We start from the raw sequence: 57,671 nt of genomic DNA, 5'->3' as shown, positions 1-57,671 counted from the left end.
AGGTCGTCACCTGCCCCTGAGAGGCGGGCCGATGCTCTACGCCCAGGTCTACGGGAGGACGCCGGAAGCGGGGGCCTGTCGCAGATGACGACGCCCGAGGGGTTTTCAGCGGGCGGTGGGCAGTCCCAGTTCCGGGTGGGATTCCAGCAGCCGCGGCGGAGCCGCCTGGCGCCAGGAGTCCGCCAGGATGTCCCGCAGCTCGGCCTCGTCCTCCAGCGCGGCGAGCCGGACCCGTACCCAGGCGAACTGCGCCTCATGACCGGCGATCCAGAACTTCTCCGGCTCGGCCAGGACCAGTTCGTCCCGCTCCTCCTTGGGACAGCGCACGGCGATGGAGGTCTCCTCCTCCGGCAGGGTGGCGAACATCTTCCCCGCGACCCGGAACGTGGGCATGCTCCAGGCGGTCTTCTCGGTGGTGTCCGGCAGGGACAGGGCGATACGGCGTACGTCATGGGCATCCGGCATGCCACGCACGCTAACCCGTGCCACTGACAGCCGCCCCGGGGCCGGCGGGCGCTACGCCCGCGCCGCCTCGTCCAGGGCCTGGAGCACCGGGCGGATCAGCGGGTGCCCCTCGGCGCCCCGGCGCACCGCCGCGAAGACCCGGCGGGTGGGCGCCACGCCGTCCACGGGCCGGACGACCACGCCCGTGAGGTCCATGCCGCGCAGCGCGGAGCGCGGGACGAGGGCCACTCCCGCGTCGGCCGAGGCGAGGGCGACGACGGCGCGGAAGTCGTCGGAGGAGTGTTCCAGGCGGGGCTGGAAGCCGGCGCTCTCGCAGGCCAGGACGACCACGTCGTGGCAGGGGTTGCCGGGGTAGGGGCTGATCCAGGGGTCCTTGGCCAGCTCGGCGAGCTGGACCTCGGCGGCGCCGGCCAGCCGGTGGGCGACCGGGACGACCGCGTCGAACGGCTCGGCGTACAGCGGTACGTGGGTCAGCCGGGGGTCGTCGGCGGACGGCGCGCCCCGGTACTCGACGGCGACCGCCACGTCGACCTGCCGGTCCAGCACCATGGGCAGGCTGGCGTCGCCCTCCGCGTCCCGCACGCGGATGCGGATACCGGGCGCCGTACCGGCCAGGCGGGCCACCGCGGGCGCCACCACCTGTGCGATGCCCGTGGCGAAGGCGGCGACCGTCACCGTGCCGGCCTCGCCGGAGCCGTAGGCGGCGAGTTCGGCCTCCGCCCGCTCCAGCTGGGCGAGGACCGCGTTGGTGTGGCCGAGGAGGATCTCCCCGGCCGGGGTCAGCCGTACGCCCTTGGCGCCGCGCTCGACCAGCCGGTGGCCGGTCTCCTGCTCCAGGGCGGTGAGCTGCTGCGAGACGGCCGAGGGGGTGAGGTAGAGCGCGGCGGCAGCGGCGGTCACCGTGCGGTGGTCGGCCACCGCACGGAGGATGTGCAGCCGCCGCGCTTCGATCATGCGAACGATTATCGCAAGACCTGGGACCTGTCGGCCTCCGGCTCAGCCCTGCAGCTCGGCGCGCGCCGCGACGAACGCGTCCACCGCACGGTTCACGTCCTCGATGGAGTGCGCGGCGGAGAGCTGCACGCGGATGCGCGCCTGGCCCTGCGGCACGACCGGGAAGGAGAAGCCGATCACGTACACGCCGCGTTCCAGGAGCAGCTCCGCCATGCGGCCCGCCTCGGCCGCGTCGCCGATCATCACCGGGGCGATGGCGTGGTCGCCGGGGAGGATGTCGAAGCCCTCCTCGGTCATCCGGCGGCGGAACAGCGCGGTGTTCTCGGCGAGCCGGGTCCGCAGGTCGTCCGCGGACTCCAGTAGGTCCAGCACCTTCAGGGAGGCCGCCGCGATCACCGGGGCGAGCGTGTTGGAGAACAGGTACGGCCGGGAGCGCTGGCGCAGCAGAGCGACGATCTCGGCGCGGGCGGCGACGTAGCCGCCGGAGGCGCCGCCGAGCGCCTTGCCGAGGGTGCCGGTGATGATGTCCACGCGGTCCATGACGCCGTGCAGTTCGGGGGTGCCGCGGCCGCCGGGGCCGACGAAGCCGACGGCGTGGGAGTCGTCGACCATGACCATGGCGTCGTAGCGGTCGGCGAGATCGCAGATCTCGCGCAGCGGCGCCACATAGCCGTCCATCGAGAACACGCCGTCGGTGACGACCAGCTTGCGGCGCGCCCCGCCCTCGGTGGCCTCCTTCAACTGGCGCTCCAGGTCCGCGAGATCGCGGTTGGCGTAGCGGAAGCGGCGGGCCTTGGAGAGCCGGATGCCGTCGATGATCGAGGCGTGGTTGAGGGCGTCGGAGATGACCGCGTCCTCGGGGCCGAGCAGCGTCTCGAACACGCCGCCGTTGGCGTCGAAGCAGGAGGAGTACAGGATCGTGTCCTCCTGGCCGAGGAACGCCGACAGCCGGGCCTCCAGCTCCTTGTGCACCTCCTGGGTGCCGCAGATGAAGCGCACGGAGGCCATGCCGTAGCCCCAGCGGTCCAGCGCCTCGTGGGCGGCGGTGACGACCTCGGGGTGGTCGGCGAGGCCGAGGTAGTTGTTGGCGCAGAAGTTGAGGACCTCGCCGGGGCGGCCGCCCGCGGTGACCTCGACGGTCGCGGACTGCGGGGTGCCGATGACGCGCTCGGGCTTGTGCAGCCCGGCGGCGCGGATCTCGTCGAGGGTGGCGCGCAGGTCGTCGCGCACGGAGTCGAACATCAGGGTGCTCCTTGAAGGTGCCGGCGGAAGAGAGGGGAGGCGGTCACGCGGTCCAGTCGAGGATGATCTTTCCGCCCTTGCCGCTGGCCGCGTCGGCGAAGGCCTCCTCGAAGTCCTCGTAGCCGTACCGGCCGGTGATGACGGGGGCGAGGTCGAGGCCGCCCTCCAGGAGTACCGACATGGCGTACCAGGTCTCGAACATCTCCCGGCCGTAGATGCCCTTGATGGTGATCATCGAGGTGACGACGCGGGCCCAGTCGACGGGGAACTCCTGGGCGGGCAGGCCCAGCATCGCGATCCTGCCGCCGTGCGTCATGTTCGCGATCATGTCGCGCATCGCCTCGGGGCGGCCGGACATCTCCAGGCCGATGTCGAAGCCCTCGCGCAGGCCGAGCGTGCGCTGCCCCTCGGCGATCGTGTCCCGGGACACGTCGAGGGCGAGGCTGACGCCGATCTTGCGGGCCAGTTCCAGCCGCTCCTCGCTCACGTCGGTGATGACGACGTTGCGCGCGCCGGCGTGCCGTGCGACGGCCGCCGCCATCAGGCCGATCGGGCCGGCGCCGGTGATCAGGACGTCCTCGCCGACCAGCGGGAAGGACAGCGCGGTGTGCACGGCGTTGCCGAACGGGTCGAAGATCGCGGCGATGTCGAGGTCGACGGGGACGCGGTGCACCCAGACGTTGGTGGCGGGCAGGGCGACGTACTCGGCGAACGCGCCGTCGCGTCCCACGCCGAGGCCGATGGTGGCCCGGCACAGGTGGCGGCGTCCGGCCAGACAGTTGCGGCACTTGCCGCACACCAGGTGGCCCTCGCCGCTGACCCGGTCGCCCGGCTTGATGTCGTCGACGTCCGCGCCGGTCTCGACGACCTCGCCGACGAACTCGTGACCGACCACGAGCGGGGTGCGGATCGCCTGCTGGGCCCAGCCGTCCCAGGCCCGGATGTGCAGGTCGGTGCCGCAGATGCCGGTCCGCAGGACCTTGATCAGTACGTCACCGGGTCCGATGACGGGCTCGGGGACGTCCGCGAGCCACAACCCGGGCTCCGCCTTCTGCTTGACCAGCGCCTTCAACGCTACCGCTCCTGTGCTTACGGGCCCCGGACCAGGGCATGAGGGGCAGCCCGCGTCCGGGGGAGGGGTGGATTCCACCAGCAATCTGCCGTACTGCGGCACGCCGGTCCATCGAGGTTTTCTTAAGCGCGGCCACAGCTCCGCTTCACACCGTTCCCGGACATCGGGGCAGGTCAGAACAGGAAGCCCTCGGTCTCCCCGCGTTCCAGACGCGGGGCGAGTTCCGCGGCGGCCGCCTTGATGGTCCGCAGCCCCTCCCGGCCCCACGGCCGCGGTTCGACGTCGACGACGCACACCGTGCCGAGCACCATCTGCGTACTGTCGATGAGCGGGGCGCCCAGATAGGAGCGGATGCCGAACTCGTCCACGATCGCGTTGCCCGCGAACCGCGGATAGTCGCGGACGTCCTCGAGGACCAGCGCCTTGTGCCGCACCACGACGTGCGGGCAGAAGCCGTAGTCGCGGGCCAGCCGGCGGCCCAGCTCAGGCCGGCCTCCGTCGCCGTCGCCCCCGGTGTCGGTGTCGACGGTCAGGACATCGCGTTCGGGCCGGTGCAGTCCGGCGAAGAACTGCCCCTGCTCGTCGGGGAAGTTGACCATCGCGTACGGCGCCCGGGTGAACGCGGCGAGGCGGTCGGCGAAGGCGTCGAGAGCGGGCTCGGGCCGCTCCCCCAGGCCCAGTCGGCGCAGCCGCTCGGTGCGGGCGGGGGCGTCCTTGTCCTCGGGGGTCAGCAGCAGGCGACCGGCCGGGCGAGGCGGGTCGTAGCTCATGGCCGGGCTCCGTCGCTGTCGGCGTATGTCATGTACGGGCTCCGTGACGGTGGGCGGGGGCAGTGTGCCGGGGTCATCCGTGCGCGCCCCGGGCCGGCGCGGGGACGGCGGGCGCGTGGGCGATGAGGTGCCGGACGAGGGTCAGCAGGGTCCGGATGCCCGAGCTGGAGATACGGGCGTCGCAGCGGACCACGGGGATCCGCGGGTCGAGGTCGAGGGCCGCGCGGACCTCCTCGGCGTCGTAGCGGTGGGCGCCGTCGAACTCGTTGACGCCGACGACGAAGGCGAGGCCGCGCCGTTCGAAGAAGTCGACGGCGGCGAAGCACTCCTCCAGCCTGCGGGTGTCGGCGAGGATCACCGCGCCCAGGGCGCCCTCGCACAACTCGTCCCACATGAACCAGAAGCGCTCCTGGCCGGGCGTGCCGAACAGGTAGAGCACGTGCCGCGGGTCCAGGGTGATGCGGCCGAAGTCCATCGCGACGGTCGTCTCGACCTTGTTCTCCACGCCGTCGAGGTTGTCCGTGGCCGCGCTGACGGTGGTGAGCAGTTCCTCCGTGCTCAGCGGCGCGATCTCGCTGACCGCGCCGACGAAGGTCGTCTTGCCGACCCCGAACCCTCCCGCCACCAGGATCTTCAGTGCGGTGGGGAAGGGGTCGGGGCCGTCGTCGTAGTCAGAGCTGTCGTCGTAGTCCATCGAGCACTGCCTCCAGTAGAGCCCGGTCGGTGGGGTGGTGGTGGTACGCGGGGGGCCTGGTGGTCAGCGCCCCGCAGTCGACGAGATCGGACAGCAGCACCTTGGTCACCACGGCAGGCAGCTTCAGATGGGCGGCGATCTCGGCCACCGGGAGGGGGGCGCGACACAGGTCGAGTGCCTGGCCGTGCTCCGGGCCGAGGTGGACCGGCGGCGCCGCCCCGGTGGCCATCACCTGGGACATCAGGTCGAGCGCGACGCTGGGCCGGGTGCGGCCGTCGCTGACGGTGAAGGGACGCACCAGCCGTCCGGCCTCGTCGTCGAGCCAGGGCCTGTCGCCGGCCGCCGTCGCGCTCAAGGCCGCGGCGCCCGGGATTCGACGGAGTGCTGCCGGGGTGCGGTCTCGAGGTAGGGGCGGACGCTCTTGACGAGCATCGCCATCTCGTAGCCGAGCACGGCCGCGTCGGCCTCGCGGCCGGCGAGCACGGCCAGACAGGTGCCGGTGCCCGCGGTGGTGACGAACAGCAGCGTCGCCTCCAGTTCGACGACGACCTGACGCACCTCGCCGCCGTCGCCGAAGCGGACACCGGCGCTGCGGCCGAGGGAGTACAGGCCGGAGGCCAGGGCGGCCATGTGGTCGGCGCTGTCGTGGTCGAGTCCGTGCACGGACTTCACCAGCCCGTCGCAGGACAGCAGGACCGCGCTGGTGGTGTGCGGTACGCGCTGCACGAGGCCGCTCATCAGCCAGTCGAGGTCGGAGACACGGCCGGTCGGCGCATCGCTCGCCATGGTGGATCGACTCCTTGGGGTCCGAAGGTCTGCGCAAGCTCTGGGGTCGGGGGTGGTGGCGGGGCTGGGCGGGCTCGTGGTCATCCGGCCGGCTCGCTCCCGTCGTGCCGGACGGTGCGGTGCCGGCCCGGCAGGAGCACGGGCCGCGCCTCCGCCGGCCCGGACGCGTCCAGGGGATACGCGGGGTGCCCGGCGTCCGGGGAGTGCGGCTCATGCGCGGGGCTCGGCTCCCGGCGCTGCTCCGACTCCGCGAGGCCCATCCCGCGCTGGAAGGCGGCCATCAGCCCGGGGTCGTGGCCGGTGACGTACCCGGACTCCTGGCGTGACACCGGGGCATCGCGCAGTTGCGGCACGAGGTGCTCCTGGGCGCGCCGCCGGGGCAGTTGGGGCTTCGCCATGATGCCGCGCACCGCTCCGCCGCGCGGAACGGGCGGCGCACCGGCGTTCGCCGCCACGGCGGCCCGGTCGGCGGGCCGGATCCCCGGCACGGCCTCGGCGGGATTGTCATGCCCCTCCCGCGCGATCCGCCGCGGCAGGGGTTCGAGAGGCTCCCGTTGATCGCGGTCGGCGGCCCCGGACTCACCGGGTCGCACGCCGCCGGGCGAGGCGGGAGCGGGCAGCAGATCACCGCCGGGGCCCAGGCTCTCGCCGCCGGGCATGGACGCGGGTACGGGGATGGGCGCGTCGCCTCCAGGCACGGGCGCGGGCACGGAGAACGGCATGTCGCCGCCGGACGCGGGCGCGGGCACGGAGAAGGGCATGTCGCCCTCGGCCACAGGCGCAGGCACGGCCATGGGTGTGTCGCGCCGGAACACAGAGGCAGGCACGGACGAAGGCGCGTCACCGCCGGACAGAGGCGCCGCCGCGGACGAGCACGCCTCGGCCCCGAACGCAGGCGCGGCTACGCGCCCCGACATGTCCCCGCCGGACGCGGGCGCGGGCACGGAGAAGGGCGTGCCGCCCTCGGCCACAGGCGCAGGCACGGCCATGGGTGAGTCGCGCCGGAACACAGACGCAGGCACGGACGAAGGCGCGTCACCGCCGGACAGAGGCGCGGCCATGGACGAGGGCGCGTCGGCCCCGGACGGAGGCGCGGCTACGGGCCCGGACGTGTCGCCGCCGGAGACGGGCGCGGGCACACCCCCGGGGATGTCATCCCGGGCCACAGGCGCGGGCACAGACACCGGCGTATCGCCCCCGGGTGCGGGCGCAGGGACGGACACCGGCATGCCACTCCCTGCTCCGGGCACGAACATCGGCGCCGACCTGCCATACCCGACGCCAGGCGCAGCCATGGGCGCAGGCACACCCTCCCCGACCCCAGGCCCAGGCATGGGCGTCGGCCCGCCATACCGGGCCCCGGGCGGTGGCACTGACTCCGGCCCGCCACCCCCGACCGCGGGCGGGGGCGTAGACAGCCGTCCGGCATCCCCGGCTCCGTGCAGAGGTACGGACAGCCGTCCATCGTCCCCGGCCCCGTGCAGAGGTACGGACAGCCGTCCGTCATCCCCGGCCCCGTGCTGGGACACAGACAGCCGTCCGCCATCCCCGGACCCGGGCTGCGGCGCAGACATGGGCGTGGCGGGCCCAGTGGCGCCGTTCGCGTGGGGTGCGACCGGGGGCCGGTGGGCTCCAGGGGTGCCGGGGGGTCGGTGGGGTGCGGGTACGCCGGGGGGCTGTGTGCTCGCCACCGGGTGCATGCCGCCGTCGCGTTGGCGTGTGTCGCCGGGGCGGGCGGGGGCGCCGACCAGGCCGGTGGCGGGGTTCGGCGAGGGGCGCCCGGAGACGGTCGGCGCGCGGTGGGCGCCGCCGCCGTTCAGGGCCGGCGGTCCACCGTACGGCCCGGGAACCGCGGGCCGTGCGCCGGTGTCCAGCGCCCCGAACGACGTGCCGGAGGCTCCCGTCGACGCCCCCAGCAGGGCCTGCGGCAGGACGACGACCGCCTGCACTCCGCCGTAGATGTTGGTCTGCAGGCGGACGTGGACGCCGTGCCGTCTGGCGAGCTGGGAGACCACGTACAGCCCGATACGGCCGTCGGCGAGCAGGCTCGCGACGTTGACCTGGTCGGGGTCGGCCAGCAGGGCGTTCATCCGGAGCTGCTCGCCGACCGGCATGCCCAGGCCCCGGTCCTCGACCTCCACCGCGAGTCCGGAGGTGACGAGGCTGGCGCGCAGCAGGACCTGGGTCTGCGGCGCGGAGAACAGCGTGGCGTTCTCGACGAGTTCGGCGACCAGGTGGATCACGTCGGCGACGGCGTGGCCCCGCAGCCGCCCCTCGATCGGCGGGGCGAGCTTGACCCGTGAGTACTGCTCGACCTCGGCGATGGCCGAGCGCAGCACCTCCGTCATGCAGACCGGGTTGCTCCACTGGCGGCGGGAGACGGCGCCGCCGAGGACGGCGAGGTTCTCGGCGTGCCGGCGGACCCGGGTGGCGAGGTGGTCGACATGGAAGATGCCCTTGAGCAGGTCGGGGTCCTCGATGTCGTTCTCCAGCTCGTCGAGGATGGAGATCTCCCGGTGCACCAGGGACTGGAGGCGCCGGGCGAGATTGACGAAGACCTCCAGTTTCTGTTCGCTGCCGGTGCGGCTGGAGAGCTGGGCGGCGTGCACGACGGCGGCGAGGGCCCCGTCGTGGGCGCGTGCCAGGTCGGCGGCGAGCAGGTCGATCTCGTCGGTGTCCTCGGGCGGGCCGCCGTGCGGCTTGCGGCGCGGCAGGGTGTCACCCCGGCGCAGGGCCTCGACGAGCCCGCGCAGTTCGGCCTCGCGGTGCTCGGTGCCGCGGCGCAGGACGCCGATCCGGTCGTGCACCGACCGGGCGGCCCGGCCGGCGGCGACGGCGGCGATCGCGATGCCGGCGACCGTGACCGCGAACGCTCCGGCGAGCACGGCCCACAGGACGGGACCGGGGCGTGCGCCGGTGGATCGCACGGTGAAGAGCACGGCCGCGCCGGCGCTGAGCGCGACCGAGGTCGGCGGCAGCACCGCCAGACGCAGCAGCTGAGGCCGTAGGCGGGTCTCGGGCAGCGAGGGGACGGTGCGGGTCACCGGCCGCCCGTGCCGCCCGCCCTCACGGCGGTCTGCGCGGGCGGCCGGTGCACGGAGGTGAGACATCTGATCCTCGTACGGGTCCGTCGGGCCTGTGTACTCGCGCCCGGGGCGCGAGCGGGCATGCGCCATCGCTGTGCCGGTCGACAGCGGCGTGTGTACGGCTCCGCGTCGCCCCACGGCCACTGACAGTAGTCACCAACGCGCCAGGTGAAGTGGACAGTTGGCGAATTCCCCCAGGAAGGGTCCCGCTCTGGTATGAGCGTTCGCACGACAGAGCGATCACTCGCGCCGCCATACGGCAGCGAACCGAAAGGGCAGCGATCCTGCCTGGTCAGAATCGGTCACGAACGGACGGCGGGGCCGGAGGTTCTCCCTCGACGGCCCCGCCGTCCGCCGCGCCGTCGGTCCGGCCTCGTCCGGCCGGAGCGGTCCCGGCTCCTCTCCTCCCCCGACCGGCACTCTCCGCACCGTCACCCGGTGTGTCGGAGCACGCGTCAGGAGCTGGGATCGGCGACGGGATCGGGCTCGTAGGAGTGGCGCCGGGTCAGTTGCGGTACGGACTGGACGGAGCGCAGGGCGGCCGGGAGTAGGCGCCTCGCTGTGGCGGTGTGCTGCCGCCCGCCGCCCAGCCCGCCGGAGTGCGTCCGCGGGACGGTTCCGCGCCCGGTCGGACGCGGGGGGTGAGCAGGCCGAGTTCGGCGGCGCGCACCCCCGCCTGGAACCGGGACCGGGCGTCGAGGATCTCCATGATGGTGGCGATGTGCCGGCGATAGGTGCGCACGGAGATGGACAGCTCGCGCGAGGCGGCCTCGTCAGTGGCCCCGGTGTGGAGGTAGTGCAGTATCTGCTGGACGAGTTCGACGCGGGCGTGGGCGCCCAGGCACACCCAGGCGGTGGCGTCGACCGCGTGACTCCAGACGGTGTCGAAGAGGGTCCGGCCGCACTGGGTGACGGAGGACGCCCGCAGGACGGACGCCTGGCGCTCGCCGGCCGTCTCGGTGCACACCAGCGTCGTCCGGCCGTCGGCGATCAGGGACGTCATCAGCGGAATGCGGGCGATGCGGACGGACTTGCGCCCCCTGCGGGCGAGCTCGCGCACCAGTTCGTGGTCGAGCGTGTCACGGGTGCACAGGATCCGGAGCCGCACCAGGTCGCCACGTCTGCACAGCAGTTCGCGCAGCATCGCGTAGACGGCCTCCGCGTGACCGGGTAAGGCGACCACGGCGTCGACGGTGCGTCCGGCCCCTTCCGCCAACTCCACGGCGGCCGCCAGGATCTCGGCGTCCACCGGGTTCAGCGCGGTGGCGAGCGGTTCACCGGAGGTTCCGTCCCGGTGCTCCCGGTACTCCCGGTGCTTCGCCACCGTGGAGAGGATCAGGGAATGCACGTCAAGGAAGACCTTGTCCATGTCGTGCCGGCCCGCCCCCTCCCGGCCGGCTCCCCCGTGTTCATGCGACCTTCCCCCGAACTGGTTCCGCATTCCTCACCCCGTCTGGCCGGATCTGGCTGCGCCTGAGTGCTCGACCGTACGGCGAGGGGCATGCCCGGGGAAGGCCGCGCCCGCGCCCCCGTTCGCGCACTGCCGACCGCCGGGCCGCGCGATTGGGACGGCAGGCGCCGACGGTTCGGGCGCGAGTCCCCAGCCCTCATGGGACGTGGGGGCCCACCTGGGACACGTATGATGTCTGTGAACTGGAGGGGACGCTAGTTCGGCAACATGTTCCACGTCAACGGCCCCTGGAGCAAAGAAAGTTCTGCCGGGAAGTAAACCTCCGGAGGCGGCCGGAGCCGCTGTTCGCGCCCCCTTCCCGCGACTCCCTTCCGGTGGGCCCCTCCCTCACTCCTCCAGGCGGATGGCCCGGGCCGGGCAGACCGCGGCGGCCTGCCGGACGTCGTCCGCGCGGCCGGCGGGCAGGGTGGCGTCGAGCAGGACGGCGATGCCGTCCTCGTCGCGTTGGTCGAACACGTCGGCGGCGGTCAGCACGCACTGGCCGGAAGCGACGCACGTGTCCTGGTCGATGAGAACCTTCATGACTTCCTCCTCAGAACGCCCTCGGGGCCGGAAAAAGGGCCGACCTGTGCGGGCGCGGCGGCACCCCCCCACGGGTGGGTCCGCCGCACGCACGGGTCAGCCCGCGGCCGGCGGCTACTCGCCCGCCGCCGCCTCCATCTCACGCACCAGGCTGAGCGGCCGCATGTCGGTCCAGTTCTGGTTGACGTACTCCAGGCACGCCTCCCGGCCGGCCCGGCCGTGCGCGACCGTCCAGCCGGCCGGAACCTCGGCGAAGGCCGGCCAGAGCGAGTGCTGTCCCTCGTCGTTGACCAGCACGTAGTAGTCGGCGTCGTTGTCCTCGAAAGGATTGGTGCTCATATACCCTTCTCCATCCTGCGATGCGGTCCGCCTGAACGGGGTTTTCTCCCCGGGCGATTGAGGGAATCCTTCGTATCGGTGATTTCGATCCTCCCGGACGGTTGAATGTCGAACGAGGCAGCCGCCGGGAATCGTCAGAGCCGGACGGGAAGCGCGGCCGGGGACCTGACGAGCAGGGCGGGCTGATAACGGAGTTCCGACGGGTGAACGGCGAGTCGGACGTCCGGGAAACGCTCGAGGACGCGCCGGATCGATATCTCCGCCTGGGCCCGCGCCAGATGCGTTCCGATGCAGTAGTGGATGCCGTGGCCGAAGGTGAGGTGCACCGGTTTCGGGCGGTCGATGTCCAGTTCGTCCGGCCGGTCGGGGAAGGCCTCCGGGTCGTGGTTCGCGCTCGCCGGGGAGAGCATCACGATCTCGCCCGCCGGAATCGTGGTGCCCGCGATCTCGACGTCCTCCAGGGTCAGCCGCTGGAGGGTGTACATCATGGGGCCGGCGAACCGGATCAACTCGTCCACGACCCGGGGGATCCGATCGAGGTCGGCCTTGAGCCGCGCGGCCTGCTCGGGATGGGTCAGCAGTCCCACGAAGCAGCCGGTGACCAGGGCGGTGGTGGTCTCGTTGCCGCCGGTCATCAGCGCGAACGCGGTGGAGAGGATCTCCTTCGGGGTCAGCAGCTTGTCGCCCTCGGCGTGCACCATCGCGGAGACCAGGTCGTCGGTCGGATGCCGCTGCTTGTCCGCGATCAGGTCGGCCATGTACGCAGACAGCTGCCGGGTGTGCTCGGCCAGCACACCGGTCGGATCGGCCGCGTCCGTGGACCGCATCGTGTTCGACCAGACCTTGAACTGCCGCCAGTCGGAGGCCGGAACGCCCAGCAGCTGGGCGATCGCGATGATCGGCAGCGGCTCGGTGAGACCGGCCAGCAGATCCGGACGCGGCTGCACGGCGAGTTCGTCGAGCAGTCCGTCGACGACCTTCTCCAGGCTGGGCCGCATGTTCGCGACCCGCTTGGGCGTGAAGGCGAACACCAGCGCCTTGCGCAGCCGGGTGTGCCGCGGCGGGTCCGAGTTGGCCAGATGGTGGCTGATCTCGTCGGCCGGCTGCAGCTCCTTGCCGATCTGCCGGCCGAGCGCCCGGTACAGGTTCCCGATGTCCCGGCTCATCCGCGGGTCGGCCAGCGCGTTACGGACGTCCTCGTACCGGGTGACCACCCAGGCCCGTGCTCCGTCCGGCGTCTGCACCATGGTCACCGGCTGTTCGGCGCGCAGCGCGGCGAAGGTCGGATACGGGTCCTGGGTGTATGCGTCACTGAACATCCAGTGCTTCGAAAGCGCTCCGCCGGCTGCCATCGATGCCCTCCCTGCGGTCGTCCGGTGAGCCGCCGCACTGCTCGCGGGGCACGTCCGGCCCACCAGCCTGGCCGGGCCGGACGCACCCGTCAGCGCTGATGAGGAATCTTCGATGTACCGCTCGGGACAGGCCACGCGTGGCTGATTCGAATTCTTCGTACCGGTCTGGTGAACGCCGGTTCACCCCGGCTACGTTCACCGAGGCGTGTGAGTGATGCGCCGAATTCCAGACGGAATTGCCGGTACGAACGGGGAACTTCCGTACCGGCCCTGGTGATCGAACTCGTCCATTCCATGCGCGGCCCGTTCGGGCCGGCGTCACCATCACGAGGGAGCAGGATCGATATGACGACCTCCGCGGAGAGCACGTCCGAGAAAATCAAGGAAATCGTCTGCGACATTCTCGAGCTCGAGGAGGACGAGGTCACCGAGAGCAGCCTGTTCAAGGAGGACCACGGCGCCGACTCGCTGCGCGCGATCGAGATCCTGGCCGCGCTGGAGAAGCGCTTCCACGTCGTCATCGACCAGGCCGAACTGGGCCGCATGGTCAATCTCAAGGGCGTGGAAGAGGTCGTCGCGGAAGCCGCCGGCAAGTAGTCACGACCGAGCGGTACCGCCGCGGCACCGCCGATCGAAACCGGACGGAGAGACCATGCGTGCAACTGCAACCAGCAACGGGTCGGCACCACCAGCGCATCGCGTGGTCCTGACCGGCTTCGGAGTCTTCTCGAGCATCGGTGTGGGCGCGGTCGAGTTCGCCGAGGGGCTGCGGGCCGGACTCAGCGGCGCCAAGCCGATCACCAGGTTCGCGACCGAGGGTTTCGCCCACGCCAACGGCTGCGAACTGGTCGGCTTCGAGCCGCGTCAGTGGATCCGCAATCTGGACGTCGACGAACTCGGCCCCGCCACCCGTTTCTCGGTGGCCGCGGCCAGGATGGCCGTCGCCCATGCCGGACTGGACGAGGACGTCCTGCGCGGCCGGCGCGGACTGATCTCCATCGGGTCCACCGACGGGGAGTCGCACGACCTCGACCGCCTGGTCGAGACCGAGATCGAGCACGGCCCCGAGAAGATGGACCCGCGGGTGGTCCGGCGGGTCCCGGCGAGCCGGCTGGCCACGGCCGTCGCGCACGAACTGGGCCTGGAGGACGTCGAGGCGGTCACCATCCCGACCGCCTGCGCCGCGGGCAACTACGCCATCGGCTACGGCTTCGACGCGGTACGCACCGGTGAGGTGGAGTTCGCGCTGTGCGGCGGCGCGGACGCGATGTGCCGCAAGACCTTCGCCGGCTTCTACCGGCTGGGCACGATCGCCCCGGACTGCTGCCGGCCGTTCGACAAGGACCGCAAGGGCATCCTGACCGGTGAGGGCGCCGGCGTACTGGTCCTGGAGAGCCTGGAGTCGGCGCTGCGCCGCGGTGCCACCATCCACGCCGAGGTCCTGGGCTACGGACTCAACTGCGATGCCGACCACCCGGTCGCGCCCAACCAGGGCAGCATCGCCCGCTGCATGGAACTGGCCCTGAACAACGCCGGGGTGAAGCCGTCCGAGGTCGATCTGATCTCCGCGCACGGCACCGGCACCAAGGCCAACGACGTCACCGAGACCCGCGCGGTCCGCGACGTCTACGGCGAGGCCCCGCCGCGCACCGTCTCGCTGAAGTCGATGCTCGGCCACACCATGGGCGCCGCCAGCGCGCTCGCCGCGATCGCCTGCGCCCTGGCCGTCGAGGGCGGGTTCATCCCGCCGACCATCAACCACCGGGAGACCGATCCCGAGTGCGAGGTCGACTGCGTGCCCAACCACGCCGTCGACGCCGATCTGAGGATCGTGCAGAACAACGGAATGGCCTTCGGCGGCAACAACGCCGTCGTGATCCTCGCCAAGTACGAGGAGCAGGCCTCATGAGCCGGCCCGTCGTCGGAATCGGCGCGGTCGCGAGCATCGGCCGCGACCCGTCCGAGCTGTTCGAGAGTCTGTGTGCTGGGCGGAGCGGGCTGGCTCCGCTGCGCGGCTTCGACCGGTCGAAGTTCAAGGCCGGTCATCTCTTCGAGATCGACGACCGGCCCGCGCCGGGCGTGGACGTGCCGGGCCGGGCGACCGGGTTCCTGCTCGACGCGGTCGGTCAGGCGGCCCGTGACGCCGGTCTCGGTGAGGACCTCCGCGATGTGCCGATCCTGGTCGGCACCGGGCTGCGGGAGCTGCGGTCGCTGGAGCTGTGGTGGCGCGACGGCGCCGAGTTCTCCCCCAAGCCCTCGGCTCCGCTCGGGCAGGGGGGACCCCCATCCGGGCGGATGCACTTCGGCACCGCCCTGCGGGAACGGTTCGGCGCGGTCGACACGCACACCTTCTCCAACGCCTGCTCCGCCTCGCTGTACGCGCTGGCGCTCGCCGTCGACCAGTTGGACACCGGCGCCGTGGACCACGTGATCGTGGCCGGCACCGACTCGATCACCGAGAGCATGTTCGGGCTGACGGACGCCTTCCAGCCGGAGCCGCCCGGCCGGCTCAGACCCTTCGACGTCGACCGCAAGGGCACCATCCTGGGCGAGGGCGCGGGCGCGATCGTGCTGGCCCGCCGGCCGGAAGGCCACCGCCGGGTCCACGGGCGGGTGCGCTCGGTCGGCGTGAACTGCGACGCCCACCACACCACCGCGCCCCTCCAGGCCGGGGTCGCCGCCGCGATCAGGCAGGCGCACCGGCGGGCCGGGGTGAAACCGGAGAACGTGGACCTGGTCATGCTGCACGGCACCGGTACCCCGCTCAACGACGAGGTGGAGGTACGGGCGTTGCGCGAGGTCTTCGGCGAGCACGAGCGGGTGCCGCTGGTGACCGCCGTCAAGTCGATGACCGGGCACACCGCGGGCTCGGCCGGGGTGCTGAGCCTCATCACGGCCCTGCGGGCCATGTCCACCGGACGGATCCCGCCGGTGACCGAACTCGACCGACCGACCGAGGACGTGAGCGCGTTGCGGCTGGTGCACACCACCGAGGCCACCGGTCGCGTCGAGGTGGCGCAGGTCAACGGCTTCGGCTTCGGCGGACTGAACGCGGTGGCCATCGTGGAGGCGGCCCGGTGAACGAGTTCCCGAGGATCGTGGTCAGCGGTGTGGGCCCGGCGCTGCCCGGGGTGGCCGGCACCGAGGACCTGGTGGCCGGGCCTGACCTTCCAGCGGAGCCGGTGGACCCGGCCGCCCTGCTCGGCAAGAAGGGCCTGAAGTACAAGGACCGCGCCACCCGGCTCGGACTGTGCGCGGCCTTCGCCGCACTCTGCGACGCCGGACTGCGGGACGCGGAAGGCCCGTTGGTGGACGGCGGCGGCGTCGGTGTCGTGGTGGCGTCCAACTACGGCAACGCGGACACCGTCTGCCGGGTGGTCACGACCATCGCGGCCGAGACGACCCGGGGCACCAGTCCCATGGACAGCCCCAACGCCTCCAGCAACATCGTCGCCTCCGAGATCGCCATCCGCTTCAAGCTGGGCGGCCCGAACCTGACCGTCTGCAACGGAGACTCCTCCGGGCTCGACGCGCTGCGCTGGGCCGCGGGACTGCTGGGTTCCGGACGGGCCGAGCAGGTGCTGGTCGTCGGGGTCGAACCGGACAACGAGGTGGTGCGCGCGCTGGTCGGCGCGGACCGGATCGTGGACGGCGCCGTCGCGGTGGTCCTGGAGCGCGCCGAGACCGCGCGGGCGCGCGGGGTGCGGCCGAGGGCCGGCCTGGGCGGGTTCGTACGCACCGGCGGAGTCGAGGAGTGCGTCGGACGGCTCGACGCGCTCGGCGGCGGCACCCCGGCCGGCTGGTACCCGCCGGAGACCGCCGGCGGCACCGCACCGCCCGCGGGGCTGCTGGCCGGGGTTCCCCGGCACCGGATGCCCGACGGGTGGGGCACGCTCTCCGGCGCGCTGGGCCTGGCGCAGTGCGCCGCCGCCACCGGCCGGTTCGACGCGGGCGAGCCCGGCCCCCTCTACGCGCTGGCCGGCCGCGAGGACGACGGTGTCGCCGGACTCCTCCTGCTCGCCCCCGGAGACGCGCGGTGAGCCACGACCGGCCGCAGCCGCGGGACCCGGCCGGCCACTTGGCGTGCGCGGTGCACCGCAAACGGCCCACCGGCGGTACCCGTGCCCTCCTGCTGCACGGACTGGCCAACAGCTCCTCCGTGTGGGACGCGTTGGCCGCGCGGGAGGCCGGCGGCCTGGACCTGTGGGCCGCCGAACTCCCGTGGGGCGGCGGACGGTCACCGGCCTGGGCCTACGGCCCGCACGCCTCCCGGGCGGTCGCCGACGCGCTCCGGCAGGTGCCCGGCGGCGCCGGCATCGTGGTGGCCCACTCCTTCTCCACCGTGCTGCTCCTCGACCTGCTCGGTGAGGAACTCGCCCGGGGCGGCGACCCGTTCGCCCGTCACGGCATCGAGGGCCTGGTGCTGGTGTCTCCGTTCTACCGCCGTGATCCGGAGAGTTTCGAGTACGGCGTCGTCGGCGACATGCTGGAGAACTTCCGCCGCACCATGGAAGAGGGCATCCGGGTGGTGGCCGGGCCCCGGCTCGACCCCTCGCTACGCGGCGACATGGCGCAGCGGGTCTGCGAACGGGTCGGCCCGTACGGCTATCTGAGCTTCTTCCGCAGCTATCTGCACACGCCCTGGCTGCGCACCGACCTGATCACGGTGCCCACACTGGTGATCGGCGGGGTGGACGACTTCACCGCCGTCCCCGCCGAGAGCACGGCGCTCGCCGCCGATCTCCCCGACGCCCGTTGCCGGTTCATCCCCGGGGCCGGCCACTTCCCGATGGTGGAGCAGGCGGACGCCTTCTCCGCGGCCCTCGGTGAGTTCCTCGACGCGATCGGGTGCCCCGCGCCCGCGGCCGTCGACCAACCCGCTTGACAGAACAGGAGCCTGAGCAGCATGACGTCCCCGATCAGCAGTGCCCCCGAGCCGACCGAGCAGTCGTTGAACGACTTCTTCGACGCCACCGGCCACTTCTCGCTGCGGCCGTCCTACGAGGGCGGCAACATCAGCACCACCATCGGCTTCAAGCACGTGCACTACCTGCTCGAGGCTGCCGTGCTGGAGCACTTCCGCGCCGCCGGCCTGGGCGCCACCACCCTCTACGTCGAGTACGGCGCCGGCTTCGACGTGGTGTCCGTGGACACCCGGCTGCACACGGTGCTCACCCTGGACGACACGGTCGCCGTCGAGGTCAGGCCGGTCACCAAGGACTCCGACACCCGGCTGCGTTTCGCGCTCACCGGGACCGTGGAGCGGGACGGCGCGCCGCGCAAGGCGGTGACCAGCAAGGTCGAGGTCTCCCTCCGGGCCATCGAACACGTACCGGACCCGAAGCCGCTGCCCGAGCGCCTGACGCGCTTCGTGGTGCCGCGGCTGGGGGAGGCGACGCCGAAGCAGCTCGCCGCCGTCCCGGTGGACAACATCGACCTGTCCGCGCAGCGCGGTGTCACCACCCGCTCCGCCGACCCGGTGCTGGCCGAGATCATCGGCGACGACAACGCGTTCGGCTGGAAGTGGCGCGTGCCGTACTTCTACTGCCACTTCACCAGCCACATGCAGATGTCCGGCTTCCTGCGGCAGATGGAGGAGGTGCTGCACCTGTTCGTCGCCGACCGGGGCATCGCCATCCAGCGCCTGCTGGACGAGCGCAGCTGGATCCCGGTGGTGACCAAGTGCGACATCGAACTCACCGACGAGGTGCGGATCGAGGACGAGCTGTACACCGTCTTCACCGTCGAGGACATCTTCAAGGCCGTCCTGTTCACCGCCCGGATGGACTGCTACGTGGTGCGCGACGGCGCGCTGGTGCCGGTCGCCACCGGACACATCACCCACGGCTATGTCACCAAGGAGTCGCCTGAGCGCGACTGGTCCCTGGTCACCTTCGACGACGAGGTGCTGGCCGCGCTCGGCGGCAAGGCCCCCGCCGCCGGCTGACCCGACCTGTCGGAAGGAGCTGTCGTCATGAGCAGCGACACCAAGGGCGCCGCCCGCAGACCGGTGATCACCGCCTGGTCGGCCGTGTCCCCGTTCGGGATGGGGCGAGCGGCGTTCGTCGAGGGGATGCACACGGGCGGTGAGACCGCCGTCCGGATCGACCCCGAGCAGTGGCAGGTGCCCGACGAACGGGCCAGGCTGGTGCCCGGGTTCAGCCCGCGTGCCGCGCTGGGCCGCAAGGGCACCCGGTCGATGGACCGGGTGACGGGGCTCGCGGTCAGCGCCGTCGGTGCGCTGCTCGACGACGCCGAGCGCAACCGCGAGGTCGCCACCGGCGACCGCGGGGCCGTCGTGCTCGGCACCACCACCGGCAGCGCGCAGAGCATGATGGACTTCACCCGGGACTCGCTGACCGGTGAGCAGCCGTACTTCGTCGACCCGGCGCAGATGCCGAACACGGTGATGAACTGCGCGGCCGGCCAGTGTGCGATCCGGCACCGGATCAAGGGCCCGAACGCCACCATCGCCGGCGGCCGGCTCGCCGGGCTGCTCGCGCTGAACTACGCGCGCAGACTGCTCGGCGCGGGCCGGGCCGAGGCGGTGCTGTGCGGCTCCGCGGAGGAGTACTCCAACGAGCGGTCCTGGCTGGAGTGGCACACCCGGGCCGACGAGGAGAGGCCGGCGCTGCTCGGCGAGGGGGCCGGCATGCTGCTCCTCGAACCCGAGGAGGCCGTCGCCGCGGAACACGTGCTGGCCGAGGTGCTCGCCGTGGAGAGCGGCGTGTTCGCCGAGGGCCGGCTGCCGATGGTGCTCGGCTCCTGTCTGCGCCGCGCCATGGACCGCGCCGGGGTGGAACCGTCGCAGGTGTGGGCGGCCGTGCCGTGCGGCGCGGGCGACGAGCTCGGCGCGCGCGAACGCGAGGTGCTGGCCGAAGTGTTCGGGGACGCGGCGCTCGAACAGGTGCCGAACACCGAGCTGTTCGGGGACGCGTCGGCGGCGTCGGTGAGCCTTCAGATCGCCTCCGTGCTCGCGGTCGCCGAGCGGACACCAGGTGCCGCCGGGCGGGTCGCTGTGGTCACCGCGGTGGAACGCGACGGCGGAACCGGCTGCGCCCTGCTGCGGCTGCGCTGAGCACCGGGCCGTGCCCGGAACCGACCGGGCCGTACCGGAAACGAAACGAACGGAGGAGAGCGGTAGTCATGACGGCACAGCCTTTCGAGAAGCTGGACAAGGAAGAACTGCGGCGGACCCTGGCCGATGTGATCGACGTCGACGCCACCGACATAGAGGAGGCCACCGACTTCGTGGAGGAGTTGCAGGTCGACTCGCTGCTGCTGCTGGAACTGGTCGTGGTGCTGGAGAAGAAGTACCAGGTCAAGTTCACCGAGCAGGAGATGCGGACGGCCCGCACCTTCAGCCAGGCGCGCGCGCTGCTCGAACGCAAGCTGGCGGTGTCGGCGTGACCGTCCCGAAGCCCTCCCCGGTGGATGCCGGGATCGAGCTGACGTCGGTGGCCCGGTCCGCGCCGGACGCCGCGGGGGGCGCGGTGCTCAGCGCGGTGGCCACCGTCGCGATCGACGCGGCGGAGCCGGTGTTCGCCGGCCACTACCCCGACTTCCCGATCTTCCCCGGTGTCTGCATCGTCGAGTGCGTCCAGCGGGCCGCGCTCGCGGTGGCCGAGCAGTCGGGGATGCCCGAACCCCGGCTGCTCGCGGTGGAGTCCACCCGTTTCCTCGGCGCCGTACTCCCCGGTGATCTGCTCACCGTGCGCCTGGAGCTGCGCGACCACGAGGGCGGCGTACGCTGCCGGGCCACGGCGGGCACCGAGCGGGGAGAGGCCGCCTCGGTGCGGCTGCGGCTGTCCGGCGAGGTCGCCGCATGAACACCGTCCAGGTCGAGCGCCTGCTTCCGCACCGGTTCCCCATGCTCCTCGTCGACCGGGTCGTCGACCTGGTTCCGGGCGAGAGTGTCACCGCGACGAAGGCCGTCACCCGCAACGAGCACTGCTACCGCGGCGTCGGCGCGCACACGGCCGGCGTCTGCCTTCAGTACCCGCCGACGCTCCTGATCGAGTCCTGGGGCCAGACCGCCGGCATCCTGGCGACCTGGCGCTCCCCCGCCGATCAGAGCGAGCAGAGCGAGCAGGGCGACGCGTACGAGACCGACCGGGTGATGCTGCTCGGCGGGCTCTCCGGGGTCGTGTTCCACCGGCCGGTGCTGCCGGGGGACGTGCTCCTGCACCGGGCCCGGCTCTCCCGCGCCCTGTCCGACACCGCGATTTTCGAGGGCGAGACCTCGTGCGACGGCGAGGTGGTGATGTCGGTCGAGCGGATGGTGATGGCGTTCCGCCCCTCCGGCCGGCTGCTGCCGTCCGCCGGTTGAGCCGATCCACTGCCGGCATGCAGCCGACATGCGGCCGGTATGCAGCCGACAAGCTGCCGACAAGGAGGAACGCCCGATGGCACAGGACACCAAGCCGGTCGCGCTGGTCAGCGGTGGCTCGCGCGGCATCGGCCGGGCCGTGGTGAAGCGGCTCGCCGCCGACGGCCACGACGTCAGCTTCTGCTACCAGTCCAACGACGAGGCCGCGACCGCCCTGGAGAAGGAACTCGCCGAGTTCGACGTCCGGGTGCTGGCCAGGAAGGTCGACGTGGCCTCGCCCGATTCGGTGCGCGCGTGGGTGGCCGAGACCCAGGAGACCCTGGGCACGGTCGACGTCGCGGTCACCGCCGCGGGCATCACCCGGGACAACCCGCTGCTGATGATGTCCGACGAGCAGTGGAAGGACGTGCTCGCGGTCAACCTCGACGGCACGTACCACGTCTGCCGCTCGGTGGTGTTCGAGATGATGAAGCGCCGCTCCGGCTCACTGGTGCTGATCTCCTCGGTGGCCGGCGTCCACGGCCACGCCACCCAGTCCAACTACGCGGCGACCAAGGCCGGGATCATCGGCTTCGCCAAGTCGCTGGCCAAGGAGGTCGGCCGCTACGGCATCCGGTCCAACGTGGTCGCCCCCGGATTCATCGAGACCGACATGACCGCGGTGCTGAGCGACAAGGTCCGCGAGCAGATGCTGGCCTCCATCCCCCTGAACCGATTCGGCGGCGTGGACGAGGTCGCCGACCTGGTGTCGTTCCTGGCCTCCGAGCGCGCCGGCTACATCACCGGTTCCGTCTTCCAGGTCGACGGCGGCATCACCATCTGAGCCCATCCCCGCACTCCCCACCGAAGGACGCCGTCATGGCCAAGAAGCCGCCCCGCTGGTACTTCTCCCTGCGCAGCCCGTACTCCTGGTTCGCCCACCACGATCTGAAGAAGCACCATCCCGACGTCCTGGACAGCGTGCGGTGGATCCCGTTCTGGGAGCCGGACGCGCGCAGCGAGGAACTCCTCGCGCGGGCCGGGACCGAACTGCCGCTGGTACCGATGGCGCGGGAGAAGAACTTCTACATCCTCCAGGACGCCCGGCGGCTGGCCGAGGACCGCGGGCTCGACGTCACCTGGCCGATCGACCGGGAACCCGTCTGGGAGGTCGCGCACCTGGCCTATCTGGTGGCCGAGGACGCCGGGAAGGGCAAGGAGTTCGTCGACCGGGTCTACCGCGCCCGCTGGCAGGAGTCGCAGAACATCTCCGACCCGGCCGTGATCGGCTCGCTCGCCGACGAACTGGGCCTGGACGCGGACCGGGCCGCGGGCGCGGCCGACGATCCGCGACTGCGCGCCCGGGGCGTGGAGATCCTGGCCGCCTCGGTGAAGGACGGCCTGTTCGGGGTGCCGTTCTTCGTCCACGGCCACGACAAGTTCTGGGGCGTCGACCGGGTGGACGGGTTCGTCGCCGCGCTGCGCGGTGTTCCGCGCTCCGCCGTCGCCGTGCCGGACGAGGAGTCGGCCGCGCTGCCGCGGATGGCCGCGGCGGGCGCGGACGCCGGTCACGCCGGCGGCTGCGGCTGAGCCGCCCCACCGAGACGATCCCGAGGGGGCGCGATGAGCGACGAGCACCGGCTCGCGGACGACTGGGACGCGGTCGTGGTCGGCAGCGGCATGGGCGGACTGACCTGCGCCGCGTACCTGGCGGTGGCCGGCCGGCGGGTCCTGGTGCTCGAACAGGCCGGGGTGCTGGGCGGCAACAGCCATGTCTTCCGCCGTCGTTCGGCCTACGAGTTCGACGCCGGGGTGCACTACATCGGCGACTGCGGGCCCGACGGGGTCCTGCCGTCGATCCTGCGGGGACTGGGCCTGGGCGACCGCGTCACGTTCCGGGAGATGGACCCGGACGGATTCGACGAGGTGGTCCTGCCGGGGCTCAGGATGTCCGTACCCGTCGGCTGGGACCGCTATCTGGACCGGCTCGTCGAGGTGCTGCCGGCGGACGAGGACGGGCTGCGGGAGTTCGTGGCCGTGTGCTCGGCGGTCGGCGCCGAGATGCGCTGGACGCTGCTGTCCGCGGCGGGTGCCGAACCGGCCGAGGTGCTGCGCCGTACGCCGACCGCGGTGGCCTGGGGCCGCCGTACGCTGCGCGAACTCTTCGAGCACTGCGGGCTGTCCGCCACCGCGCGCACCGTGCTGGCCGCGCAGGCGCTCAACTACGGGATCGGCCCCGAGGAGGCCACGGTCGGCATGCACGCGAGCGTGACCGACCACTATCTGCGGGGCGCCGCCTATCCGGTCGGCGGCGGCCAGATGCTGGCGGCGTCACTGACCGAGGCGATCACCGGGCACGGCGGCACGGTCAGGACCGGGCACCGGGTGGACCGGGTGCTGGTCGAGCGGGGCCGGGCGTGCGGTGTCGTGCTGGACGGCGGGCGGGAGCTGCGCGCGCCGGTCGTGGTGTCCAACGCCGACTATGTGCGCACCGTCCGGGAACTGGCCGGCGAGGAGCACTTCCCCGCGTCGATCGGCAGGCGGGCCCGGACCGCGGTGACGGGCTTCCCCCTGGTGGTGCTCTACGTGGGGCTCGACCGGGAACTGCCGGGCAGGACCGGACCGAACCTGTGGTGGCACGGGAACGCCGACGTCGAGGAGGCGTTCCGCGGACTGGCCGCGGGGCGCTTCGACGCGCCGCCGTCGGTGTTCATCTCGTTCGCCTCGCTCAAGGACCCGGACACCGCGGCCGTCCGGCCGCCCGGGCACGCCAACTTCCAGGTGATGGCGCTGTGTCCGCGGTCGCTGGAGGCGTGGGGCGCGGCGGCCGCGTCCGAGCACGGCGGGCCGTACCGCCGCGACCCGGCGTATCTGGCGGAGAAGGAGCGGGTCACCGAGGCGATGCTGGCCACCGCGGAGCGCGCGCTCGGCCCCTTCCGCCGGTACGTGACCCATCTGGAGCTGGCCACCCCGGCCACGCAGCGCCGCTACACCCGGTCGACCGGCGGTTCGCCCTTCGGGCTGGCCCGCTGGGGCGGCACGGGCGCCAGGCCGGACACCCGGACCAGCGTCACCGGCCTGTACGTGGTGGGGCAGAGCACCCGCTACGGCAGCGGGATCACCGGCGCCGCCGTCAGCGGCATCGCCTGCGCCGGGCAGATCCTCGGCCGCCCGCTCCTGCCGGAGGTGCACGCGGGCGCGGTGCTGGGCGACCCGGGCCGGCTTCCCGCACGCGGCCCCGACTGGGACCCGCTGCGCCTGTGCGGGGGCCGAGCCCGCCGCGGAACGCACCCCGGCTGAACCGGTGTTCCCGGCCGGGACGCCCTTTCCGGTAATTGCTCGGGCGACCTGCGGCGATGGTTTATCGAGGCTTCTTATAAGGCCGTTCCCGTACCCGCGGTGAGCGGTAACGTCCCAGGCGCGGGGCGAGATCTGCTCGCCCGCCCGGCCCGGATGCGCCCGATCGGTGTGGCCCGCGGGGGCTGTTCTCCACCAGTTTTCCGATTCAAGGGGAGTGAGTAGTCGTGCCACAATCCGGTGAGATCCGACTCCCTCTGACGCCGGCTCAATCGGGTATCTGGTTCGCGCAACGGATCGACTCCGGCAACACGGTCTACAACATCGCCGAGTATCTGGACATTCACGGTCCGGTCGACCCTGCCCGCTTCGAGACCGCCCTGCGCCGGGTGGTCGGCGAGACCGACGCGCTGCGGGTGCGGTTCGCCGAGCACGGTGAGGTCCCCGAGCAACGGGTACTCCCCGCCGTCGATTTCCCGTTCCCCGTCGTGGACCTGTCCGGCGAGGCCGACCCGGAGGCCGGCGCGCGGAAGTGGATGGACGAGGACCGTACCCGGCCGATCGACCTGTTCGGCGACTCGCTGTTCGCGTTCGCCCTGTTCAGGATCGCCGAGGACCGCTGGTGGTGGTACCACCGGGTCCACCACATCGTGCTGGACGGCGCCGGCGTGGCCATGTTCGCGCCGAGGGTGGCCGAGGTCTACTCCGCGCTGACGGCGGACACCCCCGTACCGGCCGGTCCCTTCCCGCCGCTGAAGGGTCTGGTGGACGCCGCCCGGGCCTACGCCGACTCCCCGGAGCACGCCGACGACGCCGCGTTCTGGACCGGGCGGCTGACCGGCGCTCAGACCCCGGTCAGCCTGTCCGGCGGCCGGCAGCACCTGCCCGAGCGCGTGATCCGCCGCAGCGTGACGCTCGGCGCCGCCGAGACCGAGGCGATCCGCGGACTCGCGCGCGAGGTGGGCACCGGCTGGCCGACCGTGGTGGTGGCCGCGCTCGCCCTCTATGTGCAGCGCCTCACCGGCACCGACGAGGCCGTCGTCGGCCTGCCGGTCGCCGCGCGCCAGGGCAAGGGCCTGCGCGACGTGCCCGGCAGCATGTCCAACCTGGTCCCGCTGCGGCTGGCCGCCGCACCGGACACCCCGGTGGGCGACCTGCTCACCGCCGTCTCCGCCGAGATGCGGCAGGCCGTGCGCCACCAGCGGTACCGGCACGAGGACATGCGGCGCGACCTGCGCCTCGGCCCCGAGCAGCAGCTGATCGGACCGCACGTCAACCTGGTCCTGTTCGACTACGACCTGGACTTCGCCGGGCACCGGGCGACCGTGCGCAACCTGCCGGGCGGCCCGATCACGGACCTCGCGATCGTGCTGGACACCCGCTCCACCGACGGCACGCTGCGCTTCGACTTCGACGCCAACGCGGCGCTGTACGACGAGGAGTCGCTCGCCGCGCACCAGCACCGCTTCCTCGACCTGCTGTCCCGGCTGTGCGCCTGCGACCCCGGGACGCCGGTCGGGCGGCTGGACACCGCCACCGCCGGGGAACGCGCGCGGGTGCTCACCCCGCCCGTCCCGGTCAAGACCCCCGCCGCGACCCTGCCGGAGCTGTTCGAGCGGGCCGCCGCCGAGCACCCCGAGCGCACGGCCGTGGTGAGCGACGGAGTGGGCCACAGCTACCGGGAGATCAACGCCCGCGCCAACCGGCTGGCCAGGACGCTGATCGAGCGGGGCGCAGGCCCGGAGCGGTTCGTCGCGCTCGCGCTGCCGCGCTCGGCGGAGATGGTGGTCGCGCTGCTGGCCGTCCTCAAGGCCGGCGCCGCCTACCTGCCGCTGGACCCGGCCTACCCGGCCGAGCGGATCGCGTTCATGCTCGCGGACGCCGCACCGGACCTGGTGCTGACCGACACCGCGCACGCGCCGCAACTGCCCGGCACCGGGGGCGTCCCGCTGCTGGCTCTGGACGACGCCCGCACCGCCGCCGAACTGGCCGCGCGAGCCGGCGACGACGTCACCGACGCCGAGCGCGCCGCGCCGCTCGACCCGCGGCATCCGGCGTACATGATCTACACCTCCGGGTCCACCGGCCGGCCCAAGGGCGTGGTCGTCCCCCACCGCAACGTGCTGCGGCTGTTCACCGCCACCGAGCAGTGGTTCGGCTTCGGGCCCGAGGACGTGTGGACGCTGTTCCACTCCTACGCCTTCGACTTCTCGGTGTGGGAGATCTGGGGTCCGCTGCTGCACGGTGGCAGGCTCGTGGTCGTCCCGCACGAGGTGAGCCGTTCGCCGGTGGAGTTCCTGCGGCTGCTGGCCGACGAGCGTGTCACGGTGCTCAACCAGACCCCGTCCGCCTTCTACCAGCTCACGCAGGCCGACGAGGAGAACCCCGGGGCGGGCGGCGGCCCCGCGCTGCGGTTCGTGATCTTCGGCGGTGAGGCGCTCGACCTTCGGCGCCTGGAGCGCTGGTACGCCCGCCACGCGGACGACGCGCCGGTGCTGGTGAACATGTACGGCATCACCGAGACCACGGTGCACGTCAGCCATGTGGCGCTGGACCGGCGTACCGCGGACGGGCGGCCGGGCGGCGTCATCGGCGCCCCCATCCCCGACCTCGGCATCCGTCTGCTGGACGGCGCGCTGCGGCCGGTGCCGCCCGGCGTCGCGGCGGAGATGTACGTGTCCGGCGACGGGCTCGCGCGCGGCTACCACGGGCGCCCGGACTTGACCTCGCACCGGTTCGTCGCCGACCCGTTCGGCCCGCCCGGCGGCCTGATGTACCGCACGGGCGACGTGGCGCGCTGGACGGCCGACGGCGAGCTGGAGTTCGTCGGCCGGGCCGACCAGCAGGTGAAGATCCGCGGTTTCCGGATCGAGCCGGGCGAGATCGAGGCCGTGGTGGAGAGCGCGGCCGAGGTCGCGCAGGCGGCGGTGGTCGTCCGTGAGGACCAGGCAGGCGACAAGCGGCTGGTCGCCTATGTCACACCGGCCGGCGAGCGCGACGGTCTCGACCCCGCGGGCCTGCGCGGGGCGGTGGCCGCCGCGCTGCCGGACCACATGGTGCCGTCCGCGTTCGTGGTCCTGCCGCGGCTGCCGCTCACCGCCAACGGCAAACTCGACCACGCCGCGCTGCCCGAACCGGAGTCCGTGGCGGGCTCGGCCGGGCGCGCCCCGCGCACCCCGGTCGAGGAGGTGCTGTGCGGACTGTTCGCCGAGGTCCTGGGCGTGCCGGGCGTCACCATCGACGACAACTTCTTCGACGTGGGCGGCCATTCGCTGCTGGCCACCCGGCTGGTCAGCAGGATCCGTTCGGTGTTCGGGGTGGAGCTCCAGATCCGGACGCTGTTCGAGGCGCCGACCGTCGCGGCCGTGGCGGACCGCGTCACCTGTGCCGACCACGCCCGCTCCGGTATCTCCCCGGTGCCGCGCCCGGCGGAGATCCCGCTGTCCTACGCGCAGAACCGGCTGTGGTTCGTCGACCGTCTCGAGGGCCCCAACTCGGCGTACAACATCCCGCTGGTGCTGCGTCTGTCGGGGCCGCTGGACCGGGGCGCGCTGCTCGCGGCGTTCGGTGACCTGCTGGCCCGGCACGAGAGCCTGCGTACCGTCTTCCCCGATGTGAAGGGCGTGCCGAGCCAGGTCGTGCTCGACCCGGAGACGGCCGTGATCGAGCTGCCCGTCTCGGCGATCGGCGCCGAGGAGCTGCCGGTGGCGCTGGCGAGCTGCGCGGCCGGCGCGTTCGACCTGGCCACCGAACTCCCCCTGCACGTGGACCTGTTCTCGCTCGGCGAGGACGAGCACGTGCTGTCCGTCGTGGTCCACCACATCGCGGCGGACGGATGGTCGCTGGGAGTGCTGGCCCGCGATCTGTCCACGGCGTACGCGGCCCGGCTGAACGGGGCTGGGCCCACGTGGCGGCCGCTGCCGGTGCAGTACGCCGACTACACGCTGTGGCAGCGTGACGCGCTCGGCGACGACCGGGACCCGTACAGCACCATGGCACGGCAGATCGCCTTCTGGCGCTCGGAGCTGGCCGGTCTGCCGGACGAGATCGCGCTGCCCGCCGACCGGCCGCGCCCGGCCGAGGCCGACTACCGGTCCGACGTGGTCGAGTTGCGGCTGCCGCCCGAGCTGCACCGCGGCCTCGCCGACCTGGCCCGGCAGACCGGCACCACCCTGTTCATGACGCTCCAGGCCGGGCTGGCCTCGCTCCTTTCGGTGCTGGGCGCCGGTCCCGACGTGGTGCTCGGCAGCCCGGTGGCGGGCCGCACCGACGACGCCCTGGACGACCTGGTCGGCTTCTTCGTGAATACGCTGGTGCTGCGCACCGATGTCTCCGGCGACCCGTCGTTCCGCGAACTCCTCGGCCGGGTGCGGGAGTCGGACCTGGCGGCGTACGCCCATCAGGACGTGCCGTTCGAGCGTCTCGTCGAGGTGCTGAACCCGGAGCGTTCACTCTCCCGCCACCCGCTGTGCCAAGTGCTGTTCTCACTGCAGAGGAAACTCGGCACCGCCCTGGAATTCCCCGGTCTGACGGCGGTCGCCGAACCCGGCGTGCGCACGATGGCCAAGTTCGACCTGTCCTTCGAATTCGGCGAACGCGTCGGCGGGACGGGAACCCCGGACGGAATCGACGCCGTCGTCGAATTCCGCACCGATCTCTTCGACCGCTCCACGGTGGAAATGCTCGGCGACCGGCTGGTGCGTTTCCTTCAGGCGCTCGTGGCCGAACCGGACGCCCCGGTGCGGGCGATGGACCTGTTGTCGCCGCCCGAGCGTCGGCGGCTGCTGCACGAATGGAACGACACGGAACGCGGCGTCCCCGCGGGAACCCTGGTCGACCTCCTCGAGCGGACGGCGGCGGAGCGTCCGGACGCGGTGGCGGTGTGCGACGGGCCGCGGACGCTGACGTACCGCGAGGTGCACGAGGCCGCCAACCGGCTCGCGCGGGAGCTGATCGCCCGGGGCGCCGGTCCCGAGCGCGTGGTGGCGCTGGGTATGCCGCGTTCGGCGGAGCTGATCGTCGCGCTGCTCGCGGTGCTCAAGTCCGGTGCGGCGTATCTGCCGGTCGACCCCGGCCATCCCGTCGAGCGTGTCTCGCTGCTGCTGTCCGACGCCGCTCCGGTGCTGCTGCTGAGCACCGAGGGCGTACTGGCCGGCTGGCCGCGCGAGGCCCTGGCCGGGGTGCCGGCGCTGGCGCTGGACGCCCCCGGCACGGTGGACGCGGTCGCGGCCCGCCCCCGCACGGACCCGGTCGACGAGGACCGCGCGGCGCCGCTGCGGGCGGACAACGCCGCCTATGTCATCCACACCTCCGGCTCGACCGGTACGCCCAAGGGCGTCGTGGTGGAGCACCGCAACGTGGTCAACCTGGTCACCTGGGCGGCGCGGGAGATCGGCGCCGAGGCCCTGTCCCGGCCGCTGGCGTCGACGTCGCTCAGCTTCGACGTGTCGGTCTTCGAGATCTTCGCGCCGCTGACGGCGGGCGGGCGGATCGACGTCGTGCGCGACCTGCTGGCGCTGGCCGAGCGGCCGGACGGCTGGTCGGGCAGCATGATCAGCGCGGTGCCGTCCGCGCTGGCCGAGCTGATCGGGCAGGACAACGTCTCCGCCTCGGCCGACCTGGTGGTGCTCGCCGGTGAGGCGCTCACCGGCCGGGCGGTGGCGGACATCCGCGCCGTCATGCCCGAGGCCCGGATCGCCAACATCTACGGGCCGACCGAGGCCACGGTGTACGCGACCGCCTGGTACTCCGACGGCGGGCCCGCTGAGCCGCTGATCGGGCGGCCGGTCGCCAACACCCGGGCGTACGTGCTGGATCCCTGGCTGCGGCCGGTTCCCGCCGGTGTTCCGGGTGAGCTGTACCTGGCGGGCGCGGGCCTGGCCCGCGGCTACCTGGACCGGCCGGCCCTGACCGCACAGCGGTTCGTGGCCGACCCGTTCGGCCCGCCGGGCTCCCGCCTGTACCGGACCGGCGACCTGGTGCGCTGGAGCTCCGACGGCGAACTGGCCTACCTGGGACGCACCGACGAGCAGGTGAAGGTGCGCGGTTTCCGCATCGAGACCGGCGAGATCGAGTCGGTGATCGCGTCGGACCCCGCCGTGGCGCAGGTGGTGGTGGTCGCGCAGGAGGACCAGCACCGCCACAAGCAGCTCGTCGCCTACGTCGTGCCCGCCTCCGGGGCCGAGGCGGACACCGCGCGGCTGCGCGAGCTGGTGGCGGCCACGCTGCCCGGCTACATGGTGCCCGCGGCCTTCGTCACCCTGCGCAGGCTGCCGCTCAACACCAGCGGCAAGCTCGACCGCGGCGCCCTGCCCGCACCGCGGTTCGCCGGCGGGCGGGGCGGCCGTCCGCCGCGTACCCCGCTGGAGCAGGTGCTCTGCGGTCTGTTCGCGGAGATCCTGGAGCTGTCCTCGGTCGGCGTCGACGACAGCTTCTTCGACCTCGGCGGGCATTCGCTCATCGCCAACCGGCTGATCATCAGGATCCAGTCGGTGCTCGGCGTCGATCTCGCGGTGCGCGACCTGTTCGAGGCGCCCACGGTGGCGCGGCTGGCGGAACTGGTCGAGCGGGCCGGTACGGCCAGGCCGCGGGCGGTCCCGATGCCGCGCCCGGACCGGCTGCCGGTGTCGTTCACGCAGCAGCGGCTGTGGTTCCTCAACCGTCTGGAGGGCCCGAGCCCCACGTACAACCTCGGTGTCTCGCTGCGCTTCACCGGCCGGATCGACCGCGACGCCCTCCACGAGGCCCTGCACGACGTCATGGCCCGGCACGAGAGCCTGCGCACGGTCTTCCGCGACCACGACGGCGTACCGGTCCAGTGCGTCGTGCCGGAGCGGGAGGCCCGCCTGCGGATCCCGGTGACCGAGCTGACCGAGCCGGAACTGGACACGGCGCTGACCGCCGCCGCCCGCCGCGGTTTCGACCTGGAGAACGAACTGCCCGTCCGGGCGCAGCTGTTCGTGCTCAGCCCCACCGAGCAGGTGTTCCTGGTCCTGGTGCACCACATCGTCGCGGACGGCTGGTCGTTCGCGTCGCTGGTGGGCGACCTGTCCACCGCCTACGCCGAGCGGCGTTCGGCGCGCGCCCCCCAGTGGGCGCCGCTGCCCGTGCAGTACGCCGACTACACGCTGTGGCAGCGGGAGGTCCTCGGTGACCTCGCCGACCCGGACAGCGTGCTGGCGCGGCAGATCGGCTACTGGAAGGACACGCTGGCCGGTCTGCCGGACCAGCTGGACCTGCCGGCCGACCGGCCCCGCCCGGCGGCCCCCAGCCACGACGGCGGATTCGTGCCGATCACCGTCGCACCCGAGGTGCACGCACGGCTGCTGGAGATCGCCCGCGGCAGCGGCGCCAGCCTGTTCATGGTGATGCAGGCCGCGCTCGCCGCGCTGCTGAACCGGCTGGGCGGCGGCACGGACATCCCCATCGGCACCTCCGTCGCCGGGCGCAACGACGAGTCGCTGGTCGATCTGATCGGGTTCTTCGTCAACACGTTGGTCCTGCGCAACGACCTGAGCGGCGACCCGACCTTCCGGCAGCTCCTCGGCCGGGTGCGCGAGGCGGACCTGTCCGCGTACGCCCACCAGGAGGTGCCGTTCGAACTGCTGGTGGAGACGCTCAGGCCGGAACGCTCGCTCTCCCGGCACCCGCTGTTCCAGGTGCTGCTGAACTTCGAGAACACCCCCGAGATGGAGCTGGGCTTCCCCGGGGTGCGCACCCGCCTGCACCCGGTGAACACCGAGGTCGCCAAGTTCGACCTGTCGTTCTCCGTACGCGACCGGTACGCCGACGACGGCACCCCGGCCGGCATCACCGGTCTGCTCAACTACAGCGGTGACCTGTACGACCGTGCCACCGCCGAGGACTTCTCGGCCCGGCTGAGCCGCCTGCTGGAGTCGGTCGCGGCCGATCCGGCGCAGCGGGTCAGCGAGTTGGACCTGCTGGGCGAGGCCGACCGCCACCGCCTCCTCGCCCTCGGTGTCGGCGAGATCCGCCCGGAGGTCCCGCCGACGTTCGTCGAGCGGTTCGAGCGGCAGGTGGCGGCGACCCCGGACGCCGTCGCCCTGGTCTGCCGGGGCGAGCAGGTGACCTACCGCGAACTCGACGAGCACGCCAATCAGTTGGCCCACCACCTGATCGCACGGGGCGTGGGGGCCGAGGACTGGGTCGCGGTCGCCCTGCCGCGCACCCCGCACCTGGTGGTCGCCCTGGTGGCCGTCCTGAAGGCGGGCGCGGCCTACCTCCCGCTCGACCCGGACTACCCGCCGGAGCGCATCGAGTACATGATCGAGAACGCCTCGGCCATGCTGCTGCTCACCGACACCACCATCGGCGCGGGCATCCCGCACGCCGAGAACCTGCCGCGGCTGCTGCTGGACGACGCGGACACCGCCGAGGCCGTGGCCGGCCGCCCGGTGACGGGCCCGACCGACGCCGACCGGCTGCACCCGGTCCACCCGCACCACTCCGCGTACGTCATCTACACCTCCGGATCCACCGGGCGCCCCAAGGGCGTGCTGACCGAACAGCACTGCCTGAGCGACTACCTGCGCTGGAGCACATCGGGCTACCCGAGCACCGTGGGCGCCGCGGTGCTGCACAGCCCGATCTCCTTCGACCTGACGGTGACCGCGCTCTACACGACGCTGTCCGTCGGCGGCACGGTGATCCTGGCCACCCTGGACGACGGCGACCCGCGGACCCTCGCGGACCTGGAACGGACGCCGTGCACCTTCCTCAAGGCCACCCCGAGCCATCTGCCGCTCCTCGAGGCACTGCCCGACGCGTTCTCCCCCGGCCGCGAACTGATGCTGGGCGGCGAGCTGCTACTCGGCGAGACACTGACCGAGTGGCGTACGCGCCACCCCGAGGCGCACATCTACAACGGCTACGGGCCCACCGAGACCACGGTCAACTGCACCCAGCACGTGATCAGGGCGGGCGAACCGGTGGGCAGCGGCCCGCTGCCGATCGGCCGTCCCATGCCCAACACCTGGCTGTACGTGCTGGACGCGTCCCTGCGGCCGGTGCCCATGGGCGTGGCCGGCGAGCTGTACGTGGCGGGCGAGGGCATCGCACGCGGCTATCTGCACCGGCCGACGCTGACCGCCGAGCGGTTCGCGCCGAACCCGTTCGGGCCGCCCGGCTCCCGCATGTACCGCACGGGCGACATCGTGAAGTGGAGGCCGGACGGCGAGCTGTACTTCCTGCGGCGCGTCGACGACCAGGTCAAGATCCGCGGCTTCCGGGTGGAGATCGGCGAGATCGAGAACGCGCTGCTGCGCCGGGCGGGCGTCGCCCAGGCCGCCGTCGTGCTGCGGGAGGACCTGCCGGGCGACCAGCGCCTGGTCGCCTACCTGGTGCCGGACGGCCCGCTGGACCGGGCCGAGGTCGCCCGTGAGGTGTCCGGGGAACTGCCGGACTACATGGTGCCCGCGGCCTTCTTGGTCCTGGACGAGCTGCCGCTCAGTCCCAACGGCAAGGTCGACCGGCGGGCCCTGCCGGCACCGGACCACTCCCCCGCCGCCCCCGCCGGCCGCGCACCGCGCACCCCCCAGGAAGAGCTGCTGTGCGCCCTGTTCGCGCAGATCCTGAACGTGCCCGCGGTCGGCGTCGACGACAACTTCTTCGACCTGGGCGGCCACTCCCTGCTGGCCACCCGGCTGGTCAGCAGGATCCGTTCGGCCTTCGGCACGGAACTGCCGATCCGCGCGCTGTTCGAGAGCCCGACCGTCGCCGCCCTGGCCGGATCGCTGCGCGGCGCGCCACGGGGACGGCAGGCGCTGCGCGCCGCCCCGCGGCCGGCGCACCTGCCGCTGTCGCACGGCCAGCGGCGGCTGTGGTTCCTGAACCGCCTGGAAGGCCACAGCGCCACCTACAACCTGCCGGTCGCGCTGGACCTGGACGGTCCGGTGCACGTCCCGGCGCTGCGCTCCGCGCTCGCCGACGTCGTCGCCCGCCACGAGTCCCTGCGCACCCTCTTCCCCGAGCGGGACGGCAGTCCGTACCAGGTGGTGCTCGACCCGGCGGTCGCCGCACCGGAGTTCACCGTGCTCGACGTCACGGCCGGTGAACTGGACGGGGAGCTGCGCCGCATCGCCGGCCGGGGCTTCGATCTGACCGTCGAACTTCCCTTGCGGGCAGTTCTGTTGCGCGTCGATGAGCGGAAGTCGGTGTTCGTGGTGGTGATGCACCACATCGTCGTCGACGGCTGGTCGACCGGGCCGTTCGGCCGGGACCTCGCCACCGCCTACGGCGCCCGGCGCGCGGGCACGGCACCGAAGTGGACGCCGCTGCCGGTGCAGTACCCGGACTACATGCTCTGGCACCACGCGGTGCTGGGCGACGAGGACGACCCGGACAGCGTGGCCGCCCGGCAGTCGGCGTACTGGCGCGAGGCGCTGGCCGGGCTGCCGGACGAGCTGAGCCTGCCGGTGGACCGGCCGCGTCCGGCGGCGCCCTCCTACCGGGGCGGCTGGGTCACGTTCCGGCTGGAGCCGCGGCTGCACCAGGATCTGGCGGCCCTCGCCCGCCGCCACGGGGTCAGCATGTTCATGGTCGTGCAGGCGGGCCTTTCGGTGCTGCTGCACCGCCTGGGCGCGGGCACCGACATCCCCCTGGGCACGCCGGTCGCGGGCCGCACCGACGAGGCCCTGGACGAGCTGGTGGGCTTCTTCGTCAACACGCTGGTGCTGCGCACCGACCTGTCCGGAGACCCCACCTTCACCGAACTCCTGGACCGGGTACGGGAGACCGACCTGGCCGCGTACGCCCACCAGGACGTGCCCTTCGAGCGGCTGGTCGACCTGCTGAACCCCGAGCGGGTCATGGCCCGCCACCCGCTGTTCCAGGTGATGGTCAGCCTGCACAACAACCCCGAGGCCGACTACGACCTGCCCGGGGTGTCCGCGCGGCGCCGGATGCTCGACCTGAACACGGCCAAGTTCGACCTCAACGTCAACCTGCGCGAACTGTTCGACGACGACCACACGCCCGCCGGGATCGACGCGGTCGCCGAGTACAGCACGGACCTGTTCGACCACGACACGGTGGTGGGGCTGGCCGGACGGTTCACGCACCTGATGGAACGGCTGTGCGCCGAGCCCGGCCGGCCCGTCGGCGACGTGGACGTCCTGACCCCGGCCGAGCGCGCCCTGCTGCTGGACGGCTGGAACGAGACGAGCGCCGACTTCGGCCCGTGGTCGCTGACCGAGGCGATCGAGGCGGCGGCCGCTCGCACCCCGGACCGGGTCGCGGTCGTCGCCGCCGACGACGGGACCACCGGCGCCGGGATCACCTACGCCGACCTGAACGCGCGGGCGAACCGGCTGGCCCGGTACCTGGCCGGCCGCGGCGCGGGTCCCGAGGTGCGGGTCGCCGTGAGCCTGCCGCGCGGAACGGACCTGGTGGTGGCGCTGCTGGCGGTGCTCAAGTCCGGCGCGGCCTACATACCCCTCGACCCGGCCTACCCGGCCGAGCGGGTGCGCCACATCCTCACCGACGGCTCGCCCGCCCTGGTGCTGACGACCTCCGGCCTCGCCCGCGAACTGCCCGTACCGGCGGGGGCGGAGACGGTCGCCGTGGACGACCCCGCGCTGCGGGCACGGATCGCCGCCCTGCCGGACACCGATCTGCCCGGCACGGCGCACGGCGACCACCCGGCGTACGTGATCTACACCTCCGGGTCCACCGGCCGCCCCAAGGGCGTGGTGGTCACCCGGGCGAACATCGCCAACTTCGTGCGGGACATGCGCGAGCGGCTGCCGGTCACCGAGGCGGACGTCCTGGTGGCGGTCACCACCGTCGCCTTCGACATCGCCGGTCTGGAACTGTACGTGCCCCTGGTCGCCGGGGCCCGGCTGGTGCTCGCGACCACCGAGCAGGTGCGCGACGTCGACGAGCTGGCCGAGCTGATCACCGGCACAGGGGCCACCGTGGTCCAGGCGACCCCGACGCTGTGGCAGGCACTGGTGTCCGGGCACCCGGACGCCCTGGCCGGGCTGCGGGTCCTGGTCGGCGGCGAGGCACTGCCCGCCGGGCTGGCCGCGCGACTGCGTGAACTGTCCGCCGGCGTACGCAACTTGTACGGCCCCACCGAGACCACGGTGTGGTCCACCACCGCCGAACTGGACGACCGCCCCGGCGCGCCGGTGATCGGCCGGCCCATCGCGAACACCCGGGTGTACGTGCTGGACGACCGGCTCGCGCCGGTCCCGGCGGGAGTAGCCGGAGACCTGTACCTCGCCGGTGACGGCGTGGTCCGCGGCTACCTGGGCAGGCCGGGGCTGACCGGCGAGCGGTTCGTGGCGAACCCGTTCGGCCCGGCCGGCACCCGGATGTACCGCACCGGCGACATCGCCCGGTGGAACACCGCGGGCGAGCTGGAGTTCGTCGGACGGGCCGACGACCAGGTCAAGGTGCGCGGTTTCCGTATCGAACCGGGCGAGATCGAGGCCGTGCTAGCCGCCCACCCGTCGCTGGCGCAGGCCACCGTCGTGGCCCGGGCGGACGGCGAGGGGAACAGCCGCCTGGTGGCCTATCTGGTCGCGGCGCACGGCCAGGAGGTGCCGTCCGCGGCCGGGATGCGGGAGCACGCGGCCCGCATCCTGCCGGACTACATGGTCCCGGCCGCGTTCGTCGCCCTCGACTCCCTGCCGCTCACCCCGAACGGCAAGGTGGACCGCAGGCTGCTGCCCGCTCCGGACTTCGCCGTGCTCGTCGGCGACGCGCAGCCGCGCACACCGCGCGAGGAGGCGCTGTGCGAGGTGTTCGCCGACGTTCTCGGCCTGCCCTCGGTGGGCGTGCGGGACAGCTTCTTCGACCTCGGCGGCGACAGCATCGTCTCGATCCGGCTGGTCGGCCGCGCCCGGGCGCGGGGGCTGAGGATCACGCCGGAGGACGTGTTCGTCCAGCGGACCGTCGAAGGACTCGCGTCCGTGGCGACCGACGTCCCCGATCTCGTCGCCGAGTCGCCCGACGCCGGTGTCGGCGGTGTCCCGCTGCCACCGGCCGCGCACGCGCTGCGGGAGCGGGGCGGCCCGGTCCGGGCGTACCACCAGTCGTGGCTGCTGGACGCCCCGGCCGATCTCGGTCTCGACCGGCTGCGCGCGCTGGTGGGCATGCTCGTCGACCGGCACGACGCGCTCCGGCTGCTCCTCGACCGCCACGAGGGCGGCGGGGACGGCGAGGACGGCGCCCTGTGGAGCCTTCGGGTGCGGCCCTCCGGCACGGTGGACGCCGCCTCGTGGGTCACCCGTGTGGCGGTCGCCGGACTCGACGCGGACGGGTTGGCCACCGCGGTGCGCGAGCACGGCGGGCGGGCGGTCGACCGCCTCGACCCGGAGACCGGGGACGTCGCACGGTTCGTCTGGTTCGACGCCGGACCCGGGCGGCCGGGACGGCTGCTGGTGGTGCTGCACCGGCTGGCCGTGGACGCGGTGTCCTGGCGCCTCCTGCGCATCGAACTGGCCGCCTGCCTGCGCGTGGTGACCGGGGAGAGCGAGGACGCCCCGCGCCCGGCCGGCACGTCCTACCGCCGCTGGGCGCAGCAACTGGTGGCCGCGGCGCAGGATCCGGAGCGCGAGCGCGAACTCGACTGGTGGAGGGCGACGCTCACCACCGCGGAACCCCGGCTCAGCGACCGGTCGTCGGACCCCGGCCCGGACGCTCCCGGCACCACGGGCACGCTGCACCGCACGCTGCCGGCGGGGCTGACCGGACCGCTGCTCGACCGGGTGCCCGCCGCGTTCCACTGCGCCGTGGACGACGTGCTGCTCACCGCGCTGGCGCTGGCCGTTCCGCACTGGCGGCGCCGGCACCTGCGGGACCATCTCGGCGGCACGAGCGTGCTGGTGGACCTGGAGCGGGACGGGCGCGAGCCGTTCGCCGAGGGCCAGGACCTCTCCCGCACCCTGGGCCGGTTCGCCGCCTCGTACCCGGTGCGCCTGGACGCCGGTGCCGTCGACCGGTCGGAGCTGACCGCGGGCGGCGCGGCCGTGGGCAACGCCGTCAAGGCCGTCAAGGAGCAGCTGCGCGCGGTGCCGGACGGCGGTGTCGGCCACGGCATGCTGCGGTACCTCAACCCGCGTACCGCCCCCGTTCTGGCCCAACTGCCCCCGCCGGACATCGGCTTCACTCACCTCGGCCGATTCGACGAGGGCGCGCCCCCGGAGTGGGCGGTGGCCGCCGGACCCGTCGAGCATGCGCCGGAGACAGGGCACGCACTGGAGCTGACCACCGCGGTCGTCGACGGTCCCGAGGGTCCGTGCCTGACCGTGACCTGCGCCTGGCCGGGCGAGCTGTTCGGCGAGGCGGCCGTACGCGAACTGGTCGACGACTGGTTCGGCGCGCTGGAAGCCATCACCACCCGCTGCGAGGCCGCTGACGCGGGCGGGCACACCCCCTCCGACCTCTCCCTGACCGGTCTCGACCAAGGCGACATCGACGTGCTGGAAGCTGACGGAAGGTACTTCTCCTCATGACGAAGCCGGGGTTCCAGGACGTCCTTCCGCTCTCGCCCCTCCAGGAGGGCCTGCTCTTCCACACCGTCTACCACGAGCGCTCGCTGGACATCTACACGGCACGGCTCTGTCTCGACCTCGAAGGCGACCTGAACGCCGGGGCGTTGCGGGAGTCGGTGGCGGCCCTGCTGCGCCGGCACCCCAATCTGCGGGCCGCCTTCCGCTACGAGCGGCTCAGCCGCCCGGTGCAGCTCATCCCGCGCGAAGTCCCGCTGCCCCTGGAGGAGTTCGACCTGCGCGGTCTGCCCGGTCAGGAGCAGGCGGAGCGGCTGCGGGAGCTGACCGCGGCCGCCTCGGAGCGCACCTTCGACCTGGCGCGGCCGCCGCTGCTGCACTTCACGCTGATCCACCACGGCCAGCGCGCCCACCGGCTCGTCATGGCGCACCACCACATCCTGCTGGACGGCTGGTCGGTGGGCCGGCTGATGACGGACCTGTTCACGCTCTACGCCGCCGGGGGCGAGGAGTCGGCGCTGCCGCCGGTGACGCCCTACCGCGACTACCTCGCCTGGCTGGCCGAACAGGACCGGCCCGCGGCGGAGGAGGCGTGGAGGTCGGCGCTGAGCGGCGTCGAGGAGCCGACGCGGCTGGTGTCCGACGAGCGGCTGCGCACCCCGGTCGCGCCCGAACGCCTGCTGGTGGAGGTTCCGGCGGAGCTGAGCCGCGAGCTGACCGCGGCGGCCCGCCGACGGGACCTGACCCTCAACACGGTGTTCCAGGGTGCCTGGGCGCTGGTCCTGAGCCGGCTGACCGGCCGCACCGACGTGGTGTTCGGCGGCACCGTCTCCGGACGTCCGGCGGACCTCCCCGGCGTGGAGAGCATCGTCGGCCTGTTCATCAACACCCTGCCGGTGCGGGTGCGGCTGGACCCGTCGGAGCCGGTGGGCGAGATGCTGGCCCGGTTCCAGCGCCGGCAGGCCGGGCTGATGTCCCACCAGCATCTGAACCTGCCCGACGTGCACGCCCTGGCCGGCGTGTCCGGGGAACTGTTCGACACCATCACGGTCACCGAGAACTACCCCTTCGACGAGCAGGGGTTCCGTGAGCTGGCCGGGCTGACGATCGTCGGCGCGCACGGCGCGGACGCCAACCACTACCCGCTGAGCGTGGCCGCCCTGCCCGGCGAGACGCTGCGGATCCGGTTCGGCTACCGGCCGGACGTCTTCCGGCCGGCGGACGTGGAGGAGATCGGCGCCCGGCTGGTGCGGGTGCTGGAGGCGGTGGTGCGCGACCCGGAATGCCCCGTCGGCCGGCTGGACGTGCTCGGCGCCGAGGAGCGCGAGGAGGTCCTGGTCCGGCGCAACGACACGGGAGGCGAGCGGCCGAGGACCCTGCCGGAGCTGTTCGCCGAGCGGGTCGCCCTGGCGCCGCGGGACCCGGCCGTGGTCTTCGAGGACACCACGCTGTCCTACGCCGAGCTGGACCACCGTGCCAACCGGCTGGCCCACCACCTCGTCTCGGCCGAGGTCGGGCCCGAGCAGTACGTCGCCCTGGCCCTCCCCCGGTCGGCGGAGCTCGCCGTCGCCGTGCTCGCCGTCCACAAGGCCTGCGCCGCGTATCTGCCGGTGGACCCGGACTACCCGGCCGAGCGCATCGCCCACATGCTCGCCGACGCGCGGCCCCGTGTCGTCCTCACCACCACCGCTCTCGCCGCCACCCTGCCGGCCGGTGACCGGCTCGTCGTCGCCCTGGACGACCCAGGCACCGCCGCACGCGTCGCCGCCGCGCCCGGCGACCACGCCCCCGCCTCGAACCTGACGGCCGATCATCCCGCGTATCTCATCTACACCTCCGGATCCACCGGCAGACCCAAGGGCGTCGTCGTCACCCACCACGGCATCGCCTCCCTCGTCGCCGCCCAGACCGAACGCTTCGGCGTCGGCCCCGGCAGCCGCGTCCTGCAGTTCGCCTCCCTCAGCTTCGACGCGGCCTTCTGGGAGCTGGCCATGGGCCTGCTCACCGGCGCGGCCCTCGTCCTGGCCCCTGCCGAACGGCTCCGCCCCGGCCCGCCGCTGGCCGAACTCGTCGCCGAGCAGCGCGTCACGCACGCCACCATCCCGCCGGCCGCCCTCGCCGTCCTCGACCGGGACGCCCTGCCCGAGGGCATCACCCTGGTGGTCGCCGGGGAGGCCACCGCGCCCGAACTCGTCGGCCGCTGGTCCCCGGGCCGCCGCATGATCAACGCCTACGGCCCCTCCGAGACCACCGTGTGCGCCACCATGAGCGCCCCGCTCGCCGGAGAGGTCGTACCGCCCATCGGCGGCCCCATCACGGGCGCCCGCGTCTACCTCCTCGACTCCGCGCTGCGCCCGGTCCTGCCCGGTGTCCCCGGCGAGCTCCACATCTCCGGGGCGGGCCTCGCCCGCGGCTACCTCGACCGTGCCGCGCTCACCGCCGAACGCTTCGTCGCCAACCCCTTCGAGGGCCCCGGCGCCCGTATGTACCGCACGGGGGACATCGCCACCTGGGACCAGGACGGCCGGCTCGTCTTCCAGGGACGCGCCGACAGCCAGGTGAAGCTCCACGGCTTCCGCATCGAGCCCGGTGAGATCGAGTCGGTGCTGATGGCCCAGGACGGCGTCGCCCAGGCCAGCGTGATCGTCCGCGAGGACCGGCCCGGCGACCACCGGCTGGTCGCCTACCTGGTGCCGGAGGCGGGCGCCGCCGCGCCGACCGCGGCCGCCGTGCGCGCCGCCGTCTCGGACGCGCTGCCGTCCCACATGGTGCCCGCGGCGTTCGTGACGCTCGACCAACTCCCGGTGACGCCCAACGGGAAGCTGGACCGGCGGGCGCTGCCCGCCCCGGACTTCTCCGGGGTGGCCTCCGGACGCACCCCACGCACTCCGCAGGAGGAGATCCTGTGCGGGCTGTTCGCGGAGATCCTCGGCGCGTCCGTCGTCGGCATCGACGACAGCTTCTTCGAGCTCGGCGGCCACTCGCTGCTGGCGACCCGGCTCGTCACCCGGATCCGCTCGGTGTTCGGTGTGCGGCTCTCGCTGCGCAGCCTGTTCGAGTCGCCGACGGTGGCCGCGCTCGCCCGGCTGCTCACCTCGGAAGGCCCGGTGGCCCGGCGGATCGAGCCGGTGCCGCGCCCGGCCGACGTCCCGCTGTCGCTCCAGCAGACCAGGCTGTGGTTCCTCAACCGGTTCGAGGGCCCGAGCCCGGCGTACAACGTGCCGATGACGGCCCGGCTGACCGGTCCGCTGGACGTGGAAGCGCTGCGCGCGGCGCTGGCCGACGTGGCGCTGCGGCACGAGTGCCTGCGCACGGTCTTCCCGGACCGTGACGGCACGCCCTGCCAGGTCGTGGTGGACACCGTCCCGGAGCTGCGGGTGAGCGACGTCGACCCGGCCGGTCTCGACGCGGCGCTGGCCGGGGCCGCGGGCGAGGGCTTCGACCTGACCGCCGAACCGCCGGTGCGGGCGCGGCTGCTGCGGCTGGGCGACGAGGAGCACGTGCTGCTGGTGGTGATGCACCACATCGTGATGGACGAGTGGTCGGCCGTGCCGTTCGGCCGCGACCTGTCCGCCGCGTACGGCGCGCGACGCGAGGGCGGTGAGCCGTCGTTCGAGCCGCTGCCCGTGCAGTACGCGGACTTCGCGCTGTGGCAGCGCGAGGTGCTCGGCGGCGAGGACGACCCGGACAGCGCCCTCGCGCGGCAACTGGCCTTCTGGCGCGAGACGCTGGCCGGACTGCCGGACGAGCTGAACCTGCCGGCCGACCGGCCGCGTCCCGCGACGCCCTCCTACCGGGGCGGCACGGTGGGCTTCCGGATCAACCGGGAGGTGCACCAGCGCCTGGTGGCGCTGTCCCGCGCCTGTCAGGCCAGTGTGTTCATGACGTTGCAGGCGGGCCTGTCGGTGCTGCTGCACCGGCTGGGCGCCGGATCCGACATCCCGCTCGGCACCCCGATCGCCGGGCGCGGCGACGAGTCGCTGGACGACATGGTCGGCTTCTTCATCAACACCCTGGTGCTGCGCACCGACCTGTCCGGGGACCCCGACTTCCGTGAGCTGCTCGGCCGGGTACGGGAGGCCGACCTGGCCGCCTACGCCCACCAGGAGGTCCCGTTCGAGCGGCTGGTCGAGGTGCTGAACCCGGACCGTTCGATGTCCCGGCACCCGCTCTTCCAGGTGATGCTGACCCTGCACAACAACCCGACCGCGCCGTTCCGGCTGCCGGGGGTCGAGGTCGGCACGCAACGTGTCGACACCGGGGTGTCCAAGTTCGACCTGCTGTTCAGCCTGCGCGAGAGCTACACGGCCGACGGGCGGCCCGGCGGCGTCGAGGGCTTCGTGGAGTACGGCGCGGACCTGTTCGACGAGCCGACCGCGCAGCGGATCGCGGCGGCCTTCGTACGGGTGCTGGAGGGCGTCGTCGCCGAACCGGCCCGCCCGGTGAGCAAGGTCGACGTACTGGACCCGGTCGCCCGCCACGAACTGCTGGTCACCCGCAACGCCACCGACCACGAGGTGCCCGCCGCCTCGCTGCCCGAGCTGTTCCAGGCCGGGGTTGCCCGGCACCCCGCCGCTCCCGCGCTGGTGTGCGGCGACGAGGAGCTGACCTACGCAGAGCTGAACGCGCGGGCCAACCGGCTCGCCCGGCTGCTGATCGGCCGCGGCGTCGGCCCCGAGGACGTCGTGGGCCTTGCCCTGCCCCGCTCGGTGGAGCTGGCCGTGGGTCTGCTCGCCGTGCTCAAGTCCGGCGCGGGCTATCTGCCGGTCGACCCGGAGTACCCGGCCGAGCGGATCGCCTTCATGCTGGCCGACGCCGCGCCACGGGTGCTGCTGTCCACCACCGGGGCAGCCGGCCGGCTGCCCGCCGGGCCGGCGCTGGCACTGGACGACCCTGCCGTACTGGCCGAACTGGCCGCGCTGCCGGACACCGACCCCGGCGACGACGAGCGGACCGGGCCGCTGCTGCCGCGGCACCCCGCCTACCTGATCTACACGTCCGGTTCGACCGGCCGCCCCAAGGGCGTGGTGATGCCCGGCGGCGCGCTGGTCAACCTGCTGTCCTGGCACTCCGCGGCCGTCCCCGCCGAACCCGGCGCCCGGACCGCGCAGTTCACCGCGATCAGCTTCGACGTCTCGGCCCAGGAGATCCTGTCGGCCCTGCTCGACGGCAGGACGCTGGTGGTTCCCGACGAGGACACCCGGCGCGACCCGGCGAGGTTCGCGACCTGGCTGCGGGATCGGAAGGTCACCGAGCTGTACGCGCCCACCATGATGCTGGACGCCCTCGGCGAGGCCGTCGCGGAGCACGGCACCGGCCTGCCGGACCTGCGGCACATCGCGCAGGCCGGTGAGGCGCTGGTACTGGGCGACCGGGTGCGCGACCTGTGCGGCGCGAGCCCGGAGCGCGTGCTGCACAACCACTACGGCCCGTCCGAGACCCACGTGGTCACCGCGCACACCCTGCCCGCGGACCGGTCGGCCTGGCCCCGGACCGGCGCGCCGATCGGACGCCCGGTGTGGAACACCCAGGTGTACGTGCTGGACGCGGCCCTGCGGCCGGTGCCGGACGGAGTCGGCGGCGAACTGTACATCGCGGGCGCGCAGTTGGCCCGCGGCTACCACGACCGTCCGGGCCTGACCGCCGAGCGGTTCACCGCCGACCCGTTCGGTCCGCCCGGCGCCCGCATGTACCGCACCGGCGACCTGGTGCGCTGGAACCGCGACGGTGATCTCGAGTACGTCGGCCGCGCGGACCACCAGGTGAAGATCCGCGGCTTCCGCATCGAGCCGGGCGAGATCGAGGCCGTGCTGCGCACCCACCCGGAGGTGGCACGGGCCGCCGTGGTCGCCCGGGACGACGGGCGCGGCGGCCGCCGCCTGGTGGGCTATGTGGTGCCGGTGGCCGGCGCGATCGGGCGGGCGGAGCTGCGCGCGCACGTCGCGGCCGCGCTGCCGGACCACATGGTGCCCGGGGCGTTCGTGCTCATGGACGCGTTCCCGCTGACGCCCAGCGGCAAGCTGGACCGGGCCGCGCTGCCTGCGCCCGAGCCGGAGGCCGGGGCGCCCGAGGGGCGTGCCCCGCGCGGCCCGCGCGAGGAGATCCTGCGCGGTCTGTTCGCCGAGGTGCTCGGCGTCGGATCGGTCGGCGTCGACGACGACTTCTTCGTTCTCGGCGGCCACTCGCTGCTGGCGACCAGGCTGGTCGGCCGGATCCGCTCCACGCTGGGCGTGGAACTGGCCGTGCGGGACGTCTTCGAGTCCCCGACCGTGGCGGGCCTGGCCGGCAAGGCGTCCGGTGCGGCGGGCGCGCGCCCCGCGGTCCGTGCGATGCCCCGCACGGACCCGGTCCCGCTGTCGTTCGCGCAGCGCCGGCTGTGGTTCCTCAACCGCCTGGAGGGCCCGAGCTCCACGTACAACCTGCCGCTGGCCGCCCGGCTGACCGGCGCGCTCGACGTCGAGGCGCTGCGGGCCGCGCTCGGTGACGTGGTGGCCCGCCACGAGAGCCTGCGCACCACGTTCCCCGAGATCGACGGCGTCCCCTGCCAGTCGGTCGCCCCGGCCGAACAGGCCGCCCCGGCCCTCACCGTCACCGAGGCCCACGAGGCCGGTCTGGACGCCGCCCTGGAGGAGGCCGCCTTCCGCGGCTTCGACCTGGCCGATGAACTGCCTTTGCGGGCCCACCTGTTCCGGCTCGGCGCGGACCGGCACGTCCTGCTCCTGGTGATGCACCACATCGCGGGCGACGGTCTGTCCATGGCGCCGATGGCGCGCGACCTGGCCGAGGCGTACGGCGCCCGGCTGGCGGGCCGCGCACCCGGCTGGGCGCCGCTGCCGGTCCAGTACGCGGACTACACGCTGTGGCAGCGCGACGTGCTGGGCAGTGAGACCGCGCCGGACAGCGAGATCGCCCGGCAACTGGATTTCTGGCGAGCCTCGTTGACCGGGCTGCCGGACGAGCTGCGGCTGCCCGCCGACCGGCCGAGGCCAGCGGTGGCCAGCCACCGGGGCTCCACGGTGCCCTTCGCGATACCGGCCGAACTGCACGCGCGGATGGCGTGGTTGGCCCGGAAGACCAGGACCAGCCTGTTCATGGTCGGCCAGGCAGCGCTCACCGCGCTGCTGACCCGGCTCGGCGCGGGCACCGACATCCCGCTGGGCACCCCGGTCGCGGGCCGCGACGACGAGGCCCTGGACGACCTGGTCGGCTTCTTCGTCAACACCCTGGTGCTGCGCACCGACACCGGCGGCGACCCGGCCTTCACCGCGCTGCTCGACCGGGTCCGCGAGAACAACCTCGCCGCCTACGCCCACCAGGAGGTGCCGTTCGAGCGGCTGGTGGAGGTGCTCAACCCCGAACGCTCGCTCGGCCGCCACCCGCTGTTCCAGGTGTGGCTGAACCTCCAGAACACCGCCGACGTCGAGATCGGCCTGCCCGGCCTGGAGATCGGCGCGCAGGGCGTCGGCATCGGCGCCGCCAAGTTCGACCTGGCCTTCAGCCTGCGCGAACGCTACGACGAGCAGGGCGCGCCGCTCGGCATGACCGGTCTGGTCGAGTACAGCGACGACCTGTTCGACCCGGAGACCGTCTCGCGCGTGGCCGGCCGGCTGCTGCGCCTGCTGGACGCCGCGTGCGCCGACCCCGATCTGCCGATCAGCCGCCTGGAGGTGCTCTCCCCGGCGGAGCGGCAGCAGGTGCTGCACGACTTCAACGCGACCGCGCGCGAGGTGCCCCAGGGCACGATCGCGGAGCTGTTCGCCCGTCAGGCCGCCGCCACCCCGGACTCGGTGGCGATCAGCTACGACGGCACGGAGCTGAGCTACGCGCGCCTGGACGCCGAGGCAAACCAGTTGGCGCACCTGCTGGTCCGCGGGGGCATCGGCCCCGAGGACGTGGTGGCGGTCGCGCTGCCGCGCACACCTCGGTCGGTGGTCGCCCTGCTGGCGGTGCTCAAGGCGGGTGGGGTGTACCTGCCGGTCGACCCGGCCTATCCGGCGGAGCGGATCGCCTTCATGCTCGCCGACGCCCGGCCCGCCGCACTGCTGTCCGAGGGACCGGCCGCCGCCGGGCTGCCGGAGTCCGACGTCACGCGGGTGCTGCTGGACGACGCAGGTGTGCGCGCCGAGCTGGCCGCGCTGCCGGACACCACGCCGGACACGGGCCGCACGGCCTCCCCCGCCGGCGCCGCCTACATGATCTACACCTCCGGCTCGACCGGCACGCCCAAGGGCGTGGTGGTCCCGCACGCGGGCATCGGCGGATTCGGCGCGATCCGCGAGCAGTTCGGGCTCGACGCGAGCAGCCGGATGCTCCAGTTCGCCTCCTCCAGCTTCGACGCCGCCATCTGGGAGGTGCTCGCGCCGCTGCTGGTCGGCGGTCTCCTGGTGATGGCCCCCGCCGACGACCTGGCCGTCGGCGAGCCGCTGGCCGCGCTGCTGGCCCGCGAACGCGTGACGCACGCCAACATCCCGCCGGCCGCGCTCGCCGTGCTGCCGCCGGGCGCCCTCCCGGACGGCATGAACGTGATCGTCGCGGGTGAGGCGTCCGCGCCCGACCTGATCGCCCGCTGGGCGGACGGCCGGCGGCTGCTCAACGCCTACGGCCCGACCGAGGCCACCGTGTGCGCCACCGTCAGCGGACCGCTCACCGCGGGCGTCAACCCGCCGATCGGCCGCCCGCTGTGGAACGTGCGGGTGCTGGTCCTCGACGAGGCGCTGCGGCCGGTCCCGGTCGGCACGCCCGGCGAGGCCTACCTGGCCGGCGCCGGTCTGGCCCGCGGCTACGCCGGCCGGCCGGGGCTGACCGCCGAGCGGTTCACGGCCGACCCGTACGGTCCCGCCGGCTCCCGGATGTACCGGACCGGCGACCTGGTGCGCTGGCTGCCGGACGGCGCCCTGGAGTTCGTCGGCCGTGCCGACGACCAGGTCAAGATCCGCGGTTTCCGGATCGAGCCGGGCGAGATCGAGTCGCTGCTCTCGGCCCACGCCGATGTGGCGCAGGCCGCCGTACTGGCGCGGGAGGACGAGCCCGGCGAGCGGCGCCTGGTCGCCTATGCGGTCGCCGTGGAGGGCCATGCGGCGCCCGCGGCGGCGGCGCTGCGGGAGCATGTGGCGGCGAGGCTGCCGGAGTACATGGTGCCGTCGGCCTTCGTGGTGCTCCCGGCACTGCCGTTGACGCCCAACGGGAAGATCGACCGCAGGGCGCTGCCCGCGCCGGAGTCCAGCGGCTCGTCCGGTGGCCGTGCCCCGCGCAACGCGACCGAGGCCGGGCTGCGGCGGATCTTCGCCGAGGTGCTGGGCGACGAGGACGTCGACGTCGAGGCGAACTTCTTCGAGCTCGGCGGGCATTCGCTGCAGGCGACCAAGCTGGTCAGCCGGATCCGCAGCGAGTTCGCCGCCGAACTGCCGCTGCGCGACTTCTTCGAGAACCCCACGGTGGCCGGCCTTGCCGTGCTGGTCGGCGGGGCCGGGGACGCCCGGCGGACCGTGGTGCCGCAGCCGCGGCCCGAACACGTGCCGCTGTCGTTCGCCCAGCGCCGCCTGTGGTTCCTCAACCGTCTTGAGGGCCCGAGCCCCACCTACAACATCCCGCTGTCCATGCGGCTCACCGGCGACCTCGACGTGGAGGCGTTGCGGTCCGCGATCGGTGACGTGGTGGCCCGGCACGAGAGCCTGCGGACCACGTTCCCCGAGTCCGGCGGCACTCCCCGTCAGGAGATCCTCGACCCGGAGACGGCGACACCCCGGCTGCGGATCGCCGACGTGGCACCGGCGGAACTGGACGCCGCGGTCGCCGGGGCCGTCGCTCACGGCTTCGACCTGGCCGCCGAACTTCCGTTGCGTACCCACCTTTTCGCCGTGGGGCCGCGCGACCACGTGCTCGTGTTCCTGGTCCACCACATCAGCTGCGACGGCTGGTCGCTGGGCCCGCTGCTGCGCGACCTGTCCGACGCCTACCGGGCCCGGACGGCCGGACGGGCGCCGGAGTGGACTCCGCTCGCCGTGCAGTACGCCGACTACGCCCTGTGGCAGCGCGACGTGCTGGGCAGCGAGGACGACCAGGAATCGCGGCTGACCGCCGAGTTGGGCTACTGGCGCGGGCAACTGGCCGGTATGCCCGAGGAGCTGGCGCTGCCGGCCGACCTGCCGCGCCCGGCCCGGCCCAGCCACCGGGGCGGACTGGTCCGGCTGCGCCTCGAGCCCCCGGTGCACCGTGCGCTGCTGGAGCTGGCGAAGAAAGCCGGGGCCAGCCCCTTCATGGTCCTTCAGGCCGCTCTCGCCGCGCTGCTCGACCGGATCGGCGCGGGCAGCGACATCCCGCTCGGGACCACGGTCGCCGGACGCACCGACGACGCCCTGGACGAGCTGGTCGGCTTCTTCGTCAACACCCTGGTGCTGCGCACCGACACCAGCGGCGACCCGAGCTTCCGGGCGCTGGTGGAGCGGGTGCGGCGCACCGACGTCGCCGCCTTCGAGAACCAGAACCTGCCCTTCGAACGGCTCGTGGAGGTGCTCTCCCCCAGCCGCTCGATGTCGCGGCACCCGCTGCTCCAGGTCATGCTGAACCTGCTGAACACCCCGCCCGCCGAGCTGGACTTCGGCGACGGGCTGGCCATCGCCCAGCAGCCCCACGGGCTTCGGGTGGCCAAGTTCGACCTGGCGTTCAATCTGGCCGAGACGGTGGACGCGGACGGCCGGCCCGACGGCGTCGTCGGTGTGGTCGAGTACAGCGCCGACCTGTTCACCGAGGACACCGTCCAGTCGCTGGCGGACCGGCTGGTCGCCCTGCTGGAGCGACTGCTCGCCGAGCCGGACCGACCGATCGGCGAGCACGACCTGCTGACCTCCGGCGAACGGGAGCTGCTGCTCGGCGCCTGGCGCGGCACCGCGCCCGAGGTACCGGCGGGCACCCTGGCGGAGCTGTTCGAGGCGCAGGCGGCGCGCACCCCGCGGGCGACCGCCCTGTGGTGCGAGGGCGAGCGGACCGGCTACGCCGAACTGAACGAGCGGGCCAACCGGCTGGCCCGCGAACTGATCGCCCGCGGGGTCGCCCCGGGCCGGACCGTCGCGGTCGCCGTCCCGCGCTCCCCGCTCCAGGTGACCGCGTTCCTGGCGGTGGCCAAGGCGGGCGCCGTCCATCTGCCGGTGGATCCCGAGTACCCGGCCGAGCGCGTGGCGTTCATGCTCACGGACGCGGCACCGGCCGCACTGCTGACCACCGAGGCGTCCCGCGGCCTGCTGCCCTCCGCGCCGGCCACGCCGACCTGGGTCCTGGACGAGCCGGGGTTCGCCGCCTCGGTGGCCGCGCGCCCGGCGACCGACCCTCCGGCGATGGCAGCCGCGAACAGCCCCGCCTATGTCGTCTACACCTCCGGGTCGACCGGCCGGCCCAAGGGCGTCCTGGTCGGGCACACCGGTCTGGCGTCGTTCGTGCACAGCCACGTCGAACGGCTGGGCCTGGACGGCGGAAGCCGGGTGCTCCAAGTGGTGTCGACCAACTTCGACGTGTCGGTGGGCGATCTGGCGATGACCCTGCTGTCCGGGGCCACGCTCGCCCTTCCGGGCCCGGACCGCGAACTGGTCGGTGAGGGCCTGGCCGACGCCGTCGAAGCGGCCGAGGCCACCCACGTCATGGTGCCGGCCCCGCTGCTGGGCACCTTGCCGGAGCGTGAGCTGCCCAGCCTGCGCTGCGTCGTCTCCGGCGGCGAGGCGCTCTCGCCGGGCCTGCTGGTCCGCTGGTCGGCCGGACGCACCGTCGTCAACGCCTACGGCCCGACCGAGACCACCATCGCCGCCACGCTCAGCGGTCCGCTGTCCGGCGACACGGCGCCGCCGATCGGCCGCCCGGTCGCGGGCACCCGCGTGGCGGTCCTCGACGAGCGGCTGCGGCCGGTGCCGGTGGGCGTCGCGGGCGAACTGTGCGTCGCCGGCTCCGGGGTGGCCCTCGGCTACCTGGGCCGCCCGGCGCTGACCGCGGAGCGGTTCGTCGCCGACCCGTTCGGCCCGCCCGGCTCCCGGATGTACCGGACCGGCGACCTCGTGCGCTGGAACCGCGGCGGTGAGCTGGAGTTCGTCGGCCGCTCCGACCAGCAGGTCAAGATCCGCGGCTTCCGCGTCGAACCCGGCGAGATCGAGACCGTGCTGCTCGCCCGGCCCGGACTCGCCCAGGCCGCGGTGATCGTGCGGGAGGACCGGCCGGGCCTCAGACAGCTCGTGGCCTACGTGGTCCCGGACGAGGGCGCCCGGCCACCGGAGCCCGCCGTGCTGCGCAAGGACGTCGCGGCCGCGCTGCCGGACTACATGGTCCCCGCCGCCTTCACCGTCCTGGACGCGCTGCCGCTGACCGCGAACGGCAAGCTGGACCGTGCCGCCCTGCCGGCGCCCGACTTCGGCGGCGAGCCCGGCCGCGGCCCGGCCACCGAGCGGGAGGCCGCCCTGTGCCGGATCTTCGCCGAGCTGCTCGGCCGGGAGACGGTCGGGGCCGACGACGGCTTCTTCGACCTCGGCGGCGACAGCATCGTCTCCATCCAACTGGTCAGCCGCGCCCGGGCGGCCGGGATCGAGCTGACGGTGGCGGACGTGTTCGAGCACCGCACCCCCGCGGCGCTCGCACAGATCGCCGAGGCCGCCACCGCGTCCCCCACCGAGGACGAGGACGCGGGCATCGGCGAGCTGCCGCTGACCCCGATCATGCACTGGTGGCGGGAGCACGGAGGCCCGGTCGACGGCTTCCACCAGGCGATGACGGTCCGGACGCCCGCCGCGCTCGACCTGCCCGGACTGACCGCCGCCGTACAGGCCCTGCTCGACCGGCACGACGCGCTGCGGCTCCGGCTGGCCCGGGACGGCGACGAGGACTGGCGGATCGAGGTACGCCCCCGGGACGAGGTGCGCGCCGAACAGCTCGTGGACCGCGTGGACTTCGCGGACGCCGCCGCCTCCGGCGACGAGGAGGCGCAGCGCGCCCTGCTCGTGGAGCACGGCCGGGCGGCCGCGCGGCGGCTCACCCCGGAGTCCGGCTCCCTGGTGCGGGCGGTCTGGTTCGACGCCGGTACCGGCCGGCCAGGACTGCTGCTGCTGGCCGTGCACCACCTGGTGGTGGACGGCGTGTCGTGGCGGATCCTGCTGCCGGACCTGGCCTCCGCCTGGTCCCGGGTGGCGGCCGGCCGGGAGCCCCTCCTGGAGGCGGTGCCCACCTCGCTGCGCACCTGGGCCGGACGCCTGGCCGACGAGGCCGGAAGTGCGCGCCGCATCGAGGAACTTCCACTGTGGCGGGCCGCGTTGAGCGGCCCGGACCCGCTGCTGGGTGCCCGGCCGCTGGACCGGGAGCGTGACGTGTTCGGCACGGCGCACAGCCTGCGCCTCAGCCTGCCCGCGGAGGTGACCGAGCCGCTGCTGACGAGCGTGCCGGCCGCTCTCGGCGCCGGGATCAAGGACGTGCTCCTCACCGCCTACACGGTGGCCGTGGCCTCCTGGCGGGCCCGGCGCCGGCCGACCCGGGGCAACGCGGTGCTGGTCGAGATGGAGGGCCACGGCCGCGAGCCGGTGGTCAGAGGCGCCGATCTGGGCCGTACCGTCGGCTGGTTCACCAGTTCCTTCCCGGTGCGCCTCAACCCCGGTCAGGTGGACTGGAACGCCTTCTGGGGCGGCGGCGAGGCGGTGGACGCCGTGCTCGCCAAGGTGCGCGCCCAGCTCGCCGAACTGCCCGACGGCGGCATCGGCTACGGACTGCTGCGCTACCTGAACGAGCGCACGGGGCCGCAACTGGCCGCCCTGCGCACGCCGCAGCTCGGCTTCAACTATCTGGGCCGGTTCGCCGCCGGCGGCGGTGACGCCCCGGACCAGGACTGGAGCCCGCCACCCGGCCTGGCCGGGCTGACCGGCGGCGGCGACGCCGCCATGCCCATGGCGCACAGCCTGGATCTCAACGCCCAGACCGAGGACCGTGCCGACGGCCCGCGGCTGGTCGCCGCGTGGGCGTGGCCCGACGGGATGTTCGACGAGGCGGACGTACGGGACCTGGCCGAGGCCTGGTTCCGGGCGCTGACGTCCATGGTGGACCGCGCCCGCGCCCTGACGGCGGCACCCGCCCGGCCGGGCACACCCACGCTGGTCCCGGTGGACCAGCGGGAACTGGACGAGTTCGAGAACGAACTGGACGACGAGGGGTTGTCATGGTGAACCAGTCGCGCATCGAGGATCTCCTGCCCTTGTCGCCCTTGCAGGAAGGGCTGCTGTTCCACTCCCAGTACGCGCAGGACGACGAGAGCGCCCTCGACGTCTACACGGTGCAGATCGCCGTGGACCTGGACGGGACCCTGGACACCGGCCGGCTCCGTGACGCGGCCGCCTGGCTGCTGCGCCGGCACGCCAACCTGCGGGTCGGTTTCCGCCGCCGCAAGAACGGCGATCCGGTGCAGGTGGTGTACCGCAGCGTCGAGCTGCCCTGGTCCGAGATCGACCTGACCGACGGTCCGGCCGACCGGCGGGAGAAGCGGCTCGCCGAGTTGATGGCGGCCGACCGGGTGCGCCCGTTCGACCTGAGACGCGCGCCGCTGCTGCGCTTCACCCTGATCCGGCTGGGCGAGAACCGCTGCCGGTTCCTGATGACCAACCACCACATCCTGCTCGACGGCTGGTCGGGGCCGCTGCTGATGCGCGAGCTGTTCGTGCTCTACTCCGGCGGCGAGCTGCCGCCGGTGACGCCGTACCGCGACTACCTGACCTGGCTGGGACGGCAGGACCGGCGGGCCGCCCTCGCCGCCTGGCGCGACGCGCTCGGCGACGTCCCGGAGCCCACTCTGGTCGCGCCGGACGCCGGACGCGGCGCGGTGGTCCCGCAGGACCTGCTGGTCACGCTGCCGGAGGAGCTGAGCGCCGGGCTGGCCGAGACGGCCAGGCGCTGCGGCGTCACCCTGAACACCGTGGTGCAGGCGGCCTGGGGTGTCCTGCTGGGCAAGCTGACCGGACGCGACGACGTCGTCTTCGGCGGCACCGTCTCCGGCCGGCCCTCGGCGGTGCCCGGCGTGGAGAACATGGTCGGCTCGTTCATCAACACCCTGCCGGTACGGGTCTCCGCGCGACCCGCCGAGTCCTGGACGGGGCTGCTCCAGCGGCAGCAGCGCCGGCAGGTCGACCTGCTCGACCACCACCACCTCACGCTCGCCGACGCCCAGGCGCAGTCCGGGGTGACCGGCGAACTCTTCGACACACTCGTCGTGTTCGAGAACTACCCGGTGGAGGCGGACGGACTCGGCGAGCTCGCCGAGGGCCTGCGGATCACCGGCGCGGTCGGCCAGGACGCGACCCACTACCCGCTGAGCCTGTTCCCGGCACCCGGCCGGCGCATGCGGATCCGGCTCGGCTACCGCCCGGACCTGTTCGACCGGGAGCGCGCGCAGGGCATCCTGGACGCCCTGGTCGGCATCCTCACCCTCATCCACGCCGACCCCGAGGCGCCCGTCGGCCGGGTCCGGGCCCTGCCCCCGGCCGAACGCCGCCTGCTGCTGACGGAGTGGAACGACACCACGGTGCCCGTGGGCGCCGAGTCCGTCGTCGACGCCTTCCAGAGGCACGCGGCGCTCACCCCGGACGCCGTCGCCGTGATCGACGCCGACGGCGAGGTCTCCTACCGGGAACTGGACCAGCGCGCCAACCGGCTCGCCCGCCACCTCGCGGCCACAGGCGTCGGACCGGAGTCATGGGTAGCCGTGGCCCTGCCGCGCGGGGCGTCGCTGCTGACGGCGCTGCTCGCGGTCCTGAAGACGGGCGGCGCCTACGTCCCCCTGGACCCGGAGTACCCGGCCGACCGGATCGGCTACATCCTCGACGACGCGCGCCCCTGCGCGCTGCTCACCGACTCCACGGTGACCGGCCTGCCCGAGGTCCCCGGAGTGCGGCGCGTCGTGCTGGACGAGCCCGCCGTCACCGACGCCCTCGCGCGGCTTCCCGGTACCGCTCCCACCGGCGCCGACCTGACCGCGCCGGTCCGTCCGGCCCACCCGGCCTACGCGATCTACACCTCCGGCTCCACCGGCCGCCCCAAGGGCGTCGTGGTCTCCCGCGCCAACATCGCCAACCTCGTCGCGGACATGCGCGCCCGGTTCCGCGTCGACGCCGCCGACCGGCTGGTCGCGGTCACCACCGTCGCGTTCGACATCGCCGCGCTGGAACTGTTCGTACCGCTGAGCGCGGGCGCCACCGTGGTCATCGCCTCCCGCGACCAGGTCCTCGACCCGCCGGCGCTCGGACGGCTGATCACCGGCACCGGCGCCACGCTCATGCAGGCCACGCCCACCCTGTGGCAGGCCCTGGTCTCGGAGCGTCCGATGGCGCTGGCCGGACTGCGGGTCCTGGTCGGCGGCGAGCCGGTGCCCGCGGGCCTGGCCGCCCGGCTGCGCGCGCTGGCCGCCGAGGTCACCAACGTCTACGGCCCGACCGAGACCACGGTCTGGTCCACCTCGGCCGTGCTGGGCGACCGGCCGGGACTTCCGCCGATCGGCCGGCCGATCGCCAACACCCGTGCCTACGTGCTGGATTCGGCGCTCTCTCCCACCCCGGTCGGTGTCGCGGGCGACCTGTACCTGGCCGGGGACGGCGTGGCCCGCGGCTACGCGGGCCGGGCCGCACTGACCGCCGAGCGGTTCACGGCCGACCCGTTCGGCGCGCCGGGCTCCCGCATGTACCGCACCGGTGACGTGGCGCGCTGGTCGGACGACGGCCAGCTGGAGTTCGTCGGCCGGGTGGACGACCAGGTCAAGATCCGCGGCTTCCGGGTCGAACCCGGCGAGATCGAGGCGGTGCTGGCCGAGCACGGGGACGTCTCCCGGGCCACCGTGGTCGCCCGGGCCGACGAGTCGGGTGAGAGCCGCCTGGTCGCCTATCTGGTCCCGGTCTCCGGCCGGAAGGTGCCGGTGGTGGACGCGCTGCGCGCCCACGCGGCGACCCGGTTGCCCGACTACATGCTGCCGGCCGTCTTCGTCCCGCTGGACGCGCTGCCGCTGACCCCCAACGGCAAGGTGGACCGCAAGGCGCTGCCCGCCCCCGACTTCGCCGCCCTGGTCACCCGCCAGGGCCCGCGCACCCCTCAGGAGGAGATCCTGTGCGGGCTGTTCGCGGAGATGCTCAACCTGACGTCGGTCGGCGTCCACGACAACTTCTTCGAGCTGGGCGGCCATTCGCTGCACGCGACCCGTGTGGTCAGCCGGATCAGATCGGTCTTCGAGGTCGAACTGCCGCTGCGGGAGCTGTGGGAGGCGCCCACCGTCGCCGAACTGGTCGGCCGGATCGGCGGCGCGGCGGGCGCCCGCGCCACCCTGCGGCCGTGGGACCGGCCGGCGGAGATCCCGCTGTCCTACGCGCAGCGGCGGCTGTGGTTCATGAACCGCTTCGAGCAGACCAGCACCGCCCACAACATCGTCCTCGCGGTGCAGATCGGCGGGTCGCTCGACGTCGACGCGCTGCGCTCCGCCGTGCGGGACGTGGTCGCCCGGCACGAGAGCCTGCGCACCGTCTTCCCGGACCGGGACGGCGAACCGCGTCAGGACATCCTCCCGCCGGACCGGGGCTGCGAGTTGGCCGTGGTGCGGACCACCGACGAGGACCTGGACACGGCCATCGCGGCGGCCTCCGCACAGAGCTTCGACCTGGCCGTGGAAACGCCGCTGCGGGTCACCCTGTTCGAGACGGCACCGGAGTCCCACGTCCTGCTGACCGTGCTGCACCACATCGCCGGCGACGGCTGGTCACTGGACCCGTTCTCCGCCGACCTGGCACGCGCCTACACCTCACGGGCCGCCGGCACGGCGCCCGACTGGCGGCCGCTGCCGGTGCAGTACGCCGACTACACCATGTGGAACTACGGGATCCTGGGCTCCGAGGACGACCCGGACAGCCTGATCCACCGGCAACTCGACTTCTGGCAGCAGGCGTTGGCCGGCCTGCCGGACGAGCTGCGCCTGCCCACGGACCGGCCCCGGCCCGCCGAGGCCGACCACCGGGCCGACTCGGTGCTGCTGCGTCTGCCGCCCGAACTGCACCGCGATCTCGCCGCGCTGGCCCGGCAGACCGGCACCACGCTGTTCATGGTGCTCCAGGCGGGGCTTGCCTCGCTCCTCTCGGTGCTGGGTTCGACCTCCGACGTGGTGCTGGGCAGTCCGATCGCGGGCCGCACGGACGACGCGCTGGAGCGGGTCGTCGGCTTCTTCATCAACACGCTGGTGCTGCGCACCGACCTGTCCGGCGACCCGACCTTCACCGAGCTGCTGGGCCGCGTGCGGGAGACGGACCTCGCCGCGTACGCCCACCAGGACGTGCCGTTCGAGCGGCTGGTCGAGGTGCTCAACCCGGAGCGCTCACTGGCCCGCCACCCGCTCTTCCAGGTGTCGCTGGCACTCCAGAACACCCCGGAGAGCAGCATGGGCCTGTCCGGCCTGAACTGCACCGTGCGCCAAGTGCCGGTCAAGTCCACCCAGTTCGACCTGTCCCTCAGCTTCAACGAGAGCATCGACCGCGAGGGCGGACTCCAGGGGATCAGCGGCCTCGTGGAGTTCCGCCTCGACCTCTTCGACCGCTCGACCGTCGAGGAGCTGGGCGAGCGGCTGGTGCGCTTCCTGGAGGCCGTGGCCGCCGACCCGGAACTCCCGGTGCGTGCCGTCGACGTGCTCTCGGCGCCGGAGCGGCGGCAGTTGCTGCACGACTGGAACGACACGGCGCGTGGTGATGTGGTGCCGGTGACGTTCCCGCGGTTGTTCGACGCCACCGTGCAACGGAACCCGGACGCCGTGGCGCTGGTGTGCGGCGAGGAGTCCCTGTCGTACCGGGAGTCGGACGAACGCGCCA

30 protein-coding genes (1 of these 30 running past the window's edge) are annotated in these 57,671 nt (G+C 73.3%); 17 read left to right on the top strand and 13 right to left on the bottom strand.

The features are described from left to right. On the top strand, nt 1-20 hold the 3' portion of the coding sequence (locus tag ACIP4X_RS21050; RefSeq protein ID WP_401349928.1) for a beta-ketoacyl-ACP synthase III. It extends 931 nt beyond the left edge of the window; 20 of the gene's 951 nt are visible here — the last part of the coding sequence; its start codon lies beyond the left edge, outside the window; it ends in the stop codon at nt 18-20. A gap of 85 nt (nt 21-105) precedes the next feature. On the opposite strand, the gene ACIP4X_RS21045 is transcribed toward ACIP4X_RS21050, so the two are convergent. From ACIP4X_RS21045 to ACIP4X_RS20985, 13 genes are all read right to left on the bottom strand, one after another. Further along, nucleotides 106-465, bottom strand: coding sequence for an MmcQ/YjbR family DNA-binding protein (locus tag ACIP4X_RS21045; protein ID WP_358730441.1), 360 nt, complete (start codon nt 463-465; stop codon nt 106-108). Nucleotides 466-516: 51 nt separating this feature from the next. Continuing rightward, nucleotides 517-1,419, bottom strand: coding sequence for a LysR family transcriptional regulator (locus ACIP4X_RS21040; RefSeq protein ID WP_358730440.1), 903 nt, complete (start codon nt 1,417-1,419; stop codon nt 517-519). Between the two features lie 42 nt (nt 1,420-1,461). Continuing rightward, a complete protein-coding gene (locus tag ACIP4X_RS21035; protein ID WP_358730439.1) occupies nt 1,462-2,661 on the bottom strand; it encodes a glycine C-acetyltransferase in 1,200 nt (399 codons plus the stop codon). Nucleotides 2,662-2,704: 43 nt separating this feature from the next. Further along, on the bottom strand, nt 2,705-3,733 hold the full coding sequence (tdh, locus tag ACIP4X_RS21030; RefSeq protein ID WP_358730438.1) for an L-threonine 3-dehydrogenase: 1,029 nt from the start codon (nt 3,731-3,733) through the stop codon (nt 2,705-2,707). A 173-nt stretch (nt 3,734-3,906) separates the two neighbouring features. Next, nucleotides 3,907-4,503: a GAF domain-containing protein gene (locus ACIP4X_RS21025; protein ID WP_358730437.1), complete on the bottom strand. Its 597-nt coding sequence runs from the start codon at nt 4,501-4,503 to the stop codon at nt 3,907-3,909. A gap of 73 nt (nt 4,504-4,576) precedes the next feature. Continuing rightward, on the bottom strand, nt 4,577-5,197 hold the full coding sequence (locus ACIP4X_RS21020; protein ID WP_358730436.1) for an ATP/GTP-binding protein: 621 nt from the start codon (nt 5,195-5,197) through the stop codon (nt 4,577-4,579). Next, on the bottom strand, nt 5,175-5,552 hold the full coding sequence (locus ACIP4X_RS21015; protein WP_391460087.1) for a DUF742 domain-containing protein: 378 nt from the start codon (nt 5,550-5,552) through the stop codon (nt 5,175-5,177). The genes ACIP4X_RS21020 and ACIP4X_RS21015 overlap by 23 nt, the downstream gene beginning before the upstream one ends. Then, the gene (locus ACIP4X_RS21010; RefSeq protein ID WP_358730434.1) at nt 5,549-5,983 is read right to left on the bottom strand and encodes a roadblock/LC7 domain-containing protein; all 435 of its coding nucleotides are present in this window, start codon (nt 5,981-5,983) and stop codon (nt 5,549-5,551) included. The genes ACIP4X_RS21015 and ACIP4X_RS21010 overlap by 4 nt, the downstream gene beginning before the upstream one ends. Nucleotides 5,984-6,063: 80 nt before the next feature. Continuing rightward, the gene (locus ACIP4X_RS21005; protein WP_401349921.1) at nt 6,064-9,093 is read right to left on the bottom strand and encodes an ATP-binding protein; all 3,030 of its coding nucleotides are present in this window, start codon (nt 9,091-9,093) and stop codon (nt 6,064-6,066) included. A 481-nt stretch (nt 9,094-9,574) separates the two neighbouring features. After that, the gene (locus ACIP4X_RS21000; RefSeq protein ID WP_358730432.1) at nt 9,575-10,417 is read right to left on the bottom strand and encodes a LuxR family transcriptional regulator; all 843 of its coding nucleotides are present in this window, start codon (nt 10,415-10,417) and stop codon (nt 9,575-9,577) included. 450 nt (nt 10,418-10,867) lie between these two features. Beyond that, entirely contained in the window at nt 10,868-11,062 is a 195-nt protein-coding gene (locus tag ACIP4X_RS20995) for a ferredoxin (protein WP_401349917.1), read from the bottom strand. 114 nt (nt 11,063-11,176) lie between these two features. Further along, nucleotides 11,177-11,401 (bottom strand): MbtH family protein, encoded by a 225-nt coding sequence (locus ACIP4X_RS20990; RefSeq protein ID WP_358730430.1) that lies wholly within the window; start codon nt 11,399-11,401, stop codon nt 11,177-11,179. Nucleotides 11,402-11,535: 134 nt separating this feature from the next. Next, complete coding sequence (locus tag ACIP4X_RS20985) at nt 11,536-12,720, bottom strand: cytochrome P450 (protein WP_358730429.1); 1,185 nt, start codon at nt 12,718-12,720, stop codon at nt 11,536-11,538. A gap of 378 nt (nt 12,721-13,098) precedes the next feature. Here ACIP4X_RS20985 and ACIP4X_RS20980 point away from each other — a divergent pair, with 378 nt between their 5' ends. From ACIP4X_RS20980 to ACIP4X_RS20905, 16 genes are all read left to right on the top strand, one after another. Then, complete coding sequence (locus ACIP4X_RS20980; protein WP_358730428.1) at nt 13,099-13,350, top strand: acyl carrier protein; 252 nt, start codon at nt 13,099-13,101, stop codon at nt 13,348-13,350. A gap of 55 nt (nt 13,351-13,405) precedes the next feature. Beyond that, nucleotides 13,406-14,662, top strand: coding sequence for a beta-ketoacyl synthase N-terminal-like domain-containing protein (locus ACIP4X_RS20975; protein ID WP_391460094.1), 1,257 nt, complete (start codon nt 13,406-13,408; stop codon nt 14,660-14,662). Further along, nucleotides 14,659-15,834 carry a beta-ketoacyl synthase N-terminal-like domain-containing protein gene (locus tag ACIP4X_RS20970; protein WP_391460095.1) on the top strand — a complete coding sequence of 392 codons (1,176 nt, stop codon included), beginning with the start codon at nt 14,659-14,661 and terminating at the stop codon, nt 15,832-15,834. The genes ACIP4X_RS20975 and ACIP4X_RS20970 overlap by 4 nt, the downstream gene beginning before the upstream one ends. After that, nucleotides 15,831-16,793: a beta-ketoacyl synthase N-terminal-like domain-containing protein gene (locus ACIP4X_RS20965; RefSeq protein ID WP_391460097.1), complete on the top strand. Its 963-nt coding sequence runs from the start codon at nt 15,831-15,833 to the stop codon at nt 16,791-16,793. The genes ACIP4X_RS20970 and ACIP4X_RS20965 overlap by 4 nt, the downstream gene beginning before the upstream one ends. Beyond that, nucleotides 16,790-17,638 carry an alpha/beta hydrolase gene (locus ACIP4X_RS20960; protein ID WP_358730424.1) on the top strand — a complete coding sequence of 283 codons (849 nt, stop codon included), beginning with the start codon at nt 16,790-16,792 and terminating at the stop codon, nt 17,636-17,638. Before ACIP4X_RS20965 ends, ACIP4X_RS20960 begins: the two co-directional genes overlap by 4 nt. Before the next feature lie 21 nt (nt 17,639-17,659). Beyond that, nucleotides 17,660-18,700 (top strand): thioesterase family protein, encoded by a 1,041-nt coding sequence (locus tag ACIP4X_RS20955; RefSeq protein WP_358730423.1) that lies wholly within the window; start codon nt 17,660-17,662, stop codon nt 18,698-18,700. A 27-nt stretch (nt 18,701-18,727) separates the two neighbouring features. Continuing rightward, entirely contained in the window at nt 18,728-19,831 is a 1,104-nt protein-coding gene (locus ACIP4X_RS20950) for a beta-ketoacyl synthase N-terminal-like domain-containing protein (protein ID WP_391460100.1), read from the top strand. Nucleotides 19,832-19,899: 68 nt separating this feature from the next. Beyond that, nucleotides 19,900-20,163: an acyl carrier protein gene (locus ACIP4X_RS20945; protein ID WP_100570035.1), complete on the top strand. Its 264-nt coding sequence runs from the start codon at nt 19,900-19,902 to the stop codon at nt 20,161-20,163. Next, entirely contained in the window at nt 20,160-20,582 is a 423-nt protein-coding gene (locus ACIP4X_RS20940) for a hypothetical protein (RefSeq protein WP_358730421.1), read from the top strand. Before ACIP4X_RS20945 ends, ACIP4X_RS20940 begins: the two co-directional genes overlap by 4 nt. Continuing rightward, nucleotides 20,579-21,082 (top strand): 3-hydroxyacyl-ACP dehydratase FabZ family protein, encoded by a 504-nt coding sequence (locus ACIP4X_RS20935; RefSeq protein WP_358730420.1) that lies wholly within the window; start codon nt 20,579-20,581, stop codon nt 21,080-21,082. Before ACIP4X_RS20940 ends, ACIP4X_RS20935 begins: the two co-directional genes overlap by 4 nt. A gap of 76 nt (nt 21,083-21,158) precedes the next feature. Further along, a complete protein-coding gene (gene fabG / locus ACIP4X_RS20930; RefSeq protein WP_358730419.1) occupies nt 21,159-21,905 on the top strand; it encodes a 3-oxoacyl-[acyl-carrier-protein] reductase in 747 nt (248 codons plus the stop codon). Between the two features lie 35 nt (nt 21,906-21,940). Then, nucleotides 21,941-22,651 carry a DsbA family protein gene (locus ACIP4X_RS20925; RefSeq protein WP_358730418.1) on the top strand — a complete coding sequence of 237 codons (711 nt, stop codon included), beginning with the start codon at nt 21,941-21,943 and terminating at the stop codon, nt 22,649-22,651. A gap of 33 nt (nt 22,652-22,684) precedes the next feature. Next, nucleotides 22,685-24,361 carry an NAD(P)/FAD-dependent oxidoreductase gene (locus ACIP4X_RS20920; protein ID WP_358730417.1) on the top strand — a complete coding sequence of 559 codons (1,677 nt, stop codon included), beginning with the start codon at nt 22,685-22,687 and terminating at the stop codon, nt 24,359-24,361. Nucleotides 24,362-24,585: 224 nt separating this feature from the next. After that, the gene (locus ACIP4X_RS20915; protein WP_391460105.1) at nt 24,586-38,838 is read left to right on the top strand and encodes an amino acid adenylation domain-containing protein; all 14,253 of its coding nucleotides are present in this window, start codon (nt 24,586-24,588) and stop codon (nt 38,836-38,838) included. Next, nucleotides 38,835-53,012: an amino acid adenylation domain-containing protein gene (locus ACIP4X_RS20910; protein ID WP_401349906.1), complete on the top strand. Its 14,178-nt coding sequence runs from the start codon at nt 38,835-38,837 to the stop codon at nt 53,010-53,012. Before ACIP4X_RS20915 ends, ACIP4X_RS20910 begins: the two co-directional genes overlap by 4 nt. Next, nucleotides 53,006-57,671, top strand: a 4,666-nt coding sequence (locus ACIP4X_RS20905; protein WP_401349903.1) for an amino acid adenylation domain-containing protein, incomplete at its 3' end; no start/stop codon positions are given. The genes ACIP4X_RS20910 and ACIP4X_RS20905, both read left to right, overlap by 7 nt.

Source organism: Streptomyces sp. NPDC088817 (genome assembly GCF_044750345.1).
Classification (GTDB): Bacteria; Actinomycetota; Actinomycetes; order Streptomycetales; family Streptomycetaceae; genus Streptomyces.
The sequence above is the reverse complement of the archived record's forward strand: the minus strand, read 5'-3'. Positions and strand labels throughout refer to the sequence as shown.

Coding starts and splice junctions, on each gene's coding strand:
- ACIP4X_RS21045 (WP_358730441.1), bottom strand. CDS start 465: ATGCCGGATGCCCATGACGTACGCCGTATCGCCCTGTCCCTGCCGGAC.
- ACIP4X_RS21040 (WP_358730440.1), bottom strand. CDS start 1,419: ATGATCGAAGCGCGGCGGCTGCACATCCTCCGTGCGGTGGCCGACCAC.
- ACIP4X_RS21035 (WP_358730439.1), bottom strand. CDS start 2,661: ATGTTCGACTCCGTGCGCGACGACCTGCGCGCCACCCTCGACGAGATC.
- ACIP4X_RS21025 (WP_358730437.1), bottom strand. CDS start 4,503: ATGAGCTACGACCCGCCTCGCCCGGCCGGTCGCCTGCTGCTGACCCCC.
- ACIP4X_RS21020 (WP_358730436.1), bottom strand. CDS start 5,197: ATGGACTACGACGACAGCTCTGACTACGACGACGGCCCCGACCCCTTC.
- ACIP4X_RS21010 (WP_358730434.1), bottom strand. CDS start 5,983: ATGGCGAGCGATGCGCCGACCGGCCGTGTCTCCGACCTCGACTGGCTG.
- ACIP4X_RS21005 (WP_401349921.1), bottom strand. CDS start 9,093: ATGTCTCACCTCCGTGCACCGGCCGCCCGCGCAGACCGCCGTGAGGGC.
- ACIP4X_RS20995 (WP_401349917.1), bottom strand. CDS start 11,062: ATGAAGGTTCTCATCGACCAGGACACGTGCGTCGCTTCCGGCCAGTGC.
- ACIP4X_RS20990 (WP_358730430.1), bottom strand. CDS start 11,401: ATGAGCACCAATCCTTTCGAGGACAACGACGCCGACTACTACGTGCTG.
- ACIP4X_RS20985 (WP_358730429.1), bottom strand. CDS start 12,720: ATGTTCAGTGACGCATACACCCAGGACCCGTATCCGACCTTCGCCGCG.
- ACIP4X_RS20980 (WP_358730428.1), top strand. CDS start 13,099: ATGACGACCTCCGCGGAGAGCACGTCCGAGAAAATCAAGGAAATCGTC.
- ACIP4X_RS20975 (WP_391460094.1), top strand. CDS start 13,406: ATGCGTGCAACTGCAACCAGCAACGGGTCGGCACCACCAGCGCATCGC.
- ACIP4X_RS20970 (WP_391460095.1), top strand. CDS start 14,659: ATGAGCCGGCCCGTCGTCGGAATCGGCGCGGTCGCGAGCATCGGCCGC.
- ACIP4X_RS20955 (WP_358730423.1), top strand. CDS start 17,660: ATGACGTCCCCGATCAGCAGTGCCCCCGAGCCGACCGAGCAGTCGTTG.
- ACIP4X_RS20950 (WP_391460100.1), top strand. CDS start 18,728: ATGAGCAGCGACACCAAGGGCGCCGCCCGCAGACCGGTGATCACCGCC.
- ACIP4X_RS20945 (WP_100570035.1), top strand. CDS start 19,900: ATGACGGCACAGCCTTTCGAGAAGCTGGACAAGGAAGAACTGCGGCGG.
- ACIP4X_RS20935 (WP_358730420.1), top strand. CDS start 20,579: ATGAACACCGTCCAGGTCGAGCGCCTGCTTCCGCACCGGTTCCCCATG.
- fabG (WP_358730419.1), top strand. CDS start 21,159: ATGGCACAGGACACCAAGCCGGTCGCGCTGGTCAGCGGTGGCTCGCGC.
- ACIP4X_RS20925 (WP_358730418.1), top strand. CDS start 21,941: ATGGCCAAGAAGCCGCCCCGCTGGTACTTCTCCCTGCGCAGCCCGTAC.
- ACIP4X_RS20920 (WP_358730417.1), top strand. CDS start 22,685: ATGAGCGACGAGCACCGGCTCGCGGACGACTGGGACGCGGTCGTGGTC.
- ACIP4X_RS20910 (WP_401349906.1), top strand. CDS start 38,835: ATGACGAAGCCGGGGTTCCAGGACGTCCTTCCGCTCTCGCCCCTCCAG.